The following is a 57,671-nucleotide window of genomic DNA, read 5'->3' on the forward strand; positions in this document are numbered from 1 at the left end:
TGCTTGGCATGGGCTTCTCCCTCACAGTTCAGCAGATACTCGTCCCATTGAGAAACAGGAATCTGGTTATCTTCTCGCTGGCAGCCAATTTTGTACTCGTCCCTCTGCTCGCCCTCGTTATACTTCTGATCTTCCCGCTTTCCGACGGACTTTCCATCGGGCTTTTCCTTCTCGGCACTTCCGCTGGAGCCCCGTTTCTTCCGAAACTTGCACAGGTGGCAAAGGGTGACACCGCTTTTGCAGTCGGGCTAATGGTGCTCCTGATGGTAGTGACTATTATTTACGTCCCTATAGTCCTCCCACTTTTGCTCTCAGGGGTTACAATCAACCCCTGGGATATAGCAAAGTCCCTTATCCTGTTAATGCTCCTCCCACTTGCAATTGCCCTGTTCATCAGAGCCAGGTACGAAGAAGTAACCGATGGGCTCCTGCCCATAATGACCCAGGCTACCAACCTTTCTCTGCTTGTTCTTTTCGTGGCTTTCTTTGTGGTCTACTTCTCTGACCTCATAGGCGTTATCGGCAGCACCGCAATTATGGCGGCAGTAGTTTTTGTGCTTGTTTCATTTATCACAGGCTACTTCCTCGGAGGACCCAGCAGGCCTATCAGGAGAGTGCTTGCCCTCGGGACCGCCCAGCGCAACCTTTCGGCAGCCCTGGCAATTGCCACGCTCAATTTCACAGACCCGGACGTAATGGTCATGATCCTGGTAGTGGCACTGGCAGGCCTTATACTGCTGATGTTTATAGGAGGAGAGATGGGGAAAAAGGCAAAAATGCCTGGAGGGGAGATCCGGGAGCAAGAAAACCTTTCTTCAGCACCGGGAAAGTAAAAAGAGATATAGAAATCTAAAAAAAGCGATCATCTATAAGGATGACAAAACGAGCATGAAATTCTTTGAATAACAGGCATACTTAACGAGAATACCTGCAGGTAATAGGATTTTCATACTAAAGAAGGGGGGAATATGAGAAATATGGAAACAAAATCAGTTTCAGGGCCTGTCACCGGAACACGTCTGACAGAAGAATACGTCAGGATGCTTGGACGGCTGGCTTACTTTATGACCTGGCCAATGGTGAACATGCACAACCGCCACACCATTTTTCAGAAAGTTCCGGAGCCTGGCCTGGCTGGCGGGATTGTGCCTGTAGCACCTTTGAATCAGTTAAGCATGTTAACCGATTACATAGACCCGATGGAACGGGTTGTCGCCTGCCCGAATCAGGACGTAGTATATGGTTTAGGTATTACTTCTCTTGACCGTGAGCCTGTGATCGTTCAGGTGCCGGACTTCGGGGACAGGTTCTGGGTCTATCAGGCATGTGACCAGCGTACTGACGGCTTTACAAGGCTTGGGAAAATGTATGGGACTGAACCTGGCTTTTACATGCTTGTCGGTCCGGAATGGAGAGGAGATCTACCAAAAAGCGTCAAAAATGTCTTTCGGTCACCTACCAATATTGGTGCCATTATTCCCCGCGTCTTTATGAACGATACCGCCGATGACAGGAAAAAAATCCAGCCACTTATCAGCCAGATCATGGCATATCCCCTGAGCCAGTTCACAGGAGAGATGAAAACAAAAGACTGGTCAAAGACCCCTGAATTTCCGTCCATAGGCGGAGGCGAAGAAGAGGTACAGTGGGTTATGCCTGAGGCCTTTCCCGAAGTGCTGCCTCAGATTCTGGACGAGGTCCCACCGCTTCCAGGTGAGGAGACACTCTACGAACAAGTTCGTGCAGTCCTGAGGGCTGCAGCTGAGAATACGGCTCTCAAAAATGTACTGCAGCAGGCCGCCATCGAGGCGGACAAAGAGCTTATCAAGCCACTTTTCCAGTTCCGGAACTATGGCATTCCCTGTCCGTATAACTGGACAACTATAACAAACAGCGCTGCTTTCGGTACGGACTATTTTACACGCACAGCTGTTGCCAAATCAAATATTTTTGTTAACCAGCCACTGGAGACAAAGTACTTTTACCAGGATCTCGATGCTGCCGGGGAACGGCTGAACGGAGGCCATTATTACACGGTCACCTTTTCCAGAGGCATGCTTCCACCGGTTAAAGGTTTCTGGTCGCTCACGCTTTATAACGAATATCACTTCTTTGCTCCAAATACTCTGAACCGCTACTCTCTGGGCACAAAGAACAGGAATCTACAGTATGAAAGCGACGGATCACTAACTCTTTACGTGCAGGCTGAACCTCCGGAAGAGGAAAAACTTCCCAACTGGTTACCTGCACCAGAGACTGATTTCACATTATATCTCCGCACTTACTGGCCCAAAACAGATATTCTTGAGAATAGGTGGACGCCACCTCCGGTAAAACGAATAAAGTAAAGAATTTCTAAGGGGAAAACGGATGCATAATGCCCTGTAACACATAAAGCCAACAATTATTTCGTTCTCAATTGCAGCAACTCCTAAACCGTTGTCTGCAAAACTCGCTAAGTCCGGGAACATATCGACAGATGGTAATATCGGTACATGGCGGTGTTCTTCGGCATAACTGGATATAGCCAGAATAAGTGCTTCTTCAATGTGTACGTGTGTAAAATCAGTTATAATCATTTGTATTCCTTCAGTCACAGTGTTCGCAGGTAGTCCATGTCTGTTTTGAGCCATATGTGAGCGCTACTGATCTCTGTAATTACTTCGGAACAAGCCAGAGCACAACTCCCAGAAAGCAAAGATAATCCGCGATATGTTTAAATTGAGATATTTTGATGAGGAGTTCTCCACAGAAAGGCTGCAAAAGGAGAATCCTTTGAAGGAGTTTGTAATAATCGACGGGCTAATTGTCCCTGTTTCTGCAGTTATGAAGGTATTGGATGAAAAAGAAGCTCAATTGCAGAAAGAATCCGGATTGGAAGATGAGAACCTGGAAACAAAAGAAAAAAGAGTCTCTTAAATTTCGGACTTCTCATTAAATATTGAGTTTAGCGGCGAAAAATAGCACAATTTGCATAGATTTACAATAGAATCTGTGCATTGAATAAACCGCAAAAATATACAGATTTTATCCTAAAACTCCCTACATTAGCATATACTGTGAAGTCACTACGGGATAGACATTTAATAGGGCAGATTAGCTGGAAAAAATTCAGATTCCACGCTGACCTTACATAACCTACACGGATAATATTTATATCTGATAGTATCCTATAGGGCACTATGGCAGCTACAACAACAATTTGTCTTGAGCCTGAAGTAAAAGAGTTACTTAATGGATTGAAGATCCATCCACAAGAATCTTACAACTCTGTCGTGAAAAGATTGGCTACAAATGCTTATGACTGGGAGCCACTTAGCGAAGAGTCAATAAAACAAATCGAAGAAGGACTGCGTGATTATAGAGAAGGAAAATACTTTACTCGTGAGGAAGTCTGGGGAGAAATTGAAAGAGAACGGAGAGAAAGGGCTGGAAAAACAAAGGTTGAAGAATGTACCGAATAAATTATTCTCCTGCAGTTAAAAGAGATCTTAAAAGATTACCTATGGATGTTCAGGATCATGTACGCAACGCTCTGGATGAGATAGTTGATAATCCTTATGAGCATGTTAAAAAGTTAAAGACTTCTTCGAACTCACCTATTTTTTCATATAGAATAGGATCTTATCGGGTTATTATATCGATTTATGATTTTGAATTGATAATCCTGGTTCTTGAAGTCGGAGATCGGAAAAATATCTATCGAAAATTTTGAGTCAAACTTTAAGATGCACAGGTTTTACTATAAAACCTATGCATGAGTGAAAACATAACGTGGTAACTTTAAAAAAGAGAAATTATTTTGGGATGTCTCAAAAATTGAGCTACAAACACTCTTGCGTGAAGAGAAACTTCCAGGCCGGCTTCTAATGATTGGCACGCCGCTAACAATTGCCTTAGGGGCTATTGTTGCTGCTTTTCTTTTAAAGGACATAACACTTGCAGAAGCAGGCCTGATTGGAGCTATGCTTGCTCCTACAGATGCAGGGCTTGGTCAGGCGATAGTTAACAATGCAAAAGTGCCTGCGAAAATCAGGCAGGCACTCAACGTGGAGAGTGGGCTTAATGATGGAGGTGCAATACCTTTCTTCCTCTTTTTTCTGATACTGGCAGGTGGAGAGGCACTGGAACAGCCAGTAGGTAACCCTGATTGTCCTGGCGTTTGAACAGATAGGTATAGGGATGCTTGTGGGCGCAGTTGTAGGGCTTGCAGGGGGATGGCTTTCTAGCAAAGCTGTAAGGGCCGGATGGATGTCAGGGCTTTACCGCAAAACGGGAGGAATTGGGGGAAATGAAACTGTAAGTCTTGCCGTGATCACGACTGTTTTTCTAAGCGTTTTTGTCAGGGGGCTACAGCAGGCCCTGGAAGTGAGTGGTATGCCCGCATAGTAGCGGCACTGCCTACTGATGCACCTGAGAGGAAGAAAGTAGGATAATCTCTTACAAGCTCCGACAACACAGCTGTCAAGAATTCATCAAATAATTCTGAGGGCAGGTTTTAGAAAATGTCTTGCTGCTTTATATCATTCTGCAGGGAATGCAGGCGATAGTAGGGCTGTTCAGTGAGTCTCTAGGTGTCTATTCAAAATTAGTAGACGATCTCTTCTTCCTTCTCTACTGGAGTATAGGAGTCTACATAATTATTCGCCTTATATCTATCACTTCAAACTGGTACTTATCCAAGGTACCTCTGCGGGATCGGGAAGAAATCGACCAGCGAGTTGTTCGCTCCGTACAATACATATTTCTGCTGGTTTTCAGTTTCCTAGCTATAGTTATACTCCTGAGACATTTCGGGATCACGGGGACTGTACTTACCGCATCACTTACAGCTCTCGGTCTCAGTGGAATAATCATTGGACTTGCAGCCCAGTCAACTATTGCTGATATAATTACCGGAATTGTGCTTCTTATTGACCGCCCCTTCAGAATTGGAGACCGTATTCGAATCGAAAAACTCGATACCTGGGGAGATGTGATAGAGATTGGGTGGAGGTCAACACGCATTCTAACAAGGGACAATCGGCTTGTAGTAATCCCCAATTCTGCCATCGGAATAGATATGATCACTAATTATTCCATACTCGATAAGATATTCCGTGTCGAAACCGATGTAGTTGTATCCTATGGCCCGGATATAGAGTACGTACGAAACCTGATTATTGAAGCTATGAAGCACGAAGACTGGATCATGTATGAAAATCCTGTACAGGTCCTCTTACTCGAGTTCACAGGGTCAGGAATGAAGTTCAAAGCCAGATGCTGGATCGAGAATTATGTGGAGACAAGGGTTTCAGAAGACCGACTGAATACGGCAATTTATAAAGCCCTGATAAATGCAAACATAGCAATGCCTTCTTCTGATATCATTATTCATTTTGCTGACCAGGGAATTGAGTTAACTATTTCCAAAAAGGACGATAATTGAAAAGGAAAATAAGATTTAGCAGAAAGAATAGAACAACTTCAATTTTAAAGAGTAATCCTTCTCAGCAGACCTGATAAAATAAATCAACCTGCATAAAATAATATATATAAAAGAATGATTATATAAAGAAGAATATTGAACAACGAGCTTGGGGGAAATCTCGAAGGTTCAACTGGGGTTGACAGTATAAAAATTAACATATAGCTGTCTGCAAGCGGTTTTCTTAATTAAAGAGACGTTTGACATATCTCAGCACCCGGGTTGAAATTGATAGTATTCAAAAAACAATTTTTAATTGATTCACCTACCTCTGGACAGCGTAGTCTGTGGAAGGATATCGGTATATCGAAACATGCAAGGTTACACTGCATGAAAAAATCATACTAAGGGCTTTCCTGCAATAAACTGGCTATTCCCTTGTCCCCACTACAAAAAGCTTGAGGGATTTAAGTAAGGCTCTTTCCCGGCTAAGATGCTGCTGCATGTTGAGACAGCAGAAAGTGTGTAGCCAGAGATGAAGATGAGATTAACCCGGCTTTTTCAAGATTTACAAAACGATAATGGAGATGATGGTTTCACCTCTATTAACGAACTGACGTGAAAATATAATAACCAGCAAATATGTCGCATAAAAGGAGGTTTGAATTATAGCAACTTTAACAGTTCTGAAATTTGAGACCGCTTATGGTGCTGAACAGGCTCTTCAGGTGATTGAAGATTTAAGCAAAAAACAGTTGATTACCCTGCGCGATGCAGCCATAGTCAGCTGGCCTGAGGGGAAAAAGAAACCAAAAACTAAGCAGTTAACCAGTATGACCGGGGTAGGTGCACTGAGCGGTGCTTTTTGGGGCATGCTATTTGGGCTGATCTTTTTTATTCCTATATTTGGCCTTGTAGCCGGAGCCGCAATAGGGGCTCTTGCCGGTTCCCTGTCCCATGTTGGTATTGATGAAGATTTCATAAAGTCTGTCCGCAGTAAAGTAACTGAAGGCACTTCAGCTCTCTTTCTGATGACCAGTGACATGGTGGAGGATAGGGTTGCAGATGCCATGAAGCAATTCAAGTTTGAAATTATTGCTACCAATCTGTCCAGGGAAGAAGAAGACAAGCTGCATGCTGCCTTTGCAGAAGAAGAAGCAGCGCCTGCACACTGAGTTTTGGACGAAAAATATCCCTTCATAGATGAAAATGTTCTCAGGAACTACCTTTAAAGCAGGGAAAGTGGTTCTTGAATTAAATGAATTGGGAGAGAGGAGTAAAAAGTAAACTCCTCTTCAGTTTTACACATTTATCCGAGAACTCCAAGTTGAGAGGAGAATGAACGCAATTTGGAGATTCCTTTTCTATCTGGGCTATCCGGTGGGATGCCTGGCTGAGTTAAATAGAGTACCACTCACACCTGACTACAAACCCCCAGGTTCACTGGGAATACTACCTGCTTTTGTCTGCTCGGAGTGTCACCTGAAGGAATCCACCTATGAAAGTTGCGAGACTTATCACCGGAATGAGATACTTCGTGATGATCCCGGTCATCGGGCTGGCTATTGCCGCCTTTACTTTGTTTATTATAGGCGGTGCAGATCTGGTTCGCTTCATGGTAGGTCTGGTTACCGGAATGGGAGGGGAAGGTCCGGATGTAGATATAATCGTTGAGATTGTGGAGGCAGTCCATCTTTTCCTGGTCGGCACGGTGCTCTTCCTTACTTCTATCGGGTTCTACCAGTTGTTTATCGAGCCGGTCCCTTTACCGGGTTGGCTGGAGATAAATGATGTTGAGGAACTGGAGTTAAACCTGGTGGGGCTCACTATTGTCGTTCTGGGGGTTAACTTCTTGAGCGTGATCGAATCGCAGGATACAGGTCTGGCTATTTACGGGATAGGTTATGCCTTGCCCATTATAGCTCTGGCTTACTTTATGAAGGTACGCTCACAGATGAGCAGGCAAAAAAGAGAGGAAACAGATGCTGTTCATGGAGAATCAGCTTCTGAGGATAGTGATACAGGCAGGTTAACAAACAAAAAATATTGAAGTTGAATTTGTTAATTACCCAGCTTCTCTTTTTTCGGCATGTTCTTCAATAATGAAGTGTTAATCACTGGTAAGGCGCATAACTTTTCAGCAGGTTTTCAAGGAAAAACCAGATTTTTTCAATCGAGGGAATAAAAACCCTCTCAGCCGGAGAATGAGGATCCTTGATAGTCGGCCCGAAGGATATCATTTCAATGCACTCGCATTTCGAGCCTATTACCCCGCATTCAAGCCCGGCATGTACGACTTTGATTTCCGGTTCTTTCCCGAAGGTCCCAGCATAAGCCTGCTTGCACTTCATAAGCAGCTCTGATTGAAGGTCCGGTTCCCAGGCAGGATATCCGCATTCATGTTCAACCCTGGCTCCTGCCAGTTTTGCAACGGTTTCCACCTTTCCCGTGACTTCGGCAAGTCGTGACATGACAGAACTGCGCTGGCTCGATACGATTCTTATTTCGTTTTCTCCTGTTCTTACGATTGCCAGGTTATTTGAGGTCTCAACAAGTCCGGGGATAGTATCAGAGACCCTGTGCACCCCATGAGGCATTCCGAGGAGAAGCCCGAAAAGCCTTTCTTCCGTCCCGGCTGAAAAGACCCTGTCTGAAGGCACTTCTCTTCTTGTAACCTTTTCTCTTGTAACCTTTCCTCCTGAAGTCTCAAAGATAACCCTGTTCTCAACCTCTTTAAGCTGGAGGGTAATTTCAGGATCAGACACTGCATACTCATTCCTGAGCGTCTGCTTGAGTCCGGAGACAAAGTCTTCTGCCTGCTTTTCTTTACTCCTTGAGAGGGCGATAAATGCTTCTGCATGATTTGGAATTGCGTTATGGACATTGCCTCCACTGAAGAAAACGATTCTGAGGTCTTCTTTTCCGACTTTTTCCTTAAGACTTACCAGCACTCTGGCAAGTAACTGAATCCCGTTTGCCCGCTGCCTGTGGATCTCAACTCCCGAGTGCCCTCCTTCAAGCCCCTCAACCGAGAGCCTGAATAGCCTGAACTCGTTTTCCTTGCTGTAGTTAAAAGGCTCCCATTCAACAGGCAGGTAAACCCTGGAGTTCTGCCCTCCTGCACATCCGACTATAAATATCCCTTCATCCTCCGAGTCCAGGTTCAGCAGGATTCTGCCTTCAAAGAAGCCTTCTTCAAGCCCACTGGCTCCTGTCAGTCCGGTTTCTTCGTCAACCGTGAAAAGAAGCTCCAGAGGCGGATGCTCAATCTCTCCGTTTATTCCGGATTCTGCAAGTACAAGCCCTATTACAATTGCAATCCCGTTGTCCGCCCCTATTGAAGTCCCATCTCCTCGCAACCATTCCCCGTCATACACACATTTTATAGGATCTTTGGAAAAATCGTGTCCTGACTCTCTGCATTTCTCACATACCATATCCATATGCCCCTGCAGCACAATTCCCGGAGAATCTTCGTATCCCGGAGTGGGAGGGACTTTTATCAGGACATTGTTTAAAGCATCGGTTTTCGCTTCAAGATTATGATTTCCTGCCCATTCCAGTAGCCACAGGGCAAGTTTTTCTTCATTTTTAGAACGGCGAGGGATTTTATTGATTTCTTCAAACGTTTTCAGGATTTCTCGGGTTTTTGGGTGCATGGGATCAGCTCATTTTTCCGGGTATTTGTCTGTACTCAAATTAGAAGTTTCTTGCTTTTGGTTTAGAATTGTTTTTGTGCTTTTAAATTACTTTTATGCATTTTTTCCAGCTTCTTCAATCCGTAATAAACCTCCAGTATTTTAATAGTATTATGAGAAACTTTCACTTCCATTTCCTTTCCAGGCTCAAAGAAAGCAAAATAGTTAATTTCACTGCTAGGTACCGGTACTCCTTTTGCCCGAATCCTGAATACTTTGGATTTGTGAAATCGGAAAAGATATCCAACATTATAAGCTCGAAGCCCGGTTTCTTCTCTCAACTCCCTGATTGACGCTTCAATGCTTGCTTCTCCTTTCTTCGGTTTTCCTCCGGGAAGCCGATAGTAACCCCCCGAGCTGCTCACAAGTAAAACTCCTTTATCAGTGTCAACTATCACCGAGCCTCTTCGATTATCATATGCGCTGGGAATATGTGTCACCCTCTTGAATGGATTACATTCCCCTGGCATTTCCTTTAAAGTTTTTCTTGAAATTATTTAAAATATCGGTAGGCTCTGACTAATGATCGGTCTATTTCCGACATCTGTAGCTTGAATAAAAGAAAGAAAATTGAGACTAAAGAGCAAGCTTGAAAAGAAATGTATTTCCAAGAGTTTCAATTATGAAATAATACAGCTATGACATCTCACGGGCTAGAAAGATCTGTAGTTCAGCCCACCTGAGCGAAGTTCGCTTCTAAAACCCATGCATTCATGGGAAGACTAGGAAATAAAGTTAATTGGCGCCAGATAGCGCCACATACCTGAACTGAAAAACCTTTATTCTGAACTGATGCGGGTTTTTCTGATTACATAGGGCTTGGTCTTCCAGCCATAAGATCTTCCGTGCGTCTGGTTACTTCGTTCTTAAACTGTTTGATCTTTTCAGCCTGGTCACGCTGTGCCAGTTCACTCTTCGCTTTACTGACCACTTCTTCACTGGGGACTCCGGCTCTGTTCATCTTCCACTGGAACTTGATGCTGGACCACTGATCAGCTATATCTTTAAACCTTCTGTACTCCATTTTATGAGGCGAAAGGTCAAGCTGTTCTTCAATTACCCGGTTTACATAGTCTTTATTTGGCTCGAAAACGACCAGCGGCTCTATAATATCAGCCTTTACGATATCCCTTATGTCACGACCTTCGTATTTTTCAATGAGATTCGCACAGGCATTGAAGTGGGAGATCTCCATTTTTGCAAAGCTCTCCCAGATGCCCCTTATTCTTGAATCTGTTTCAGTCTGTGCGCAGGAGTAATAGATGTAGGCCTCACAGAGCTGCATGAGTGCTGACTTCTCAAGCATTGTTTCCTTCGGGTCACCGAGTAACCCGTACTGGGTGACGTGCTGTTCTTCGACATCAGCAATCTCGGAGTAAAGCTGCCTTGCAAGCTCATCTGAATACATGAACCCGTGAGACTTATAGAAAAGCTCGGTCTGCTGTTCACCTGCAACGATAGTAAGATAGTTCATCTTGGTCTTGATGTCGGCCGTATCTTTATTGTAATGCTTGCGCATGGTATCATCCGGGTGGCGGTGTTCAACGCTTGTCGGCCTTCCGGGTTTTACCTCGGTCTTACCCTGAACAATTGACTCGTAATCGCCTCCTTCAAGATAGTCGTAAAGGCAACTGTAGCGATACAGGTGATCAAAGTCCTCAATCAGAGCAAAGTCCAGAGTCTGCTTTACATATGGGTCGGGCTCATTCTTGGCAAGGTTTGCAGTGAGATCGACAGCTACCTGCTCATAGCCCAGTGTGGTCTCTATAATAGTCTGGTTAGCAGGATTTAACCAGTTAACAGTTTGCTGCTGGAAGGAATCAATGCGTCGAATTAACGCCATCTGGCGTTTAATCTCAGGATCGGAAGTCATTCTCTCTATGGCGTGAGACATAAGGACAGAAGCGTTCTCAATCCCATTCATAAGGATCACGCGTGTCCGGGTATATGCATCGACAGCCTTCTTGTCATACGGAGCTTTGACCAATTCTTTCCAGTTCATAAACTGATCTTCTATCGGGATGCTATCCATGTCAAAAGGTCTGAACTGTGCCATTACCATATCCTCCGGAATTCTTTACCAACACAGCTCTTTACAGGTGATCAAATTTATTAATAGTTCCAGCTGCTGGAGATTCCAGTTGCCGGACACAGACCCGCAAAAGAGCGAAACCGTAACCTGTTAACATTATTGCTCAGCAGAGTACCCCACATATCTGCAATAATTCCCGCCTTAAACTTCACTGACCCCAACTGCGGGCAAGGTGATTGGCACGTAACTGATGTTTTTAATTTCTTTTATTTTCTACTTATTTAGCTTAAATTCGACTTAATTGGATTATATGTATAAATTTAACCTATATAAAATCCGTCATATAATAATTTCAATATGAGTAAAGTGATTTCATGCAGGATAGTATAGTTTCGAAGTGAATGGAATAGTTTCAAAATGAGTAATATAGTTTCGATACGATATAATAATCGAAGTAATATAAAATTAAGTAACAGCTTTACGACATGATATTCCAGCTGTGTAATTGTCACGAAAATATTCCTCTTCATAGGGAGGGCAGACTCAAGGAGAATAGCGCCTAAGGGGGAAGTACACTTACAATGGTAGACACTTCAGATATGTTGATTTTCTGGGCCGTAGTCATAGCCCGTTTCTTGATACCGCTTTCCATTCCTCGCTACCCTCTCCCAGGCGTGCTTGCCTGCCTTATCCTTGACGCTGTAGACCAGACGATCTTCCAGCTGTTTACGAACCTGCCTCTTGAAGGTTACCAGAGCTACGATAAATCCCTTGATATTTATTACCTGAGTATAACCTACCTTTCGACCCTGCGAAACTGGTCTAACCTCTACGCGTTCAAACTGGATCGCTTCCTTTTCTACTACCGGCTGGTTGGTGTGGCGCTCTTCGAACTCACACAACTGCGCCCTCTACTGCTGGTTTTTCCCAACACCTTTGAGTACTTCTTTATTTTTTATGAGGCAGTTCGCCTGAAATGGAACCCGAAAATGCTGACAAAAAACAAATTGATAACTTCGGCAGCCGTGATATGGATTTTCGTCAAACTGCCACAGGAATACTGGATCCATGTCGCTCAGATGGACACCACAGACTGGATCAGGGCAAACCCCTCAAACGCCCTCATCCTGATCGCCTATGCAGCTTTCCTGCTCGGACTGGCATGGTGGCTCTTACGGGATCTACCTCCCATGAGACCGGGCCTTGAAATTGAAGCCCTACCCGTGGCAGCTGCCCCGATTTTCCCACCCGTGCCAGAGAACGTAAAGGAACAGCGGGAGCGCCTCATAAACAAGCAGGTTATCGAAAAGATCGTGCTGATCTCTCTAATTACAATTATCTTCGCCCAGATTCTTCCGGGGGTGCGGGCAAGTAATCTCCAGCTTGCAACAGGTATGGCTATCCTTATCATAATAAATACAGCTCTGAGCCACTGGCTGGTCAGGAAAGGAAGACACTGGCGTTCTATCGCAAGGGAATTTATCGTGATGTCCGCAGTAAACATGGGTCTGGTCCTGCTTGTTGACTACTTCCTGCCCAGATATGACGGCTCGATCAACCTCGGAGTCACACTTTTCTTTGTCCTGCTCCTGACCCTGATCATCACTCTCTACGACCGCTACTGGCAGCTCCATGCAAAAAACAATGTCAACAGCAGGGATTCAGGGAAAGAGGGAGAAAAAAGTTCTTAATTCTGATCCGTACCATCATATATTCACCTACTGTGTAGTTCCGGTCACTCTAGCCGCAGAAGAGCGGTCTTTCCTACAAAAAGTTTTGAAGAACCTCCAGACAGAGAAGCTTTCAGTTCTCTCTTTATTTCGGAAGATATCAAATGTTAGTGTCGTGAAGGATATAAATATCGAAGTATAAAATTAACTAGAGAATTGTACAAATTAAGTAAAGAGATTTTAAGAGCAATTTTCAGACTGGATAACCTGGAAACGGCAACAGATCTTTCCAGGTTGGGTGTTAAAAAGGGAGGCAAGCTTCATAATGGCAGATACCTCGGATATGGTGATTTTCTGGGCTATATTTATGGCTCGTTTCTTTGTACCGCTTACCATTCCTCGTTATCCTCTCCCCGGAATTATAGCTTGTCTGGTCCTTGATGCTGTTGACAGGGAAATTTTCCAGCTGTTTACCGGCCTACCTCTGGACAGTTATCAGGGATACGATAAAGCCCTAGACATTTATTACCTGGCTATCATGTATCTTTCGACTCTGCGCAACTGGTCGAACCTCCATGCCTTCAAGCTAAACAGGTTCCTTTTCTACTACAGGCTTGTTGGTGTGACTCTTTTCGAGATAACAAATCTGCGACCCCTGCTGCTCATATTCCCCAATATCTCTGAGTATTTATTTATTTTTTATGAGGCAGTCCGCCTGAAATGGGACCCGAAGGTGCTGACAAAAGAAAAACTAATTGTTACTGCAGCCCTTATCTGGATTTTCGTCAAACTGCCCCAGGAATACTGGCTACATATCGCCGAAATGGACACAACCGACTGGATCAGGGCAAACCCCTCAAATGCTCTCATCCTGGTTGTCTGGGCTGCAGTCATGGCTATAATGGCATGGTGGATCTTGCGGGACCTGCCTCCCATGAGCTCTGGTTTCTCAGTTACTGCTCACTATGCAATTTTTAAATTTGACGGCCCGCAGGCATCCAGAGTGATAGACAACTATACGAGTGAGAGATTTTTTGATGATTTTCTGAATCATGAACTGATCGAGAAGATTGTGCTGGTCTCTCTCCTGAGCATAATCTTCGCGCAAATCCTTCCCGGAGTCCGGGCAAATGATGTCCAGATAGCAATCGGTGTATCCATTCTTATCATAATAAATACGGAATTGAGCCAGTGGCTTGCCAGACACGGGACACACTGGAAGTCAATAGTGAGAGAGTTCATTGTAATGGCTATTGTAAACCTCATCATGGTTCTGCTCTTCGATTTCCTTCTGGCAATGTATGGTGGCTCAATTAACCTCCTTAACACTCTATTCTTCACCCTCCTCCTGACCCTGAATGTAACTCTCTATGACAGGTACCGGAGGGTGCAGATCTGGAGCCTTGCAACAAGAACCAGGCGTGAAGAGATGGATAAAAAATTAGAAGAGGCTTGAAAAATGGAGCTCAATGTTTAAACTCTTTTTAAACTCTTTTTAAACTCTTTTTAAGTAACTCTTTTTAAGTTATCGAGAAGTATGTCAAAAGAATTATAACCTAAATACCAGGCTCCTGATTAAACTCTGTTGCCGAAACTCCTGAATCCAAGCAGGTTTTAACAATACTCTTTCTCATTACGTCTTCATTTTTTTCATTTTCGTTGATAATTTCAGCTTTTAAAGCAATTTTTTTGACCCATACATCTATAGGTTGCAGATAAATCAAATCTTCTTTCTTTATTTCTTTATCCAATGGATAAATATAGCTTAAATCCCTTAGATAAAAAGAACTGCATTTTGGCCCGATTAAATGGATTTTTTGAAATTTATTAAAATGATTTATAATGTTTCCATTTTGAATTCTGGAAAGAGAATACTTTACAATATTTCTATCACTTAATTTGGAAATAAACTCTAATATTGAAATTACCATCTCAATATCTCTACTCTTACCCACTTTACCTTTCCCGATAACTTTCATTAGCCGAGACATATTTCAGGAAAGTTTTCGATATTAAGAATAACCTCTGAATCACCATCATACTTTTTTATAAATTTTTCAATAATCACTATCACTCTTTCTTCAACTTCCCATGAAATATCATCCCTTCTGCCTTGATAAAACGAATGACCAAATAAAAATCTTAAACCTGCATACCAGTCAGTTAAAAGGATGTTTCCATCATACCCGGAAAGGTTTTCTTCAATATATTTGTCCCCATAGCTGGCTATTTTTTGAATGAGATAAGTTCTCGTATTAATTCCTCCAAAAAATAAACTGTATGAATTTATATAAAGTGAAGACGTGAAAGAATATAAAATAATCGGAGTGAAGTTCGAAATCTTAAAAATCTTATTTTATTCTAGCAAATATGCTCCTCACAAATATTCATAAATGCTAATGTTTTATAATTGGCTTCTATAATACAAAAGATCAATTTGCCAGATAAAATATTATTCCGATTGTAGTGGCAGTTATCTGGAGTAAAAAAGGAAGTTTCCTATATAAATTAAAAAATGACTAAATATTTTTAAACATAGAAAAAAATTTAAATATGATTAAAGAGTTTATAAATTCATGGAGACAGAATTCAGGAACAATTTACTTTCAGCCATTGGATGGCTCATTGTCTGGCTTGCTGTCAGGATATATTTGAACATTTAAACTCCTTACTTCTATGTAGCACAAAAGAAAGGTCATAAAAGAGTTTGACTTCTTTCACAGTAGTTCCGAATATCCCTGGTTTTGAAATTTAGTTTTTATAAAAGAAGATATAATCAAAACTTTCTACAAAAAATTAAATATAAAAAGTAAACTTTGAGAATTCAAAAAGAGCATAGCCGCCAGTGACACTCATACTGAAGTCCGCTGCAGGAGGCTCATTACTTTTGTTAAGACTCCGGTTAATGTATCTGTAAACGCCACACTCAGTGGTGCAAGCCTAGTTGTCAGATTACCGGTGAAATTAGCAACTGGATTTGTCGGTTGAACTACATTAATTGTTCTGGTTATCGAGTGGTTGGAAACGTCATTTGTTACCGTTAAATTAACCGTATAAGTTCCTGGTGTTGTATATTTATGAACAACATTTGCAGTACTGCTGTTAGAACCGTCACCAAAATCAAGCAGTTCAGTGGTCTGGTTGACGCTGTAATCCGCAAAAGTCACATTTTCCCCTGTATATACATTATCTGAAGAAACTGTGAAATTTGCAGTCACATTAGAAAATCTGCCAGGTCTTACCCAGGAGGAATTTCCAAGATCTCCCATGAGATAGAATGTTCCGTTCTTCTGGTTAGTATAATTCAGAATTGATTCCAGCCTTGATGTTGAAGTTTGATATTCCCCGGTAACATTTGAAGTAATTGCATGTCCGTATAACACTAACACGTACCCGTTTTCTATTGCGTAATCAATCCCATATTGTATGGACTCCAGACTAACATTGGACTGGTCGTCTATTTCAACAGCGTACAGAACCTGAGTGTCGTTCCACGTGTAATAGGCAGCTGATTCATTTACATTTACTGTCTTGAAGTTCGTCGATCTAAGTGTCCTGAAATATGGAGCCAGTAATGCATCAGTAGTTTCATTTCTAGCTGAATAGGGATATATAAAGGAATAAACCGGATAACCGTAACCGGTTATTTCTATGATGTTCGGGAATATTTCCGTTTCCAGCCACTCTTCAGAAGTGTGATTGTCTAGAAAAGCAATTGAATCTATGTGATTGTACCCGTGCCCAGCTATTTCCCATCCGGCATCGTGCAGTGCAGCCAGTTGAGTTTCTGTACCCACTCCCCAACTATTTAATGTATTTACATTTATAGTACACACAGCATTGTACTGCTTGAAAATTGATAGATTTTGATAGCACTCATCAATACTTATTGTATCGTCCCATGATAGAGCAATGCCTCCTGTATGATTCGCAGCCGCATTAGCAGTACCAGCCAGACTAACTACCAGTATAAGAAATAATCCATGTTTTATACAGGATTTAAAATTGCGGGGTTTCATAGCGATTAGATCTCCTTAATGAAAATAACATTGAATGATTTCTTCCTAAACAGTAATCTAAAATCCTCGTTCTTTTCCATCCTGATGGAAAGACTTCCTCTTCTGGTGAATAAGGCAGGATTGTCACTTTTGCAGTTTGATTTAATCTCATTATTATCCTCCGAATACGTACTGACATGAACCCCATTTTTATGCTTAGAATGTTAAAAAATGACCCCTTAGCCAGAATATATTCATTAATAAACAAATGAAATCCTTTATTGGAATTAATCTCAGTTGTGAATATACTAAAGTCTATTGAGTTTATTGTAATATAAAATTCTACTATATATAGTTAAGTTTTTCAAAATTAGATTCAGTTCAAGAAATACTTTATCAAAAATCGTATAGATATGAGTGTAAGTGTCCAGGGCAAAACTACACGGTAGCTAAAACATATAATTAATTTCTAGTATGAAAAAGCACAGAAAACTGTGCCTTTACTCAGTCGCTCCAAATATTATAGAAGAAACTAGTAGAAACTACAAACAATCTTTTATATCAAAAATCCGATTTATTCCGTATGGTTGCCTCCTGGTCCCAATCCCACACCCTTGGACCAAAAGAGAAGGCTTTTTCCTGGCGGATAGACAGCCAGGGAAATATCTTCATAAAAAGGAAATTCAGGAATGCCCTTTTTCCCAGAATCGAGAAAGTTAGTTGCAGCCACCTGGACAAGCTCCATGTGTTCATGCAGGATAGAGAATGGAAAGACCTGGCAAACGACGCAGAAAAATTGTATACGGGGACTGAAAAGGAAGGCATAGGCAAATTTCTTTACAGGCTCAGATCTGAGGTTCCGTATGCTCAGCTCTCAAGCCAGTTAGTAGCTATTTTTTACCACTCCGAAGTCTGGGAATGGAATGAGCAGAAAAAAGGTATGAAGTTTCTGCTTATCCCGGGAAACTGGCAGGAGAAAACAGTACATTACTACAGGAACTCGCTGGTCCTGGAAGACGAAAGCCATTTTCTAGCCGGATTCTCGGAAAACAGCCTGCAAAAAGGAAAGGGACAGGCACGTGAAGAACTGCAAGAAACCCTGCAAGAAGAGCCAGTTCAGAAAATTGAGCAAACAAAACTTTCGGCTTTTTTAAGATAAGGAAAAATACAGAGAAAAAGATAAGGGAAAATAATAGAAAGGCATAGCTTTTAAGCCAATCTTAAGCCATATGGAAGCCCGATTCAGGCAGTTTCAAGTTCCATTTCGATGCCGCCAAATCTCTTCGCGATAAAATTATATATGGCTCCAATAAGGAATCCTCCTATTCCTCCCGCAATTCCATAAAAGAGAATGATTGCTAGAATCATAATTACACTTTCGGTAAGACCAATCTGCCCCCCTGCACTTGCCATAAGAAGAATAAACGGCGAAAAGATAACTGCAAGAATCAGATACATAAGCCCGAGGACTTTTGCCAGAGATGTACTATTTAAGGATTTGATTTGTACCATTTAAGGACCTCCTTTTTAAATATTAAAGGTTGTTTTGACTACGGATTGTATACACTTCCAACTACTTTTTCTGCAAGGTCCCCGGCTACAGGCAATATGTATCTCTGTCTCCTGTATGTTTTATACATAAGGAAAAGCCACAGGAAAAACGGGAACAGGCTTAGAACCAGCATTCCGTCAAATAAATGGTCGATAACTGTGCTGGGGTTATGTATGAAAATATATATAAGCAGTGCAGGGTTGAGGTTGACAAGGAAATAATCGATAAACCTGTTGGTCTCGGTACCAAAAAAGGTTTGCAGGGCACTGATTACTATTGCGAGAATTGTAAAGGTCAAAAAAGACTGCATTGCGTGAAATCTGACCAGTTTGCTCTTGGTCTCAAGTACAAAGAAAATCAGACCTGTCAACCAGGTCAGAAAATAACATAAAAATCCTTCTATGTTTTCTTTCAAACCCACAGATGTCCTTGAAGATGCAATCTCACTTCCAATTTCACTTTCCGGTTCAGCTTTCAGTACAGACCCCCCATGACTGAAATTTATCCAATAAATATGGTTCATTTTAACTGTAATTCTTAAATCAGCCTATAATTTACTAAATTGGCTAGCTTAAAACCATAAATTAGCTATTATTATAATTCTAATTATACAAAAACCGTTCTTATCGAAATATCTCTCTATAAAAGTAATTCTTATCAAAATTATTCTTACCAGTTGCAGGAAAGTATCAAAAAATTAAAAACCTGCCACCAGGTATATAGAGATAATAGAGGTAGAGGAAATACATAATAGAGGAAATAGAAAAAGGGTAGATAAAAAAAGAAATTATAATAAAACCATGTTCCGATTATCTGTACATTCGGCTCAGGGGTTCTATTGTAATTACTACAAGGGTTCTTTTTTCGTAATCAACTCTATAAAGCAGCCTTAAATGCCTGGATCTGAGCCGGAATATTTTTTCCTGACTTTCGATAATTCTTTTTGCACCCTGAGGCACGGGATCAAGGGCAAGCTCTTCAAGGGTTTCCCTGACCCGGGAATGCACACTCTCATCTGCATTCTGCATAAAGTCCTGCGCAGGGATATCAAAAAAAACTTCGAACACTTAAGACCCTCATTTTTCAAGCTTATTTAGATCTTTATATTTAAGTTTATTTAGATTTTCATTTTCTCGAGTTTCTTTAACGGTACAAGCTTTCCTCTTGCCTCATTTTCAAAACTTCTGAAAACAAGCTCTTTTTCTTCTGAAGTTAGCAGGACATCTATGTCTACCATATGCTCCTTTATTTCTGCAAGCTGTTTCTTTATGAAATTGAGCTCTTCAAAGATTTTTTTATCGATTTTCTCCCCGGTCATCGGAACACTGCCTTACTTATATAATTTGTAAATCGGTACTCATTAGTAAATCGGTATTCGTTATCAATATAGTAAAATATCTTTTAAGAGTTATCCCATAAAAATTATCCTTAAATGTTCCATGCATACTGTTTCCATAATGCATAGAATTTCCTGGTAGAAAGTATCTTCTTACTTCCTCATCAAAGTATCGTACAATAATATAGTCGTAAAACATCTCATGAGATAACGCTGTCGTGAAATTAAACAGTCTGGATAAGTTTAAATTCTGGTTATCCAGATTATATTGTTTTAACTTTTACATTTTACTTTTATATTTTACTTTTAAGAAAGAGAATATAAAAAATCTGACAGAATTAAAAAGATAAATATTATAAGAATGATAAAATTATACATACAGATCTGGAGTCTGTAAATGAGCAGGAGAAAAAAATGGTAGCCGAAAACCTCGGGTTTTTCATCTATGTATTCTCATCCATCTTTGTAGTTGTAAGCCCTATCAGCGGAGTTGTAACTTTTATCTCCCTGACAAGCAAGATGACTCACAAAGAAAAAAATGATATTGCCAAAAAAGCGGTGACACTTGCATGTGTAATTGCCCTCTTTTTTGCAGTTACTGGAAGTATGATACTTAAACTATTCAGCATCAGTGTGGACTCTCTCAGGGTAGCCGGAGGACTCCTGCTTTTCAGTATCGCATTTGACATGATGCACGCAAAGGTCTCAAGAGAAAGCATCACCGAAGAAGAAATTTCTCAGTCTCAGGAAAGGGAAGATATCTGGGTCTTTCCAATAGGCCTTCCGCTCCTGACAGGACCGGGTACGATCAGCACGGTAATCGTTCTTATGGGAATGGCAGACGGTGTTCAACAAAAAGTAATTGTAGTCATTTCAATTATACTTACATTTGTAATTTGCCTGATTGTCTTTTATTTCTCAAGGAGGCTCCACAAGTTCATAGGATATAACGGAATGCTTGTCTTTACAAGACTTATGGGGCTTTTACTCGCAGCGCTTGCTGTTGACCTGACGGCTACAGGAATAATAAACATATTCCAGCCGGTTCTTTGAAACCTTCAGGTTTGAGAGTTTTTAACTCTAAGGCGGGAAGTCCCCTTCCTCACTTTCATCAGAAAGCAGGGAGGGGTAGTTCATTTCTTAAACCAGAAACTCCTAACCAAAAATTGTTAAATCCTCAAATTCCAGGACATGCAGGTTAAACAGGCAGAATTTTTCAGACTGAGCTATCAAGAGTTATCATAATTGTTAAGGATTACCACAAATCAACTGACAGAGTTATAAGGAAAGACCAGTTAACCCGATTTTCCGTTATACCTTCTGTTAACATATTCGATCAGTTTACTGCCCGTAAGCCTTTCGCTTGAAGGGCCTATGCGGATATAGAACTCTTCGTCGTTTTTATCCGGCTTAAGGAAAACAGCTTCGTCGCTTTTTTTACAGTCGATCTCCAAGACTTCTTTACCGTTTACAGGCACAAGGGTATACTCTATCATGGGAGCGTAGTTAAGGCCTATATGCTGTTTTATGAGCTGTTTGAAGTGCAGGAGGAACCTGTCCTCACTAAGAAAACCGTCGTTTTTGATTCCAAGGACTTCCCCGCTGTTGGAAACACCGACGAGAAGGATGCCACCATCGGTGTTCAGGTAAGCGACTATTGTCTTCAGGACGGCGTGTTCAATGTTCCAGTCAGGTTTTCCGGTGATAAGGTTCATACGCAGTGTGGACTTGAACTCAAGTCTCTTGCTCTCTCCGCGCCGAATCAATTCCAGGATGTAATCGGAATCGTTTGCAAGCTTCACGGCCTCCCGTATGAGTTCAAGCTTCTTGCGGATATGGGTTATACTTTTTGGGTAAGTTGAAAGCCTGCACTCGAACACACTTAGCTGGGAAATAAGTTCTTTTGTGAGAGCTTTGATTTTAAGGACCTCAAGCTGGACCTGCAGGTCAGGGAGATAGAGTTTGCTATGCATAAGGGAGTCGAGATCCACATTCGGAATAGGTAGAATCCCGGGAAAAGGGGAAACAGCAGCTTCCGAAAATACAGAAGTCCTTTCCCAGGTTCCCTCACACATACTCTCAATCGAAAGTTTTCCTTCAAATGCGATGTCATCTGCCGCAATGGGAGAAGCCTCCGAAAACCCAGATTTTTCTGAAAAAAAGGCAGGACCGTTCAGGTCAGAAGCCTGTGTGGACTCCATAACCGGAACATCAGCTTTCCGGACTTCAGGTCTCAGGATAAAACCCCTTGCTTCCCAGGCCTTCCTGATCTTCAGGCCGAGAGGATTATTAAAAAAGTCTGCAAGATACTCCGAACTTACCTTTTCGGGATCGAGAACAAGCTGAATGTAAGCTGAAGAATAACCTTCCCCAGGGGGAGAACTGGCTGCGTTTAATTCCTGGTAAAGGGAGAGATAAAAAGAATTTTCTTCTGCCGAAAAGCCATGTTCCATATCAGGGTCAGGAAAATTGACCTTTAAAGTAAGGTCCGAAAGATTTGTCGGTTTCAGTCCATACTGACTGCATAAGGAATCTATTTCTTTTTCAACCATGCGGATCAAACAGAGGGGGTTTCTGATGTTAGGGTTACTTCATGTTGATACATTGTTAAAATTAATGTTGCGTATTGAGTTTTAAAACTCATATATTTTTTCTATTCAGGTTACTTAAAATCTAATTTTCCTATTGGGAACCGGAAATTTGTCTCTGTTATGCGGTTGATGTTCTTAAATCTGAATTTAAGTCCGAACTGGAGTGTCGATCCGGAAACATTCTAAAAGGCCCGGAAAAAAACAGAGAAAATGGTTCAAAAAAGGAAACTGCTTCGAATTTAAACAATTATTGATTCGAGCCGGTTTGCCTGAAATTAGATTTAAAATTATATTTGATATTAACCATCTCATAAGCTTTATTACCTGATCTTTATCTGGTCTGAGAGATTAATATCGGTTAGAGAAATCGGTTATCCTTTTATGTTCTCTTAAATGTTCGCTATTCCCTGGACTTCAGATTCGATGGAGGCGCCGAAAGATGTAATTGAAGATGTGCACCCGCATTTTCTGCAATAGTAAAAGCTGTTCGAGCCAATTACCTGTCTTTTAAGAGGTGTGCCACACCTGACACATTTCGAAGGGAGATCAAACATATCTTTACTCACTCCAGAATCATCAATGGCTCAAGTCTTGCAGTTTCTTTTCTTGTCCAGTATCCGCATACAGTACAATATTGAAATCCGTTAAAAAGATCATTTTCGAGTTTGGAATGGCATTCAGGACATCTTTTTAAAAAAAGTGTATGCTCCGACTCTTTTTTGTCCCCTGCATTTTCTATTATGGTTACTTTTTGCATAGTTGATTACTTCCTTTTGATTTTTCACACCAATTATATATAATTTTATATCACATATATAGATTTCCCTGCAAAATAAGCTATTTAACTCAGATATTGTTATATTCTGCAGAGACATATAGAAATTCATAAGCAGCCGCTGATAAACCGCCATGAACATTCATCAGTTGAAAACCTGGCCGACTTCATAAAAAATAAGTTGGCGGATTCTCTGGTACATTTCAATTCTTCCCGAGCTCCTTTTCAGTTTCGAGAACCTTCAGGGTGATTTTCATAACAGAGTCCGGATTAAGGGAAATAGAGTCAATTCCCTCTTTTACCAGGAATTCTGCAATCTCAGGGAAATCGCTCGGGGCCTGCCCGCAGATCCCGCTGTGCCTTCCATTCCGTTTTGCTCCCTGCACTGCCATAGACATGATTTTCATGACTCCAGGGTCCCGCTCATCAAATTCTGCAGCAAGCAGTTCGGAATCACGGTCAACCCCAAGAGTCAGCTGGGTCAGGTCGTTTGAGCCTATGGAAAAACCGTCAAAGAATTCACTGAATTCGTCGACGAGCAGGACATTATTGGGAATTTCGCACATAACATAGACCTGAAGTCCGTTTTCTCCTCGCCTGAGCCCGTTTTTTTCCATCTCGGCAACAACCTTCCTTGCTTCTTCAACAGTCCGACAGAAGGGAACCATAAGAATAAGGTTTGTAAGCCCCATTTCACCCCGGACCCTTTTCATAGCCCTGCACTCAAGGGCAAAACCTTCTCTGTAGCGTTCGTCAAAGTATCTGGAAGCTCCTCTGAACCCTATCATGGGATTATTTTCTTCCATTTCAAAATAGCTGCCCCCAACAAGGCTTGCATATTCGTTGGTTTTGAAATCGCTCATCCTGACCACAACAGGCTTCGGGTAAAAAGCCGCTGCAATCATCCCTACCCCTCTGGAAAGCTGCTCGACAAAATAATCTTCCTTTTTTTCATATCCCCGCGTCAGTTTTTCTATTTCCCCCAGTTCTCGCGGATCTTTCACCTTTTCAGGATGCACAAGAGCCATAGGATGGACTTTGATATAGCTCGTGATAATGAATTCGAGCCTTGCAAGCCCTATCCCGTCATTAGGAATCATGGAAAGGGCAAAAGCGCTTTCAGGATTTCCAAGGTTCATCATTAGTTCGGTTCTGGGTCGCTCCAGATCTTTCAGGCTGATAGTATCTTTGTGGAAAGGAAGTATGCCTGCGTATACAAGCCCGTCTTCTCCTTCGGCACAGCTCACCGTGATCTCCCTGCCCGTTTCGAGGACTTCGGTAGCATTCCCAGCCCCGACAACCGCAGGAATTCCAAGTTCACGGCTGACGATAGCGGCATGACAGGTCCTGCCTCCCTTGTTCGTGACTATCGCGGCTGCGGTTTTCATAACTGGCTCCCAGTCAGGAGTAGTAGTGTCCGCAATAAGGATCTCTCCTGGCCTGAAAGAGGGCAGGTCAGAAACGTCAGGAATTACATGGGCTTTTCCGGAGGCGATCTTGTCTCCCACGCTCCTGCCTTTTGCAAGGACTTCGGATTTCTCTTCAAGGACATAAGTCTCCAGCACATCTTTCTCTCTCTGGGACTGAACGGTTTCGGGCCTCGCCTGCACTATGAAGAGTTCCCCTGTTATGCCGTCTTTTGCCCACTCAATATCCATGGGCCTGGATTCCCTGTATTTGTTAGAATAATGGTCTTCGATATCGATTGCATATTCGGCAAGCTTGAGCACCTCGTCATCACTAATACAGAAACGCAGCCTATCAGCTTCGGGAACCTCCACGTTCCGTGTAAGAACCTTGGAATCACCTCTGCCGTAAATCATCTTGATTTCTTTGCTTCCCAGCTTCTTCTGGATGATCGGCTTATACCCTTCCCGGAAAGTGGGCTTGAATACATAGAACTCATCAGGGTTGACCTGCCCCTGCACGATATTCTCTCCGAGCCCATATGCCCCGGTAATAAAAACGACATCTCTGAAACCTGTCTCCGTATCCAGAGTAAAAATTACTCCGCTTGATGCAAGGTCAGACCTGACCATTTTCATTATTCCTATGGAAAGGGCTACCTTGAAGTGATCAAAATTATTGGTTACACGATAGGAAATGGCCCTGTCCGTAAAAAGAGAAGCAAAGCAGCGTATACAGGCGTCCCTGAGTCCGGGATATCCCCGGATATTGAGGTAAGTTTCCTGCTGCCCGGCAAAAGAAGCGGTTGGCAGGTCTTCAGCAGTTGCCGAACTCCTTACAGCTACATCCGTATTCTCTCCGTACTGCTCGCAGAGGCGGTCATAAGCCCCTTTAATCTCCTGCCAGAGGTCATCAGGAAGTCCTGCATCAAGAATAAGGTCTCTTGCAGCCTTTCCCCTCTTTGCAAGGTCTGATACATCCGACGTATCAAGCCCTTCCATTGTTTTCTTGAGATTTTCCAGGATTCCTCCTTTTTCCAGCATGTGCCAGTAAGCATCAGCAGTAACTGAAAAGCCATTAGGAATCCTCACCCCTTTTGAAGTAAGTTCTCTGTACATCTCCCCTATTGAGGCATTCTTCCCGCCAACCAGCGGCACGTCCTCAATAGTGGTCTCCTCAAACCAGCGGATGTATTTGTTTTTATCTCCAGGCATATTCCCCGAAATCTCCTCATAAGGTTTTGTGTGAACTAAGTAAGTACTGCATAACATTTAAAGTTTAGTGATATTGTGGAAAAGTTTCTCAAAAGTGCAAATTGACACCTGAACAGAAACCTCTCCTGACCAAATTTTATACCCCACATTAATTATGTTTTAATGAGAGAAATTTGTTTTCCTACTTAATAAAAATTAAACTAAGGTACCGGCTAAAACTAAAAAAATAAAAAAGCCAGGTTCAGACGAATTTTTTCCGTAAGGTATTTTGTATAGAGTATTGTATAGAGTAAAAAAGCGTGAAGTTAAACTATTGAGGATTCGGGCCGTTCGGTACTCTACCTTTTTCCCAGTTTCAGTATTCCACTTTATTTTCGGATTTTTCCCACGCCCTGAAAGCTTCAAGGGCTTCTTCCCTGAGAAGCTGTTTGAACTCAATTTTTCGTTCCTGAATAGGGCGTGAGATTTCCTCATATATGAAAGAGTCATCAAAACCAATATTCTCAGCATCAAATCTTGTGCCGGCAAAAAAGACCTTATCTATCCTTGCCCAGTAAATGGCCCCAAAACACATAGGGCAGGGCTCACAGGAAATATAAATGCTGCATCCGCTGAGATCAAAGGTATTCAGTTTTCGGGCTGCCTCTCTTATGGCGCCGATTTCGGCATGTGCAGTCGGATCATTGGTTAAGGTGACCTGATTGCAACTTTCTGAGATTACTTTTCCGTTTTTTGTTACCACAGCACCAAAAGGCCCCCCTCCCCTTTTTACATTCTCAAGAGAAAGCTCAATGGCACGCCTTACAAACATGAGATCTTTTTCTGACATATAGCTCCTTCATTTATTTTTTCATCTATGTGATAAATATAATGATATTATATGTCCTTTAGAGGCAGATCGAGCTTTATACCGGAAATAAAACCCATTGCGAAAGGAAAAATCGAAAAAAGGATGTCTTGCAGAACAAACCTTAAGTACAAAGACAGATGAAATCATTATCCGGAGTGATAATGTTGACAACTAAAAGTTTTACCGCTGAAGAAGCAAAGGCGGTCGGGGAAAAACTAGGAATAACCTGGGACAAATTTGATATTGACCAGTTCCGCAGAGGCATGGACGTGGAACTCGAGCATGGGACAAGAGATCCGGCAACAAATGTTACAAACGATGACCCTATAATGACAGGAAAGATCGCGCTGGCTCACCTTAACGAGTTTCCGGACTATTACGACAGGCTGGAGGAAATGGAAGAAGAAGCCGAAGAATATTGGGAAAAATCCGAACACTGAGCCCTAAAAAAGCATTATTTTAAAAACATTATTTCATTTTTAGCTTTTATTTTTCTCTATTTTTGCTCTTCTTTCTTCCCTTTTGTCTGCTAGGCCGCTCTCCTTCGTCGAGCGTGACAAAATTCCAAAGGCTGATCATTTTAAAAGAGAGTCTTTACAAATGTCCCGAAGGCCTTCATGAGCCTCAAAGAGTTTCCTGAAAACATCAGTTTTCTCATAAGGACAGACGGGTGATCCATGTCTCCATATTCGGTGATTGTGTTAAGGATGGAAGGGGTATTTAACGAGCCTATAAGCTCGTTCAACTGATTGTCTTCCAGTCTTCCCATATAATCATGGATTTTCATGCCTATCTCGAGTTCTTTTGCCAGACCCTTTTGCCAGAGCTTATCATATTCTGAAAGCCTGCCTGCAGAGGTATCTCCTTCAAGGGCGGCCTCAGCTGCAATCTTTCCTGCGATTTTTGCTGCAAAAGCCCCTGTATATACCCCACCTGCGGAAGTGGGTTTAGCCTGTCCTGCGGCATCGCCTGCAAGCAAGACTCCGTCAGAAAAGGTTCTTTCCTGGGGACCGATTGGAATTCCCCCAACCACGAAATCAAGCATGCCTCCGGAGTACCTTGCTTTTACGTGAGGGTTTGAGCAGAGAAGTTTTTCGAGATAGAAAAGCGGAGAGTTTTCTCCAGGCCATCTTTTGCAGGCAAGTCCCGGGTCAAGGGCAAGCCCGATTCGTGAGACTTTTTCATCAAGGGGTACTGTCCAGGCAAAAAAACCCGGAGCTGAAGAGCCTGGGAACAGTTCTACAAAGTCACAGTCATCCGAGGCATAGGGAGCTTCGATCTGAATTCCGGGAAGCACGCGTGCAGGTTTCTTAAGGCCTGCATAACTGGCTATGCGGCTTTTTACCCCATCCGCGCCTATAACCACGGATGTAGATATGGTTTCTGGCCTGCCGTTTCTGATCACTTTGAGCTTCACAGGGGAGCTTTTTTCTTTACCACTTCTATCTATCCCGTTTCCGGCTTCAGAATTATTTTTTTCAAACCCTATAGCTCTTGTTTTCAGGGAAAGTTCAACACCTTCTTCTACAGCCATTACTGCAAGGGTGCGATCAAAATTTTTCCGAGAGACAACATATGCTCTTGTTCGCTTTCCATCAATAGGCAGACACTGTCCATCAGGAGCGTGTACAAAAGCCCCGCGCACGGAATTGAACACAAATTCGTCCGATGGCCTGAGTTCGCACTCTTCAACAGCTCTCGTGCTCAGGAGTCCTGTACAGCCTACAGGAGACCCTATTGAGGCGTGCTCTTCAAGCAGAAGAACCTTTGCCCCATTCATTGCCGCATAACGGGCAGCCGTAGAACCCACAGGGCCGGCTCCTACCACAACAACATCATACTTCATGCATTACCACGTTCGAATTAAAGTCACACTGGAGTAACAGGCTTACTTTCCTGAGAAGCTTTCCATCTATTCTAAGTACAGCTTAGTGCCTCTCAGGAAATTTAATATACTCATGACTCGTATTATCTGTAAAATATAACAATTTAAATATAAGATTTAAGTTATATTTAATGACGGGCTATTTAATGATAAAGCTGAATTTAATATTCTTTTAAAGTATTATCAGGTTTTCCTATATCGAATCTTTCTTTCTCTCAAAATATTGATATATCGATAAACGCATCCTTGCAGAAAACTGAACGATAAAATACTTAATCATTTCTTCCAACTACCGGTCAGGGCTTCCATGCATCAGAAAAAAGAAAATCAGAAAAAAGAAAAATACCAGACTTCAAGCTCCTCAAAACAAAAAAGGAACGGTCAGGACAGAAAAAGTCAGGATAATAGAAACAGTCAGGGCAGAAAGAATCTGCAAACCCGAGAAAAAAGGGCAGAAGGCAGGTCACGGGATTTTAAAGAGAAATACTCTACCAGAAAAAGCTCTGGCTCTGAAAAACAGCCTGAAACTGCGGCTTTTTCAAAGAAAAAGTCCTCTCCGCGTTTCGAATATGAAGATGATTACATTTTCTGGTGCAGGAAATGCAACCTGCCACTTATAGGGGGAGAGTGCGGGATTTGCGGCGGTAAAGGAGAGATACTCAATCTTTCCCAGCCTGCCGACGTAAGGTTATGTTTTCCTTATGAGCGGGAAGTTCTTGCAGGGCAGCTAATTTCGTCATTTGGCTGCGATCCTCTGGGAGACAGGCTTGTTCTCCTTAATAAAATCCCCGGAGAAGACAAAACTGACGAAGTTATCGTAGACGGCTTCGTTTTCGGAGTACTCAGTTTCGAACTTTCGCAAATGGATTACCGTTTTGAGCCTTCCCTTCAGGGAGCTAAAATCCTCCTCAAACACGCTGGAGGCAAAAAAGTCGAGCTTAAGAAAACAAACAGGCACCTTAATGGAAAAAACGTGCCCGAAGAACTTATCGACTCTTTTGCCGGCAACATAAAAGCAGGGAATTTTGTCCTTGTGACTGCAGGTAACCTTAGCGGGTATGGGATTTCTTACATTGACGGTACGGACTTTGCAGATATGGAAAAACAGCCAGAGTCCGCTCAATCCGGAAGTGAAACAAAAATTCTCAGGGTTAGAAAGGTTGACAGTAGCGAAGCATTCCTGCATCCCGAGACTCCGGATCTCAAGGCATGCATAGAAGCTAATCGAAAGCATCTGCAAACCCTGGGGAAAAATGCCATCAATGCAATCCGCGGGATTGTCTCAAGGAACGAGTACAGGGATCTGCCTGTGTATGTTTCCTTCAGCGGGGGAAAAGACAGCCTTGTGGTACTGGACCTGACAAGGGCTGCCCTCAAGCAGAGGGAGTTTAAGGCATTTTTCCTGAATACGGGAATTGAATTTCCCGAGACTGTGGATTTTGCCCGAAGTTTCTGCACGGAGATGAAAGTCCAGCTTGAAGAGATGAATTCAGGTTCTGCTTTCTGGAAGCAGGTAGAAAAGTTCGGGCCTCCTGCAAAGGATTTTCGATGGTGCTGCAAGGTCTGCAAGCTGGCTTCGGCAGGAGATCTGGAAACAGGAAAAGAGAGCTGTTCCCTTCCTGAAAAAGGGGCTGCAAATGCAGTTACTTACCTGACAATAGATGGCAAGCGGAAACACGAATCCTTTTCAAGGGCAAGAATTGCAGCGAGTGAAACAAATCCCTTTGTCCCTGCACAGCTTAATATTTTCCCTATCCGTGACTGGCGTGCACTTGAAGTCTGGCTCTATATCCACTGGAGAGGGCTTTCATACAATCCGCTCTATGACCTGGGCTTTGAAAGAGTAGGGTGCTGGCTCTGCCCATCTGCCCTTGCTGCCGAGTATGTCAGGGTAAAAGAGCTGCACCCTGAAATGCATGCCAGGTGGAATGCTTTTCTGCTTGAGTGGGCAAAAACACGCGGGCTTTCTGAAAAGTTCATAGAGCACGGGTTCTGGCGCTGGAAAGAACTGCCTCCGAAAATGCTCAGGCTGGCAGGCGAACTCGGAATCTCTGTTCTTGCGAAAGAAAAAGCTGAAGATTTTGAAATTGAAGTAGTTTCGGGGATTTCTCCCTGCAGAGCCGGAGGTTTTTCCGTTGAGGCAGGGATTAAGGGTATTCGGGAAAAAGAAGCTGCAGATTTCATTAATGTTCTCGGAAAGACCGTTTATGCAGAAGAGCTGGGCATGCTGCTGGTAAAAACAGGAGACGGGACTGTGAAATTTTTCTCTAATGGAAATCTGCTTGTAAGTTCGGAAACAAAAGAAAAAGCTCTCCAGATTTTAAAGGAGACAGCAAAACAGTTTGTAAGGCTTTCCCGCTGTACAGGCTGCGGGATCTGCGAAAAAGCCTGCCCTGTAGAAGCGGTATCAATTAAAGAAGGGAAGCCACATGTAAGTGAAGCCTGTATAAGATGTGGGAAATGCGCGGAGTCCTGTGTGGTAACCAGATATTTTGCTAAAATTGTGCCCGAACTGGATGAAAAGCTAAAAATTTGAATGACAGAAACATAAATCCAGAAATTAGGGAGATCTGGAATTAATCGGGATATATTATCTCAGGAAACTTGAGTGGCCTGAATGAAATCTTTCAGCCGTTTAATCCTGGACAGACAGTGTTATTGGGTGAGCAAAGACCTGAGTGGCTAAAACTTCAATTCTCAGGTCTGAATTTGCTTCTTTTTCATATTTCTATGATATTTTTAAATAGTTCCTAATTATATTTTCATACTATACCAGTAATCTTACCCGGTCACTTCAACGTCACACATTACAAACTTCCTGGTAATATATGATATGTCCTGCTGTTTACCGAACCGAACTTGCGTGCATCAAGGAAAATTTCAAAAAATAAATATAATCTTGTTGCATCTGAGTCTGGCTTAACAAGTTTACGTCCGGTCTTACTTAGTCTGATTCAAAGTACTTGCTTTTCGGTTTATGAATTAAATTACTTTACCTCACTTAGCTGATAAAATTACTATTATCTACCCATTATAATGGAACTTAAGAATGCGACTTAATTACCCACCTGACGGAGTCAGCCAGCTTATTGCCAGCCGCTGGAAAATAGGAGTAGCTATTGCATTAGCTGTGCTTTTGTTCTTTGCTTTCCTGATCCTGCTGCCCCTGGCAGACGGAATAGTTCTAGGGATAGTCTTTGCTTATATTGCCAGACCTATCCAGGTAAAATTTGGAAAGTACCGAAAAATAGGATCTCTTGTCGCCAGCCTCTGTATTTTCATCCCTATAGTGTTCATTGTAGGAGCCGGAATTGTTGAGATTCTTAACCAGCTCTCCTGGTTTATTGAACACCAAACTTCAGTTCTGAGCGGAATTCTGGATTTTATACATTCACTGGAAATTTCGGAAGCATATGTTGAAAGAATAAATAACGCAATCTGGAACCTTTTTACCTCTCTGCTCCCTGCTGTTGGCAGCATAGGACTAATCGCATATGCCCGGAGCATAGGACTTTTCGTAATTAACTTCATAGTTTCTATTTTCTTCTGCTATTTTCTGCTTGCCGATGGGGACAGACTTTACTGTGCTTTTATTGGTGTAATTCCGGGAGATTACCGGCCTATTGTAAACCGTTATGCAGCTCACCTTGACCTTATCCTGAAAGGAGTTTTCATAGGCAATGCTTATTCCGCTCTCATCGTAAGCGTGACTTCAGTGTTTGTATTTTACGCTTTCGGATTTACCCATGTGCTTGCCCTTGCAACCCTGATCTTTATAGCCTCGGTTATCCCTCTTTTTGCCGGATATATGGTGCTTGTGCCCCTGGCTATAATACGTTATTTTGAGCAGGGACTTGAAAGTGCATTTCTTTTCTTTCTGGTTTCTTCCCTTGTAATCTATGGTCCCCCTGAACTTATTCTCAGGCCTTACCTGACCAGCCTGAAATCAAAGATCCATCCAATGCTGCTTATGCTCGCTTTCCTGGGAGGAGCTTTTGTAGGGGGAGTTGCAGGTTTTTTTGCAGCCCCAATCCTCCTTGGAGCGCTCGTTGCAGCTTACAGGGTTTATCAGGAGCAGATCCATCCTGAACTGGTTGCCCAGGCTGACCCCGACCTTAGAAATCCGGCAGAATCGTGCAGGACTGGTTGAAAAAGTAATCTTAAATGAAGCGAAAGGGATTGTTTTATATCATTGCAGGATGTTAGGACTGTCATATATTCTTCCTTACTTCCTCTAATCAGGATCTACTGACGGGTACAGACCTCAAACAGCCTTAAAATCAGGTTATAGTATTAAGTCATTTAAGTTATAATACTGAATCATAATACTGTTTGATTCGATACTGTTTGATTCTCTGTTTGACCGAGAACCGAAGCAAATTCGGAATCCATATTCGGCTTAGAAAACACAGGTGATAGAATGCAGTTATTGCTCATTCACTCTGATTATATTGAATACGAAACCAAAAAACAAACTCCAGTTGCTGAAAAAATAGAAGAGTCCTTGAAGTCGGGAAGACTTGAGGAAGCTCTCACGGCTTTTACGGCTGTGGAAAGTGTGGATGAAGCCAATCCGGAAGAAGCCATAGAAAAGGCTGTTTCTGAAATTGAAAAAGTTGCAGCCCAGGTCAAAACAAACCGTATAATGCTTTATCCTTACGCCCACCTGAGTTCTGACCTTTCTTCTCCTAAAGTTGCAGTTCAGGTTTTAAAAGGTATGGAAACAGCTCTCTCAGCTAAATACGAGGTTAAAAGAGCTCCTTTCGGCTGGTACAAAGCTTTTACCGTAAGCTGTAAAGGACATCCCCTGTCCGAACTGTCCCGGAGCATCCGCCCCCAGGGTGCGGCAAAACCGGCAGCCAAAACCGAAGAAGCCGGGGAAAAAGAAGAGGTCGTTTCCGAAGCCCTGAAAGCCGAAGGCACTGCCAGGTCTTACTGGCGCATCCTGACTCCGGATGGAGAACTCCATGAGATCGAAGGTTTTGACCTTGCCCCTTACCCCAAACTTCAGCAGTTTGTAAATTATGAAATCTCCAAGAGCAGGGCAGTTGAGCGTGCCCCTCCCCATGTAGAACTTATGCGCAGGCTTGAGCTTGCAGACTACGAGCCAGGGTCCGACTCCGGAAACATGCGTTATTACCCCAAGGGAAGGCTTGTCAAATCCCTCCTTGAGAACTACGTGCTTGATGTCGCAACCGAGTTCGGGGCAATGGAAGTCGAAACTCCGCTGATGTACGACATGAACCACCCGACCCTCAAGAAGTACCTTGACAGATTCCCTGCAAGGCAGTACTCCATAGAGTCGGACAAGCGGCAGATGTTCCTGCGCTTTGCAGCCTGTTTCGGACAGTTCCTTATGAACCACGACATGACGATATCTTACAAGAACCTGCCACTCAGGATGATCGAAATGACCCGCTACAGTTTTAGAAAAGAACAGCGTGGGGAACTTGTGGGATTAAGGAGGCTCAGGGCTTTTACCATGCCGGATATGCACACCCTCTGCGAGGACATGGACCAGGCTGTAAGCCAGTTCAAAGAACAGTATGACCTCTGCATCGATGTGCTTGAAAATATAGGAATCCATGTCGATGATTATGAAGTTGCGATCCGCTTCACCAGGGATTTCTACGAATCTAATAAAGACCTTGTAGTCAGCATGGCAAAAACTGTCAACAAGCCCGTGCTTGTTGAGATGTGGGACACCCGTTTCTTCTACTTCGTGCTCAAGTTCGAGTTTAACTTTGTAGATGCCCTTGCCAAAGCCAGTGCACTTTCGACTGTCCAGATCGATGTGGAAAATGCCGAGAGGTACGATATTTCTTATGTGAATGCCGAAGGTAAGCTGGAAAGGCCGACTGTGCTCCACTGCTCTCCAAGCGGTGCAATAGAAAGATGCATTTATGCTCTCCTTGAAAAAGCTGCGATGGAAACTGAAGAAGGAAAAGTTCCGATGCTGCCTGTCTGGCTTTCCCCCACTCAGGTAAGGATTGTACCTGTTTCAGAAAAGCACATCACTTTTGCCGAAGAGGTTTCAAGGAAACTGGACTGCAGGGTTGATGTTGACGACCGCGACCTGTCAATAGGAAAGAAGGTAAGGGAAGCTGGCAGGGAATGGGTGCCTTATGTTGTGGTCATTGGAGATAAGGAAATAGAAGAAGGCACGATTAACGTAACTATCCGTGAAGAATCCGAACAAAATAAACCGCAAAAAATCCAGATGACTCCGGAAGAACTCAATGTCCGCATAAAAGAAGAAACCGCTGGCAAACCCTACAGGAAGCTGCCGCTGGCAAAATACCTTTCTGCAAGACCGAAGTTCTTCTAAACAATTTGAATTTTATCTAGGATTGTTTAGATTCACTTTCCGGAAAACTTGAAAAGTTTCAAAGGACACCTGCTCAGAAATGAGCCTTTCCTTTGACTTTTCCTTTAATTCTTTAAATCCTCTTTAATTCATTAAATCATATACTTTCAAAATCTTTATATCTTTATAGTTATTATATCCTACAGTTTTATATATTCTGCAACTTTATATTATAGTAATTCTTATACCGCCGTAATTCTTATATTGCCGTAGTTATTATTATTGAAATGGGATTCCTTTTAATTAAAAGAAGTTCAGACATACTCTTTTCGATTTTATGATGAAAAGGGATAGTCCAGATTTAGTCTAAGTTTTCTTGACTGAAGATTTTTATTCATTATTTTAAGTGAGGGGAGTTAATTCTTAGAATCTTTCCAGTTCCATGCACTGTTTCCTGTGCATGGAACATGCAGTTTTCCGGAAAACTCTTTGAAAGGTAGCTTTCTGGTTTTCAGCGTATTAAATATCTCATTAATATCTCATAGAGTTAAAAGCATAAGGACAGCGTACTGATGACAATTTCAAATGAAGCCGCAGCCGGCATGGAAACAGTCGAGCTCGAGCCCTTGAGGGAAGATAAGAAGAGAATCTTTAAGGAAATTCTGGGATATTTTGAAACCCATCAGAGAGGCTATATTAAAGTTCCAACGGGCTGGGGTAAAACTTTTCTTGCAAAGCATATAATGAAAAAACACTACGAAGACGGAAAACTTGTACTTTTCCTGATCTCAAAAAACAATCCTCTCCTGAGCCAGACTTACTATGACAGGAAAAAAGACAGGCCTCTTTTTCCAAATAGTGCTCTCCTCTCTTCCGAACAGAAGATAGCGAGAAAAGAGATTGCAGAAGCTCTAAGAAAATCAGGACAGGAGAAAGGTAAAGGTTTTGTGCTCTTTGCCTCTTTGCAGACTGTTCTCGGAAAACAAGCATCCGAGATCAAAGAGTTGCTTCTTGAGTATACCGACCTTGCAATAGTTGACGAGATCCACAATTTCATTAATAACAGGGGAAATGATTTCCTCAATGAGTTCGGAGAACGGACTAAAATCCTGGGGATGACCGCAACTCCTTTCCAGGGTGTTGTCGGAAACGTCAAGTTTGTAGACGAGATTGCAGGAGACATGAGGGAGGTCTATGCAAAGACCCTGCCTGAGTGTATCCTTGATAACGAACTTGCACCCCTTAAGTACACGATAGCAGAAAGTTCGGAAGATATCTTTGAGATCTTTGATTTTGAAAAAGGACTGGATGAACTTGACAGGCAGGACCTTTTCCTTGACTGCAGCACAGCTGACAAACTGAAAAAAGTAGTTAAAAGAACGCAGCTTGCAAAAGATGTGTACGATTCGATGGTAAAACAAAAGAACGCAAAGACGCTTGTATTCTGCGCTCCTGTCCGGAAAAGAGTCTATGGAGCCGGGGCAGAAGGAGAGGAGATCAATGCTTTTCATGCAAAACTCACTGCTTCGGTCTTTAACGGAGAAATCTCAGCTCCTAAGCTCGAAAAGGACCTTGATCCTGTTTTACCTCTCGATTTTGATAATTATACCCCCGAAGGGGAATTCAAAGACTCAGCTTTTATAACCTCAGAACTGCCCAAAGATGAACAGAGCGCCCTTCTTGCAGCTTTCAGGGACGCAGAAAAACCGCCTTATATCTTATGTACGGTCGGCATGCTGATAGAAGGTTTTGATTTTCCGGGCCTCGAAACACTTATCCTGCTGCGTCCTACCCTGAGCATGCGGCTCTTTGAGCAGCAGGTAGGAAGGGTTACAAGGCTTTCTCCTGTTTCCGGAAAGGATAAAGGAAATATCTTTGAGATCTCGGACAGCATAGACTCCCTCTACCAGCGCTTCGGAGAAGGAGTTTTTAACGGGGAAAAGGTTGACCAGGTTCAGATGCTCCAGCCCGAAATCCGTCTTGAAGAACTTTTCTCTGAAGGGGACGCGGCAAGAGCAATTGAGGAAGGAAAAATAGAGATTAATAAGGTAGACTTCAGTGCTCTCGGAAAAGGGAAAGGAAAAGGCGCTCAAATCAGAGAAGTGCCTGTAAGGCTCCCCCCAACCGTGCTCAGGGCAAAGTATTTCTCACGCCTGCTCGCTCTGACCGAAGAAAAGGACGTAGGAGCTTTTGAACGGGAAAAGCGAGAACTTATGCGGGCTACCTTGCGGTTCAGAGTAAGGGAACTCAGGGACGCCGAAGAGCTTTCTGAGCTTTCAGGCAAGACAAATAAGCTCAAGCGAGAAGCCTATGAAGACCGCAGGTTAGGGGATGTCTCAAGGCAGCACAAGCCCAAGGTCTTCGGGGAAGTCGAGTGGCTCCTGAAACTTCAGGCCTTGAATTCCCTGAAGTATGAAGGCGAGCGTATCTCTATGCCCGAGAAAAACAAAATTCTAAGGACTCTGGGGTTTGAACCTGATATGAGAAAAATAGATAGCTACAGGCTTAAATGCCTTAAGCTCGGTTCTGCCCAGAAGACCATTCCCGACCTTGTAAAAGTGCTCGGTTTTGTGAGCCGCCTCTCATCTTCCGAAACCTATCAGTTCCTTGATAAGAAGAAAAAGGAGCAGTGGAAACGTGAGTTTCTGCCTGCGGTTTACTGGGGCTTCTGCTTTATTGAAGATTCTCCGGAACTGAAGGAGCTTTTCGAGTCCACGGAATGGGACAGGCGTGTTAAAAATATCATCCGGCAAAAGTAATCTGATGGTTCCTGATTAATCGATTTATATTATTCGGCACATCCGAAGTAGGAGCTTTTGTTTTTCTCTTCTGCGCCTTGCAGGACTGAAACGGCTTGCCAGCTAGTACGTACTTTATTAATCCTGGAAGCCGCTTTTGAATATATAGGTAATAGAGCCTCTGCCAGCCTGTCTGGCAGCCCTCCTCAAAAAGAAACGGAAAGAAGAAGACAGAAAATTAAGGAAAAAAAGAGTCTTGACAAACATTAAAACATTTCACAAAGCTGGACTGTATCCTTAGTTTGACAGTATAAATTAAATTTAGTGAGAAACTTCGACTTTTTTGTCAAAAACCAATTGACAGCATTCATAAATTTCATCAAATTGCCTCTGATTTTTCAGCTTCACAATCACTATAAGGTAAATTAGTAGAGATTTTTGTCCAATTTTAACACTTTTGGCATCTGGTTTTTTGGATGGTATCTATATTTTATCTGAGATTCATGGTATCTGTCAAATTCTATACCAAAAATTTGATCAAAAATTATGAAAATAGCCATCAAGAGGAAGAGAATTATCTGTCAAATTGAATCGTAAAAAATGGGCAAAAATTTGTTAAAATAATATTACTTATTATTCCAACAGATATGAAAACGACCTTTCAACATAAAAATTAAACTGTCAAACTCAGGCTGTATCTTCATAGTCTGCGGATATAGAGGAAGGTATTCCAAAAGAAGAATTACTTACAGGAAAAATAACAGCGTAGCGAATTTTCTGTAAATTCGAAGTCCAGTCTCTGTAATTGCTGAATAAACAGACTTTCTTATATTGAGTTTTTGCGCGGATAACTTCTTGAGCTGACTTTCCGCAGATGTCTTCAAAAAAATAACATTTTTCCTGTTATCGTTTTTGGAGAATTATTCGAATATCTTTAATTATTATCCCAACTGAATCTTCGGGAAATGGCTGCTGGAAGCTTTTAATGAAGGCAAAAGGTCGAGAATTGTAGGACATTTAAAAAACACTTGCTTGAGTAACCAAGGAGATTTCCAGAAAAAACGATAGCAAGAAAAATTATAAAAATTGAAAGGACATCTGCGGAAAGTGAGTTGAGATTTACAAGTACACAGAAAATTCAACACACTGCCAGCGTTTGAATTGTTTATCTTCAAAAAGGTTAAGGTTCAGGGAAAGGAAAAATCTCTGCGAAGAAAATATTCTATAAACCAGGGAGGGAAAGCTGTTATCCAGAAAAACATAGCTTCCTTTTTTCCGGCCTATCCGGCAACATAGTTTTTCTGGATTAGTGCTCTCTCTGTAATTTACTTACTTTCCTGAATAATTTCACGTAATTCTTGCAAGGAGATATTCCGGTGCTCTTCCATCACTTTAGGCCGGATTGCGCGATCGTCCACTATTTTGAACTTTCCATGTGCTCTGGAAGGTTTGTTTGAACTTCACATTCAAAAATCTCTCTTAGTCTTCTCCTATACATTTATTACGGTGATGAATTTTCATCGCTCTGATTAACATTAATTAAATCGATTCTCTTTTTCATAAAAAATAACGAAATTTTATAGCTCTAATTGATGTCAAGAATTTGACCTACTTTTAGCAAATAATCTGTATATTTTTTCTTCACTAAACTATAAAATTAACAAAAAGATAGCAACATACATGCCCTAACAAAAGAAAAGAATATATTGTGAGCCTATCCCAAAACTTCATTTAATCTAATTACTGCTGCTACCATTACGACTCCTAGATATGATTCCTCTTTTATTTCATATCTTGGAAATACTTTCTTACATGACTCTATCCAGCTAAAGAACCTTTCTACTATACTTTTCATTTTGTATTCTTTCTGATCTACCTTTATTGGTCTTCCTATCTTCTTTTTCTTCCTATTTCTTTTATTTACTGGTATATTGGACTTTATTCCTCTTTTTCTGTTATATTTTCTAATTTTAGCTGTATCATACATTCCATCAGCTGTTACTTTTGAAGGCCTGTTAACAGGCCTTCCTACAGGTCTTTTTATCTTGAAATTTTTAAGTGTAGGTATATAAAGTGTTGAATCATTCTCATTTGCGGGAACAACAATTATAGAGAGAGGTAGACCCTGTAAGTCTACTAAAACGCTTAATTTTATTCCTTTTACTTTTTTATGACCGTCGTAGCCGATATTCCCCCTTTTTTAGTCGGAATATCCTTTGTATCAGTAAAACAATGAGAGAGATCTATTTTCTTCAAATCATAACCTTTGTTTAAAAGTTCATTAAAGATTTCCTGATAAATTCCATGTTCACAGAGGTAGAGGTGGAATCTATGAACGGTTGATTTAGAACCATAGCGGCGAGGAACATCTTTCCATGTACAACCTGTCATAACAACGTACAAAATACCATTCATTAACTTCCTCATATTTGCACGTGGTCTTCCTGTATGTGGTTTCTGAGGAGGAAGATAAGGCTTTATTGATTCCCATAGAACGTCATCGATTTCATGGAATGACATATAACTATATTTATAATTTCAGCATAATATTACTTTTGGGATAGGCTCCCTAATAAACTGAAAGCATGGGATGATTTACACGATTTAGTTTTTCATGACGATTTTCAAGTGCGCATAGGTATTGCTTATTCGCTAGGTAGAGCATTTCCTTTTGTCCCGAATAAGTATGAGGCATCCAAAGATTTGCAAATTCTTACGCATGATTATTTTTGTGATGTAAGAATATTTGCAGCATACTCGATTGGCTCCATTTTTCCATATATTCCTGACAAAAAATGTGCATGGCAAGAACTAATAAAGCTTAAAGAAAATGAAGAAAATGAAGTAAGAAGTTCCACAACTCACTCCCTAGGAAGAATCTGTATATTTAAAGCATCTCAAGCGGAAACCGATAAAGAATATGAAAAAGAACTAAAAAATGCCATAACTTTTTTTGAACAAGCCTCTATAAATTCTAGATTCATTAATCCATCCAAATTTTGCCTTCCGTTTTACCGTTCATTCTACACGATAATCTTTAATGAAGAAAAACAAACGCAAAATGAAATTGAAAAATATCTCGCGGAAGCAAAAAATGTAATAGTAAAATCCCATAATGAGAAATTACTCCTCAAAGCAGTTGAAAACCTTGCAAACGTATTAAAGCAAGTTCAGAATTTTGAAAGAATGGATCTCAATGCCAAAAAAGATAAACTTAATTTTTGTAGGATATATTGTGAACAGACCGCTGAGTTGCTCAATTATACAGAAAAAGTATCACCTTATACCACAGAATTGATAAGAAAAGGTCTTCCTATATTCAATAGAAAATTAAAACCACTCTTCGAAGAAATACAAGAAAAAGCAAAGATCGTGTGTCGGGAATCTGAAGGTACTCCAACACAAGAAATTGCATGCGCTATCAGTCGAGAAGTTCAGAAATGGGAGATTGGTAGCCAGGAAGAAATGACTTGGTATGTTGAAAACCTTGTTTTTGCTTTAGAATCAAGTATTCCTAAAGTACCTGAAAATCAGCATATTTTCGATAGAATCCAACAAATTAGGGAACAAAAAGACATTCCAAAGCAGTATGGAATGGTATCTACTCTCATTCCGTTGATTCCCAAATTATGTATGGAACAAAAAATAGACTCAATGGAGAAAAAGCTTGATGAGCTAATCGTCCACTTTTCTGAATCTCATACAGATCTTACAATATCTCTGGGAGCAGATTTTTACGGGAATGGCATTAAAGTCACAAAAACAATTCCCCTTCAGAAGTTTTCAGATAAAGAAAAAGGAGAGATCGAAGGAAAAATTCAGGGAAATGAGGGAATTAAACTGTCAAGTTTATCTACAACACTGATTAAAAAAATAAAAGATAATCTTTTTTGAACCTCAGAATTTGGCTCAACAATCAGAGTGTTGCCATTTATTACTTAACTCTTCATTATATCAACCAATGTATGAGCCTCTCATGCGTCTCTCATGAATACGGTATTCAGCCAATAGTTTTTCAATTGAATCAGAAAAACCTCCTCAAGAGGAAAAAGAACCACTTAATCTAAAGAAGTCCTGTAAAGTGCCCTTTAAAGATGCAAAAATCGTGGGTTTTGTCTTGATTTAGTTAAGATATTTGATTGCAGCAAGGAAAGGAAAAATTGTATGATATAAGAACTTGAAATGGAAACCCATAATCAAGAGACTTCATCATTGATTGGTATATAACAGTATACGTTTTTATGTGTTGTCTTTATATCCTCTTCTTTTAAGTTTATGCCACTACAATTAATTTTTAATTTTTCGTTGACATTTAGTAAAAGTTGTTTTCTTGCATCAGCAATGCATCCAATTTTTTGTTTTTTTGCTTCAGTAATTAAAAGATATAGTCTTTTGTCTTTATAGCCAAACCCTATACCATCTATATCTGTTAGTTCGTTTCTTTTTCGATCTAAGACCTTTATTTGATTTGGACAAACAAGTATTGGACCATTATGACAAACTTCTTGAATAGCATTTCCCAAACTTATGAGTTCATGTCTTCTACTGTTATTTATTAAAGTTGACTCCTCTAGAAACTTCATTAACTTTTCAGATGTTTGAGTTGAGTCAAAACCTCCGATACAAGGTAAGTCCAATACGTCATAGTTATTATATTTAAAAATACAATCATTTCTGCAGATTTGATTTAAGGTGTATAAAATAAATTTTGAATATATTTTTTCAAAACCGTTTACATGATATATTTGTTGTTTATGCACTAATTCCTTTAATCTAATTAGATCTCCCATCAATTCTCCAAGTATTTCAAGACGTTTTACTGTAGTACAGCTTTTAAAAAAAGAAAATGCTATATTGAAAGTATCCTGCTTTATACTTGGTTCTACTGAAACAATGCACTCTTTTATTCCATATTTTGTGTTTAAGCAGTTTTCTAAATCAAAGTTTAAAATATCTTTGAAAATTCTATCATGTTTATCAAAGGCATACTCAGAGTTATTTGGTAGACTTGTGTTTATTGAAAACTTTATTTTTGTATTTGTATCTAAGTATTCTAAACAGCTATATTTGTATTGAAAATTAGAGCTGTCTTTTAAAAATTCTAGTAATCGATCAGAATCATATATACTTTCATCAATGCATTGGTTCTTTATATGATCAACAGTTTTTCTTACATGAAGACCATGAGCTTGTAAAGAGTCTTCTGATAAATATATAGTTGCAGAAAGTAGTTTATCAAAGTCGCTTATGCTTTGAGAAATATAACTATCACCATCAATGAACAGGTTATTCACATATTCAGGCAAATTGATTAGTACAGTTTCCAATTCAAAATTAAAAGGAGTAGGTCCATACTTAGAATCTAAATACAAATAAGAAATTTGTCTAACTTTAAAAAAGATTTGTTTTAAATGCTTCCTCGCTCTTTCAAAAGCTTCTTTGTCGCTGTCATCATATTCTTGATATTTATCAATAACATAAGACCCGATGCAATTATATTCTAAAATTTTTATTAAATATTCCGTTAAATCTGGATCGGATTCTGCATATTTTTCTTTGTATTTAATTAAATAGAAAAAAGATAAAACTTTATGGAATTCATATATACTTTCGTTTTCTATAATTTTTTCAAAATACTTCTTTGTGCCTTCAGACGGGAGACTATCGTAAACAATTTTTTGTAATTTAGAGTCCTCTTTTATGCATTTGATAAGTGCTTTCTCGCTCGAAAAAGTACCTGGAAGATGACCCATGTTTAACAACAAAATCCACATTTGGATAATTTCAAAGTAGGTTGGTTTGTTGTTTCCAATAGACACATTTGAACTAAGTCCTGTACCTTTTGAAGGCTTGAAACCAAGATCAAAATCTGTCGTGTTTAGTCTATGAAGAACTCCTAATTGCAGCATTACATACTCCCATCTAGAGTGATGCGCTCCCTCATAGACATTTCTAATAACGCCTAATTGATCAATACTTTTCAATCGATCTATATGACCATTTTCTTTCAATAAATTATAAGCCTTTGAAGAGTTCTCATAAAGATCTGATTTTAATTCTCCTAAACCTGGAACATGATACTTCAAAGTAGCTTTTACTGGCATGGGGATATAAATTTGTTAACAGCTATATATTGTTTTTCATCTGGTATGAAAACAAATGTATAACTCCAATTATTTAAATTAAAACTAAATAATGTTTACTTAAGTTCCCCACTAAAAAAAGTATAAAAATAACCTAATGAAATCGTTTAATAGAACCTCTATTTCTTTCTGATTAATTAAATAAGTGAAAAAAGTCCTGCAAAGTGCCCCTTATAAAGCTGCAAAAATCACGGATTTTGAATTTCACTTTTTCTTAACTTTATCTTGACAAACGTATTGGGGGTAGATTTAAGCAGACCGCCGGCAGGAAAAATATATTTAAAGTGAATTGAATGGAAAGACAGAGTTTTCATACTATATTCAGCAGTCTCGTTTCTTATATCCTTAGAAACCAAAATTTCCTTTCAAGCATTGTTATAATTTAAAAGAATAACTCTAATTCTTTATTCTTTGAAAGGAGACTAAGCTAATTATTGAGCTGTTACTAAAACACAAGGTATCCAACATATGAAAGGCTCATATTATATATACAAACTAATTATAAAACTTTTCGAATGGGTTTTACATTCGAAGATAAATTAATAATTAAACCTTGAGTTTTTTACACAACTAATTTATTTTTCTATAAATAATCAAACCATCTATTAAATTATTTATAGAATTAAAAAGAATGATTAAATATTTAGCATAAGTGAGGATACAATGGACAAAATATATAATAACAAAAATAGTCTCAATTTTCCCTTGAAAATTCTTCCTAAAAAAAGTAATCCATTTTTGAGACTTAATACTATTTGTCCATATTACACTATGTTTCCACTTGATTTCCCCTTTAGAGTCTTAAGGAAAGCAAATTCGAAAGAAAAAGTTTTGGATCCCTTTTGTGGAAGGGGAACAAGTAATTTTGCAGCTCGCTTAAGAGGAATGGAATCAGTTGGGATTGATACAAACCCTGTTGCATGTGCTATTGCATCTGCAAAACTTGTACACACAACCCCTGAGAAAATTATTGAACTATGCAAGATGATACTGAAAAGTAAAAAGAAACCAGAAGATACCCCGATTGGAGAATTTTGGGATCTTTGCTACCATCCTTCTACATTGCATCAAGTTTGTAAATTGCGAGAATATTTTTTAGATAGATGTGAAAGCAATGAAGAAGTTGCATTGAGAGCTATCGTCCTCGGAACAATGCATGGACCGAGGAATAAAAAAACTCCTTCTTACTTATCAAATCAAATGCCAAGGACCTATGCATCAAAACCCAATTATTCTATAAAATTCTGGGAAAAGAACCATCTAGTTCCTCTCGAAATAAATATTTTAGATATTATAATTAGAAAAGCACATTATTCGTTCTCACACTTACCACCCTCTACAGGTGGAGAGATTTTTAAAGCCGATTGTAGCTATCCTTTAAATGACTGTTCTGTATACGAATTTAATTGGGTAATTACTTCTCCTCCTTATTATCAGATGAAAACGTACGTTCAAGACCAATGGTTAAGGAATTGGTTCTTAGGAGGAAATCCTGAAATTGATTACTCTGTCAAAGGGCAATTATCTCACTCATCTCAGGAGACATTTGTGGGAGAATTAGGGAAAGTATGGAAAAATGTAGCTGATGTCTGTGCCCCAGAAGCTAAACTCGTAATACGTTTTGGAGCCTTACCTAGTTCTCCAGTAAATCCAACGGAACTATTGAGGGCATCGTTAGAAAAATCGAATTGTGGTTGGAAAGTATTAACCGTTAAATATGCCGGCAGTATACCAAAAGGAAAAAGACAAGCAGATCAGTTTTCAAAAAACGTAGGAGAGATACAAAGAGAGATTGATTTATACGCAGTTTTAAGGTGATTTTTTTGCTTGATGTTAATACATTACCCCCTTTGAAAAAAGCAATTAATGATAGAGCAAAAGCTGACAGATTTTTATTGGATAATTTAAGAAAAGAAGTTCGATATTTTGCTCCCGATAAACATCGAATTCAACCTTACTCTACAACTGCGGTGTCTCTAGTAGCCAGCGATGGCGGTAATAACAAACTTGCTTTTGATCCATTTTATGTACAATTAATCCGTGTCACTGACTCATATGGCAAAGAGTTGTGTCTTGACGCTGTGTCTCCTTCAACTGATACTGATGAATTAAGTGATTGTCAGTTTAATCCAGATGGCACCCCAAGAACAGCGCTTGGAAAAATGATGAGGGGGTTAAGAGTTACTAAGCTTCACAGATTAAGCCCGATGATCCCAAAAGGCGCAAAAATTAGAAGTGATCCTCATTCTGTCAAACCCGGTTGGGTAATGGTTTACCGTGATCTTTGTGAATGGGCTGTATTATATGAACGCCTGTGCCACACAACTTTTGCAACAGATACTCTTATTGTTAGAGATGGGCTCTTAAGAAGTAAAATTTTTTCTAAAGATCTATTTATCAAATGGCGGAAAAATGTTGAAGAAGCAATCATAAGAATCCAACAAGAAGATAAAAGACGGGTTTTTTTAGTAGGGCTTGCCAAGCATAGTAAAGTTATTGATAGATACCAGCTCGCTATGGCTATTGAAGATATATTCCCCTCTGGAGATGCTTGGTATGTTAGGATTCCACGAGATTTAGAGGCAAAAGCCTATATCTGGCAAGAATATGCTCGAGGTGCGGAAGTTGAAGGTGAAGAAACTGAAGCTCCAAAATTTGTCGCTGGGGATATGTATCTCGTAAGGTTTGGGAAAATGAGTGGAGATCCTATTTGGGCAGTAGATATTTTTTCACATCAGAGTCCTCATTCTTCTGAAATCTTTGGGTACCTTCTTAACGACGCAATCAATGGATTTCCAGTTCCCTTTTATCCACTCTGCCTACAAAAGGCACATGAATATGCTCAAGTCGTGGACTTTGATTTAGAAATTTTCCAGGATGAGATATACTCAGCGGTTAGAGATTTGTTGCCGCCAGAAAAACAACCAATAATAGATTCATGGAGATTTAAGTCTGATGTTTCAATGAGGCGATATGGTTGATTCTTTTTCCTAAAGATAAAGTTGTAGGAATATTCAGAGGATTCAGTAAAGGAGGTATGGAATTTCATGCCGAAATTATTCTGCCTTACCGTAACGAATTCCAAAGTATTCCCATGCACGGACAGTTTCTTTTAATTCAACTTGAGTCTGAAAATGAAGCTGTTTTGGGCAGGATTACTTCTCTTTCATCTGAAGGTAGATTAGCTTCGAGTCCTGGAGAAGACTATGGTTTAAGAGCAGTTGCTGATGATCGACCCATACCAGAAGATTTACGTCAGCAATATCTCAAATATCGTGTAGATGTTCGTGTACTTGGTGTAATCAGGATTATTGATGAAAAAATTATCTTTGCACCATCTCACCGAAGACTTCCACATGTAGGAAGCAAGGTTGCTTTTCTATCCAATGAAATCATAAAAGAGATCGCAGGCCATAATTTAGAAGGAGTTGAAATTGGGTATTTTGCACTTGGAGAGTTTATTTACTCCGGTAGAGATAATCGTCTTGCCCCTCTGCCCTGGATGCGAATACAAAACCCAGCAGTTATCCCTCGTTTTCCGGTACAAAATTTAGTTTCAAGAAGAACTTTCGTGTTTGCTAGAGCTGGTTTTGGCAAATCAAACCTTAATAAACTTTTATTTAGCAATTTATATAAGGAAACTCCAGTAATTGAAAAAAGAGGTGGCAAAACGGCCCCTGTAGGTACAATTATTTTTGATCCCGATGGCGAATATTATTGGCCTGATGACAAAAATAGACCTGGATTATGTGATGTTCCAGAACTTGAAGACAAAATTGTAGTATTCACAAAGAAGACAGGACCTAGCCCCTTTTATAATTCATTTGTCGCATCTGACATTCGATTTGATATACGCAGATTTAAAGCAAGTGATGTAGTTTCGATTGCTTTGGCTCCTGAAAAACAGGAACAACAAAATGTCAGAAAATTAAGAGGTCTAAGCAGTGATAAGTGGGCAAAATTGGTTGACTTGATACATAAAGACGAGAATTATGCTGATGGTGATGAAGTAAAGAAACTGTTAGGCTTAGATAACAATCAAGATGTAGAGATGAATGCTGCTCGAGCTAATATGACTTCCATAGTTAGAATGTTACATGATCCTGGAAGTTTAATGTGGGATATGCTGCTCAACAGTTTAAAAGAAGGAAAACTATGCATAATTGATGTTTCTCAATTAAGAGGAGAACCAGCCTTAATTCTTTCAGGTCTCATCTTACAAAGAATTTTTGAATATAATCAGGACCAATTCACAAGAGCGGATCCTAAGACTATCCCCACAATAGCTGTAGTTGAAGAGGCGCAGTCTGTTCTTGGAAACACAAAAAGCTTTGCTCCATATGTTAGCTGGGTTAAAGAAGGAAGAAAGTATGATTTAGGGGCAGTTCTGATAACTCAACAACCTGGAAGTATATCAAATGAGATTTTGAGTCAGGGTGACAATTGGTTTACTTTCCATCTGATTTCCGCAGGAGATCTTCAGGCACTCAAGAAAGCAAATGCCCATTTTAGTGACGACATACTAAGTTCCCTATTAAATGAGCCCATTGTTGGTAACGGTGTTTTTTGGAGCAGTGCTGGTGGGACAAGCTATCCGATTCCAATACGTGTAATGTCATTTGAACAATTATATGAAGTACAAGATCCTGAATATAACTTACCTGAAGCAGAAACATTTGCTAGGATATTGAAGAACGAATTTAGTAGATACGCTGAAATCTCGGAAAACACTTCTCGTGTAGAAAATAGTCAAGTTGATAGTAATTGCGAAGAAAAAGAGGAAGATGTAGAAGAAGATTATTTTAATGCGTATGTTACCGATGCAATTAAAAAATTAAAAAATGATGTGGAATTGATAAGTAAGATAGAAAAAAGAGGAATGACATGGAGAGGCATAGTTAATGAGTTGGAGAAAAGGCTTCCAGATTTTATTGATCCGGAAGAAAAAAATTCAATAGCTTATAGCAATGTAAAAAATGCCCTCGATATACTTTTTGGCTCTGAGAAGTGGGATACTGAAAAACGACCTAGTAAATCTGGAAGTGGTCAGACACTTTGGGTGTTTATAAAAAACAAGTGAAAAAGAGCGATAAGGTGTTTAATTTGAAGTAATTTTTTAAGCTAAGATTTAGATGACAGGTTTCCATATTAATTTGAAAACTGTCCTGATAAGTAAAATAACTTTGATCAAAAACAGCCCCGCAAAGTGCCCCTTCTAAAACCGCAAAAATCACAGGTTTTTCGATTTCACTTTTCTTAACATTATCTTAACAAACGTGTTCGGGGTAGATTTAAGCAGACCGCCGGCAGGAAAAATATATTTTAGCTGAACTGGTTACGGAGGAAGATTTTCATTTCTTATTCGGCGGTCCAGTTTCTACTGGCTTTCCTTATAGTAAGCGGCGTTTTTATGCAATAAAGGAAAATCAAAAGTATGGACTTCACAGGGACATGGCACATTTATGAGATGGAACTATGGGATGAGGACTATTTCAATATGGACGTTCAGGCTTATATTACGATAGAGCCAGACAACATGGGATATTTTCAATTTGGTTTAGTTTATGGTGATATAGACGGAAGGATCGTTGAATATGCTGATGGCAAAAGATTTGAATTTACCTGGGAAGGAAATGAAGAATGCGACCATGTTTTTGGTAGCGGCTGGGTAAAGATTAAGCAAAAAGACGTACTGGAAGGCGAGTTTAGATTTCATCTAGGAGACAGTTCTACCTTTTTAGCAAGGAGAGCAAAATAATAAACTGAAGTTTTTAAATTCAACTTTTCTTGACTTTATTTTCACAAACGTATTCAAGGAAGACTTAAGCAGACCGCCGGCAGGAAAAATATATTTAAACTGAATTGAAAAGAGGTTTGAAGTAATAAAAATTTATACAACTTCAGAACTGGTAGATGATTTTTCAGCAATAGCCACATATTCGGCAAAGGATTCTGATTCCGGAATAGGTAAATTGTCCTCAAGCAGTCCCTGTACGTGCATCTCAATAGCTTCATAGATGTTTTTTTCTGCCTCCTCTCGCGTGGAGCCGGTAGCTACACAGCCTGGGAGGTCAGGTGAATATGCCGAATAGTTGTTTTTTGCTTTTTCGATTACAACGAGGAAACGGTGCATGATTTAATCCTCCATTTTTAATTGAGCTTGTTTTAATATGCTGTTCAATGTTCCTGGAGCAAGATCATCTCCACTATGCCCTGCAATTGTTACCCTGCCTGGTTTAGTAGGGTGCTTATATTGCCGGTAGCTACCTTTTGTTGCAACCAGATACCAACCATCGGCTTCAAGAAGTTTTATGACCTCACGTACTTTCATTCCAATCTGTCTTCATGTATATTTAAATGTAATTAGAAAACTCAGCTTTTTCTCGCAGGAAGCTTATTTCAAAGAGGGTTATGCAGTTCATCTTCTGCGAGGGATTCCAGGCAGGCCTGAATTGCTTCTTTAATATTTTCAATAGCTTCTTCAACCGTATCTCCCTGTGAAAAACAGCCTGGCAAACCGGGGCAGCTGGCAATAAATCCCCCTACATCTTCGTCTTCCTCAAGGATAATTTTGAACTGCATAAGACCGATTATGAGGTTTTTGCTTAAATTTGTATGGGTGAAAGGATTTAACATTCGAATAGATTCCATGAAAATATAATTCAACTGACGATTTTTCGCTTCTATTAGATACGAATCCCTCCTAAAGGGAAAAGAATCGCTTAATCTAAAGAAGCCCTGCAAAGTGCCCCTTTTAAATCTGCGAAAATCACGGTTTTTTGGCTTTCTTTTCTTACCATTATCTTAATAAACGTATTCGGGGTAGATTTAAGCAGATTGCCGGCAGGAAAAATATATCAAATGAATTGAAGGACAAAATAAGAAATCTCCTTTCTTGTTCAACATCCCTAAATTATAAGCTTCAAATCCACTTCCATTTAAATAACCGTCATTATAATGATGATTATAGTTTCAAATATCGTCATTATAATGAAAAATATAAATACTCAACACACAAATATTTCCTTATGAAACAGCTCATGAAAATGTGGAACCCCTGGTGGACAGAAGGAAAAGTCCCTGCTTCTAAAAAAAGGATCTCACGCCCTGAAACCCTTGAAACAATCCTGAAGCTTCTGGATATCAGGGAGGTTATCTGCATTACCGGGGTCAGGCGATGTGGTAAGTCAACTGTGATGTACCAGGCAATAGACCACCTTATAGGAAAGGGTGTGAAACCTGAAAATATACTCTACTTCAACCTCGATGAACCTTTTGAAGACAAAAGCATAGGACTGCTCGACAGAATATTTGGGGAATACATAGAGATCCATGTGCCAAAAGGGAGAAAATATATCTTCCTTGATGAAATCCAGAATATAAAAGATTGGGAACAGTGGGTCAAAAAGTTCTATGACCTTTATGGGGAAGAAATCAAGTTTGTACTTACGGGTTCGAACAGCAGCATGCTTTCTGACCAGCTCTCTACCCTTTTGACCGGGAGGATGATCACACAACACGTGTTTCCCCTTTCGTTTAAAGAGTATCTGGATTTTGAGGGTTTTGAATTAAAAGATCCTGACATTCAGAGAAACGAAATTCTGCACTATTTTAACAAATATCTCTTCAAAGGAGGTTTTCCCGAAGTTGTCCTTGAAGATGATATGGATATCAATCACCTCCGGTTAACCGAGTACTTCAACAGCATCCTCCTTCGGGACATAGTGGTGGGTCGGAATATCCGGGAAAGCGCAAAACTGATCGAACTTGCGAATTATTCCCTATCAAATGTCTCCACTCTCCTGAGTTATTCAAAAATCTCGAATGCCACCGGGCTCTCAGTCAACAGCTTGAAAGAATACCTGCTTTATCTAGAACAGGCCTACCTGATATACCAGTTGAACTTTTTTTCATACTCAGTCAAAGATTCAATCTCAATCAAAATGCCCAAAAAGGTCTACTGCATTGATAATGGGCTTCGAAATTCAGCGGCATTCACCTTTTCTGCTGATGAAGGAAGGCTTGCAGAGAACCTGGCTTTTGTAGAGTTGAAGCGGAGAAAAGTAGAATTCTTTTACTGGAAAGAAAAAAGAGAAGTAGATTTTGTCGTCAAAGGCATAGATGGAGCGCTCACAGGTATAAACTGCACTTGTACAGATCATATAAGACAGGGAGAAATCAATGCTCTTCTGGAATTCAAGGAACATTTTGGGGAGAAAGTTTCCGGCTTAATCTTGCTTACGAAGAATCTCGAAAAAAAGGAAAATGATATCAGTTATGTTCCTCTCTGGAAATGGGTTCTTGGAACCAGATGATTAAATGGCTTAGATTCCTGCTGAGGATATCGGTTGGGAAGATGATTTTGAGTTACCTGGATAGATAAGGAGGAACTTTCGCCTCTTATTAAGCGGTCCATTTTCTGATGACTTTTTTAGTCTATAGTTCTTCTGAAAAACGTCGCTTGAGTCAGAAAAACCTCCCCCAGAGGAAGAAGAATCGCTTAATCTAAAGAAGCCCGCAAAGTGCCCCTTATAAAGATGAAAAATCCGGGTTTGAAATTTCGTTTTCTGAACCTTATCTTAACAAACGTGTTCGGGGTAGATTTAAGCAGACTGCCGGCAAGAAAAATATATTTTAATTGAACTGTTTATGAGCGAAGATTTTCATTTCGTGTCCGGCGGTCCGGTTTCGGAGAGATCCAACGAAAACTGAATCCGGTTACCAAGTTTCACTTGAATCAGAAAAACCTCTCCCAGAGGAAAGATCGCTGAATCTAGAGAATCCCTGCAAATGTCTCTTCTAAATCGAGTTCATCCCAAAACTCACTTTATTCTTACTCATTAAACGTTTTTAGAATTGTTTTCACAATCAGTAACTCGATTGATCATTTAAAATTTGAAAATAAGGAGATTTTAAGAAATAAGGCCTTTTTCGCGTAATATTCCCTGTTCATCACCCGTAATATAAGCAAAAATTTTCGGTTTTTCATCTCTCATTTGGACAAAATAAATTACATCAAACTCAATCAGTTCTTCTCTTCCGTCTTTTTTGCTGTAAAATGAACGCCAGTGCACTTTCGCCATTGAATGGTATTCGTCTAAAGAAGATACCTTAACTGAATCAATGATCATGGACTTTGTCCCAATGCTTTTGTAAAACTCATACCCTTGAGTAATCACAGCACGAAATTGATCATCATTCTTACCGCATAGAACCCCGAAGGGATTAGCTCCAATAAAACAGTCTGTAAATGAATTTGCAGCCTCTTCAACGTCAATTGTCCCGACTAATGACTCATTAAATCGAGCTTCATATTTTCTAAAAAAATCTTCCAGTTTCTTCTCAATATTATTATCCATAATCCAACTTCCTCTGAGATACCTCTGATTTTATGCAGATGTCTGACAATTTTTTCCTTTTTTATTAATGAGCCTTTCCCAAAAACAATTTTTATTCCTTTATTTAGAAAAGTTTCAGAAATACTCTTCTGATCAAATACTTAATTGACTATTTCAAAATCGAGAATTATAGAAATAGATTTTGAGTTCTGGGATCAGCTCCTTAACAAACGTGTTCGAGGGAGATTTAAGCAGATCGCCGGCAGGAAAAATATATTTAGACCTGATCTCAAAAACAATTTTGATCTTCAGATTAATTAAATTTCAGAATCACTTTCATAATAAAAAACTTGAGTGATCATTCGAAATTTGGTAATTAAGAGATACTGTTTTGAGTTTTGACATAAGCTCCACAAATGTAGCTAAAAATGTAAAGCGATTAGTTTACAAATAGTTATCTGGATAGTTATCCATCCCTGCAGAAGCTGCAGGGTGTTTGATTGAGATAACCTCTATGTGTTCCTCCAGACAAACGTTATATCAGTCAGATGAATATGGTTGTGTTCATTAAGCTTGTTCAAAATTTTACTCTGCATCGCATATGTAACATTCTTCGCAGCTGTCACAGTTGCCAGTGAACGCATTTTGTATTATAAAAGTTTTACCCGCGCTATCAGCTTTGAAATCAATGCTGCCATCAGGAAAGCCAGCCGCTACTTTTGGTGCCATGACGATCTTGATACCATTATTCTCCGTGATTACATCAAATTCATTTATGTCATCAGCAAGTGCTAATCCGTAGTGAACATCTGCACTTGACTCAGTTATATAGATCCGTATCGCTGGTTGCTCGATCTCTTCTTTGTCGAATAAAGATTTAAGCTCTGCAGCAGCTCTGTCTGTTATTTCTATCATTGTATGCCCCCAATTTCCAAATATAAATTGCCAATTTATATATGATAAGAAATCGGCAATTTATATGGGATCATTTATTAAAACTGGTATATAAATATCCGGTTTTCTAATTAAACTATCTATAAACCAATTTTACTACTATATTGTTACCTGATCCATAATTCACTCGAAAAACGTCGCTTGAATCCTAAAACTTCCCACAGGGAAAAAGAATCGCTTAATCTAAAGAAGCTCTGCAAAGTATCCCTTATAAAGCTGCAAAAATCACGGGTTTTTGTTCTCTTTTCTTAACTTTATCTTAACAAACGTGTTCGGGGTAGATTTAAGCAGATCGCCAGCAGGGAAAAATATATTTTAAATTGACTTAAAAAGAAGCTTACAAGTAAAAAATAAAATTATACAAGTTCAGAACTGGTAGAGAGTTTTTCAGCAATAACCACATATTCGGCAAAGGATTCTGATTCCGGAATAGATAAATTGTCCTCTATCAGTCCCTGTACGTGCATCTCAATAGCTTCATAGATATTTTTCTCTACTTCTTCACGAGTAGAACCTGTGGCCCCACATCCTGGAAGGTCAGGAGAATATGCTGAATAGTTGTTTTTTGCTTTTTCGATTACAACGAGGAAACGGTGCATGGTTAGCCCTCAATTTTTAATTTTGATTTCCTGGAAAGATGAGAATTAGTTGCTTCACATTTCTAAACTCAACAGTTTCTCCACTTCACGAAGGACATCTTCTATAAAGACTTCGGGAGACTCTTTTGGCTCCATATCATTTCCCTGATGAACATGATATGAAAAAGTTTTAAGGTCCTTCCAGTGAGGAGAATTGTCCCAGCGTTTTATTGTCCTAGCGTTTTACCATCTCATTTCCTTTTTGCAGGTGGTAGGAATAACGTCTAAAATCTGACCCTGAACTTTCACTAATCTGCAATGTATAACCACCTTTGAGAGTCACTGTAGCTTTTAAGGCCTGAACAGGTGGTTCAAAAACTGCTTTGATAACTTTTAGCTCCAGAACAATCTCACTGGAAGAAAGGGCAGAAACAGTTTTGCTTATTGTCATAGGAACTGTTCCCAGTACCTTAATGCTGCAACATAGCTTTCCCAGAGAATAAAATCATCCCATTCTTCAAAATCTTCTTCCTCTGCTCTTGATTGGATTCTGTTCTCAAAAGCAGAAAAGTCCATTCCGTACTTCTGTTCCATTTCAGCAATCTTTTTGCCGTAGTAATCTATCTTTTGTTCAGCCTGGTCGTGCACAAGCCTCTTCAAGGCCTCCTGTTCGTCTTTATACAGGCCTGCTTTTACCATGTCACTGATCGGCTCAAAGACTTTTCTGGGAACTTTTACATACTCAATAGCATCTCCCAAGAGTACCACCTAATTATCATTTTGTTGTTCTTATCTTAAATGTGTTTGTTAGTCCGATTCCCGCTGTCTTCCTCTTTTCTTGATTTTTCACTTTTTGACGTGGCGAACGAGACAGTTTGCGGGGAAATAAATATAATAAATTTCTAAAGCTATCCAGTTTAATGCAAGAAAAGATATGACTTGATCCAAAAAAAGTTTAACTTACATGAAGCTCGCTTCAGAAAGTAGTATGCAGTTCATCTTCTAAGAGGGATTCCAGGCAAGCCTGAAGTGCTTCTTTAATGTTTTCGATAGCTTCATCTACCGTATCTCCCTGTGAAAAACAGCCCGGCAAGCCAGGGCAGCTGGCAATAAATCCCCCAACTTCTTCGTCTTCCTCAAGGATAATTTTGGACCGCACAAGACCACTTATAAGGCTTTTTGCTTAAATTTGTATGGGTAAGGATTTGATGTTAGATGTGTTCCATGAAAATATAACACCTGAAAATTGTTTTTTTAGTAATTATAAATACTACAACCGCAGATACTATAACGCATTAAAAGGAACCAAACAGAGCCTGAAAAAATGCCAGAAAATCGAAAAGAAGCTGAAATCTATATTAGGAAACTCCATGAGATGCTCCCTGAGCTTAAAGAAAAGTATCATGTCAGTTACCTGGGTATTTTTGGATCTTACATAAGGGGAGAGCAGAAGCCCGGAAGTGATCTGGATGTACTTGTTGAGTTTTCCAGAACTCCTACTATTTTTAAATTTGTCAACCTTGAGAACTACCTTTCGGAGGCTCTGGGCGTTAAGGTAGACCTGGTTATGAAAGACGCATTGAAGCCAAACATAGGCAAACATATCCTGAGTGAAGTTGAAGCTGTCTGAAGAGGGATCGAAAATTCGTGAAGTAAAAGATTGTATTCGGGATATTTATGACGCAATGGAAGCAGCAGAGGAATTTGTCAGCGACTGGACATTTGAAGAGTTTACCGAAGATCGCAAAACACAGTTTGCAGTAATCAGAGCTCTAGAAATCATTGGCGAAGCAACAAAGAATATCCCATATGAAGTGCGTGAAAAATATCCTTTTGTTCCGTGGAAAGATCTGGCAGGGATACGGGACAAGTTAATCCACGCTTACTTTGGAGTTAATCTGAAAGTAGTTTGGTTATCTGTTAAAGAGGGTATTCCCGAAGCAAAACCAGATATCAAACGCATACTGGATGAAATGTGACTTAGAAAGATTCTTCTCAAGAGGAAAAAGGATCACTTAATCTAAAGAAGCCCTGCAAAGTGCCCCTTATAAAGCTGCAAAAACCGTGGGTTTTAGTTCTTTTTCCTTAATCTTTTTCTTATAAACGTATTCGAGGAAAGGGATTAAAGACAATATATGAAAAAAATATCATGAGAAGTCCAAATGATATTACAAAAATTAAGGATCAGGTTCAAGATACTTCTCGCCGAAAAACAGTAAACAAAAAGGTAGATTTTAAATCTGGCAAGTGGATCTATTCGATTTATTTAGCCAGATTTGACCAGTTACCTGCTGTCTTTTTTTAACCGTTTTTATCATTCGGGTTGGATACTGAGATATATTTAGATATTTCTTCCGTATCCGTTCCGTTTTCATTTTTGACTATTAAACTGACGGTATAGTCTCCAGCTTTATTGTATGTACAGGATTTCTGTCTGCTGAGTATGTATTGTCTCCAAAATCCCATTTCCATTCTGTTGCATTTTCTGATAAATCTGTAAATTGTACAGAAAGAGGAGCACAGCCATTTGTAAAATTGGTGCTGAAATTTGCAACAGGTATTCTCGGTTCCTTCAATGAAATAGTACACATGTAAATGTCACTGCCATACTTTCTACTATCATACCACAATATTCTGTCCCCGTATATTACAGGACAATCCTGAATTAATCTACTGGTGGTGATCTGAATTTCTTTCTGGGTGGAGAGATTATACATGAAAATATCAGGGTTCCCATTTCGTTGATCCTGCCAGACTATCCTATCACCGTAGATATCAGGGCGCTGTTGACTTAAGTTATCAGGAGTTATCTTGATTTCCGTGGAATCGGAGATATTATACACATAGATCTGCCTTTTTTCATAGCCATCATCCTCCCACACTATCCTATCATCATAGATAGCAACAGGATATCCTGCTGACCCGCTGGTAGTTATCTGAATTTTTTTGGAAGTAGAGAGATCGTACATATAAATATTGGAGAATCCATTGCTATAGGATACACTGGTATAGTTCAGCCACACTATCTTGTCACCATAGATATCAAGCTCCACAGCTGATGTATCGTTAATAATTTTACTTTCTTCGGAAGTAGAAAGGTTATACATGTAAATATCGGACGTTCCTTCTTCATCACGATTATCTGCCCACACTATCCTGTCCTCATAAATAGCAGGATGGGATGTGGTTCCGCAGGTG

General features: G+C 40.2%; 55 protein-coding genes and 1 pseudogene (2 of these 56 cut by a window edge). 27 read left to right on the forward strand and 29 right to left on the reverse strand.

Translation table 11 applies throughout. The annotated features are described in order from the left end of the window. The 10 genes and pseudogenes from MSHOH_RS08880 to MSHOH_RS08920 form a co-directional block, all read left to right on the forward strand. Window positions 1-833: the 3' portion of a bile acid:sodium symporter family protein gene (locus tag MSHOH_RS08880; RefSeq protein ID WP_048139013.1), read on the forward strand. Its footprint begins 79 nt before the window's first position; only the last 833 of its 912 coding nucleotides appear in the window; its start codon lies off the left edge, out of view; its stop codon occupies window positions 831-833. 135 nt (window positions 834-968) lie between these two features. Further along, window positions 969-2,348, forward strand: coding sequence for a DUF1254 domain-containing protein (locus tag MSHOH_RS08885; RefSeq protein WP_052730781.1), 1,380 nt, complete (start codon window positions 969-971; stop codon window positions 2,346-2,348). Window positions 2,349-2,712: 364 nt separating this feature from the next. Then, window positions 2,713-2,919 (forward strand): hypothetical protein, encoded by a 207-nt coding sequence (locus MSHOH_RS08890; RefSeq protein WP_239451290.1) that lies wholly within the window; start codon window positions 2,713-2,715, stop codon window positions 2,917-2,919. A gap of 263 nt (window positions 2,920-3,182) precedes the next feature. Further along, on the forward strand, window positions 3,183-3,464 hold the full coding sequence (locus MSHOH_RS08895) for a DUF7557 family protein (protein ID WP_048139015.1): 282 nt from the start codon (window positions 3,183-3,185) through the stop codon (window positions 3,462-3,464). Beyond that, complete coding sequence (locus tag MSHOH_RS08900; RefSeq protein ID WP_048139017.1) at window positions 3,452-3,715, forward strand: type II toxin-antitoxin system RelE family toxin; 264 nt, start codon at window positions 3,452-3,454, stop codon at window positions 3,713-3,715. The genes MSHOH_RS08895 and MSHOH_RS08900 overlap by 13 nt, the downstream gene beginning before the upstream one ends. A gap of 94 nt (window positions 3,716-3,809) precedes the next feature. Continuing rightward, window positions 3,810-4,166, forward strand: a pseudogene (locus MSHOH_RS25115) (cation:proton antiporter domain-containing protein); the annotation flags it as partial. A 22-nt stretch (window positions 4,167-4,188) separates the two neighbouring features. Beyond that, the gene (locus MSHOH_RS25120; protein WP_239451292.1) at window positions 4,189-4,389 is read left to right on the forward strand and encodes a hypothetical protein; all 201 of its coding nucleotides are present in this window, start codon (window positions 4,189-4,191) and stop codon (window positions 4,387-4,389) included. 148 nt (window positions 4,390-4,537) lie between these two features. Continuing rightward, window positions 4,538-5,428, forward strand: a complete 891-nt coding sequence (locus MSHOH_RS08910; protein ID WP_239451293.1) for a mechanosensitive ion channel family protein — start codon at window positions 4,538-4,540, stop codon at window positions 5,426-5,428. A gap of 707 nt (window positions 5,429-6,135) precedes the next feature. Then, complete coding sequence (locus MSHOH_RS08915) at window positions 6,136-6,582, forward strand: DUF1269 domain-containing protein (protein WP_239451294.1); 447 nt, start codon at window positions 6,136-6,138, stop codon at window positions 6,580-6,582. 323 nt (window positions 6,583-6,905) lie between these two features. Next, window positions 6,906-7,457 carry a YqhA family protein gene (locus MSHOH_RS08920; protein WP_048139019.1) on the forward strand — a complete coding sequence of 184 codons (552 nt, stop codon included), beginning with the start codon at window positions 6,906-6,908 and terminating at the stop codon, window positions 7,455-7,457. Between the two features lie 64 nt (window positions 7,458-7,521). Here MSHOH_RS08920 and pepD read toward each other — a convergent pair whose 3' ends face one another. The 3 genes from pepD to MSHOH_RS08935 all read right to left on the reverse strand — a co-directional run bounded on the left by pepD (window position 7,522) and on the right by MSHOH_RS08935 (window position 11,161). Further along, window positions 7,522-9,066, reverse strand: a complete 1,545-nt coding sequence (gene pepD, locus MSHOH_RS08925) for a beta-Ala-His dipeptidase (protein ID WP_048139020.1) — start codon at window positions 9,064-9,066, stop codon at window positions 7,522-7,524. A 62-nt stretch (window positions 9,067-9,128) separates the two neighbouring features. After that, window positions 9,129-9,575, reverse strand: a complete 447-nt coding sequence (locus tag MSHOH_RS08930) for an NUDIX domain-containing protein (RefSeq protein ID WP_082089289.1) — start codon at window positions 9,573-9,575, stop codon at window positions 9,129-9,131. Between the two features lie 338 nt (window positions 9,576-9,913). Beyond that, the gene (locus MSHOH_RS08935; protein ID WP_048139022.1) at window positions 9,914-11,161 is read right to left on the reverse strand and encodes a hypothetical protein; all 1,248 of its coding nucleotides are present in this window, start codon (window positions 11,159-11,161) and stop codon (window positions 9,914-9,916) included. Between the two features lie 557 nt (window positions 11,162-11,718). Here MSHOH_RS08935 and MSHOH_RS08940 point away from each other — a divergent pair. Continuing rightward, window positions 11,719-12,828, forward strand: coding sequence for a hypothetical protein (locus tag MSHOH_RS08940; protein WP_048139023.1), 1,110 nt, complete (start codon window positions 11,719-11,721; stop codon window positions 12,826-12,828). 304 nt (window positions 12,829-13,132) lie between these two features. Next, window positions 13,133-14,263 (forward strand): hypothetical protein, encoded by a 1,131-nt coding sequence (locus tag MSHOH_RS08945; RefSeq protein WP_048139024.1) that lies wholly within the window; start codon window positions 13,133-13,135, stop codon window positions 14,261-14,263. Between the two features lie 100 nt (window positions 14,264-14,363). Here MSHOH_RS08945 and MSHOH_RS08950 read toward each other — a convergent pair whose 3' ends face one another. Together MSHOH_RS08950 and MSHOH_RS08955 are read right to left on the reverse strand one after the other, a co-directional pair. Further along, complete coding sequence (locus tag MSHOH_RS08950; RefSeq protein WP_162197621.1) at window positions 14,364-14,786, reverse strand: hypothetical protein; 423 nt, start codon at window positions 14,784-14,786, stop codon at window positions 14,364-14,366. Between the two features lie 873 nt (window positions 14,787-15,659). Beyond that, window positions 15,660-16,826: a PKD domain-containing protein gene (locus MSHOH_RS08955; protein ID WP_082089290.1), complete on the reverse strand. Its 1,167-nt coding sequence runs from the start codon at window positions 16,824-16,826 to the stop codon at window positions 15,660-15,662. Between the two features lie 562 nt (window positions 16,827-17,388). Between MSHOH_RS08955 and MSHOH_RS08960 the strand changes: the two genes are divergently transcribed. After that, a complete protein-coding gene (locus tag MSHOH_RS08960; protein ID WP_048139031.1) occupies window positions 17,389-17,964 on the forward strand; it encodes a hypothetical protein in 576 nt (191 codons plus the stop codon). Between the two features lie 83 nt (window positions 17,965-18,047). Here MSHOH_RS08960 and MSHOH_RS08965 read toward each other — a convergent pair whose 3' ends face one another. The 4 genes from MSHOH_RS08965 to MSHOH_RS08980 form a co-directional block, all read right to left on the reverse strand. After that, on the reverse strand, window positions 18,048-18,317 hold the full coding sequence (locus tag MSHOH_RS08965) for a hypothetical protein (protein WP_048139032.1): 270 nt from the start codon (window positions 18,315-18,317) through the stop codon (window positions 18,048-18,050). Between the two features lie 38 nt (window positions 18,318-18,355). Then, window positions 18,356-18,880: a DUF4870 domain-containing protein gene (locus MSHOH_RS08970; RefSeq protein WP_052730785.1), complete on the reverse strand. Its 525-nt coding sequence runs from the start codon at window positions 18,878-18,880 to the stop codon at window positions 18,356-18,358. A gap of 286 nt (window positions 18,881-19,166) precedes the next feature. Next, window positions 19,167-19,424 carry a type II toxin-antitoxin system RelE/ParE family toxin gene (locus MSHOH_RS08975; RefSeq protein ID WP_048139034.1) on the reverse strand — a complete coding sequence of 86 codons (258 nt, stop codon included), beginning with the start codon at window positions 19,422-19,424 and terminating at the stop codon, window positions 19,167-19,169. Window positions 19,425-19,474: 50 nt separating this feature from the next. Then, the gene (locus tag MSHOH_RS08980) at window positions 19,475-19,675 is read right to left on the reverse strand and encodes a hypothetical protein (protein ID WP_048139035.1); all 201 of its coding nucleotides are present in this window, start codon (window positions 19,673-19,675) and stop codon (window positions 19,475-19,477) included. Between the two features lie 432 nt (window positions 19,676-20,107). Between MSHOH_RS08980 and MSHOH_RS08985 the strand changes: the two genes are divergently transcribed. Then, a complete protein-coding gene (locus tag MSHOH_RS08985; protein ID WP_048139037.1) occupies window positions 20,108-20,746 on the forward strand; it encodes a MarC family protein in 639 nt (212 codons plus the stop codon). 242 nt (window positions 20,747-20,988) lie between these two features. Here the strand turns inward: MSHOH_RS08985 and MSHOH_RS08990 are convergent, their stop codons facing one another. The 5 genes from MSHOH_RS08990 to MSHOH_RS09005 all read right to left on the reverse strand — a co-directional run bounded on the left by MSHOH_RS08990 (window position 20,989) and on the right by MSHOH_RS09005 (window position 26,509). Then, window positions 20,989-22,245, reverse strand: a complete 1,257-nt coding sequence (locus MSHOH_RS08990) for an AlbA family DNA-binding domain-containing protein (RefSeq protein ID WP_048139039.1) — start codon at window positions 22,243-22,245, stop codon at window positions 20,989-20,991. Between the two features lie 428 nt (window positions 22,246-22,673). Further along, window positions 22,674-22,838, reverse strand: a complete 165-nt coding sequence (locus MSHOH_RS22725) for a zinc finger domain-containing protein (protein WP_082089291.1) — start codon at window positions 22,836-22,838, stop codon at window positions 22,674-22,676. 8 nt (window positions 22,839-22,846) lie between these two features. Then, a complete protein-coding gene (locus MSHOH_RS08995) occupies window positions 22,847-23,041 on the reverse strand; it encodes a hypothetical protein (protein WP_048139041.1) in 195 nt (64 codons plus the stop codon). 221 nt (window positions 23,042-23,262) lie between these two features. After that, window positions 23,263-25,680 carry a phosphoenolpyruvate synthase gene (ppsA, locus tag MSHOH_RS09000; protein ID WP_048139043.1) on the reverse strand — a complete coding sequence of 806 codons (2,418 nt, stop codon included), beginning with the start codon at window positions 25,678-25,680 and terminating at the stop codon, window positions 23,263-23,265. 355 nt (window positions 25,681-26,035) lie between these two features. Further along, window positions 26,036-26,509: a nucleoside deaminase gene (locus tag MSHOH_RS09005; protein ID WP_048139045.1), complete on the reverse strand. Its 474-nt coding sequence runs from the start codon at window positions 26,507-26,509 to the stop codon at window positions 26,036-26,038. Window positions 26,510-26,691: 182 nt separating this feature from the next. On the opposite strand from MSHOH_RS09005, the gene MSHOH_RS09010 reads away from it, so the two are divergent. After that, window positions 26,692-26,970 carry a DUF5661 family protein gene (locus MSHOH_RS09010; protein WP_048139047.1) on the forward strand — a complete coding sequence of 93 codons (279 nt, stop codon included), beginning with the start codon at window positions 26,692-26,694 and terminating at the stop codon, window positions 26,968-26,970. A gap of 140 nt (window positions 26,971-27,110) precedes the next feature. Here MSHOH_RS09010 and MSHOH_RS09015 read toward each other — a convergent pair whose 3' ends face one another. After that, window positions 27,111-28,376 (reverse strand): geranylgeranyl reductase family protein, encoded by a 1,266-nt coding sequence (locus MSHOH_RS09015; RefSeq protein ID WP_048139049.1) that lies wholly within the window; start codon window positions 28,374-28,376, stop codon window positions 27,111-27,113. A gap of 346 nt (window positions 28,377-28,722) precedes the next feature. Here MSHOH_RS09015 and MSHOH_RS09020 point away from each other — a divergent pair, with 346 nt between their 5' ends. The 4 genes from MSHOH_RS09020 to MSHOH_RS09035 all read left to right on the forward strand — a co-directional run bounded on the left by MSHOH_RS09020 (window position 28,723) and on the right by MSHOH_RS09035 (window position 37,481). Further along, window positions 28,723-30,951 carry a phosphoadenosine phosphosulfate reductase domain-containing protein gene (locus MSHOH_RS09020; protein ID WP_048139051.1) on the forward strand — a complete coding sequence of 743 codons (2,229 nt, stop codon included), beginning with the start codon at window positions 28,723-28,725 and terminating at the stop codon, window positions 30,949-30,951. 513 nt (window positions 30,952-31,464) lie between these two features. Beyond that, complete coding sequence (locus MSHOH_RS09025; RefSeq protein WP_048139053.1) at window positions 31,465-32,565, forward strand: AI-2E family transporter; 1,101 nt, start codon at window positions 31,465-31,467, stop codon at window positions 32,563-32,565. Between the two features lie 270 nt (window positions 32,566-32,835). Then, window positions 32,836-34,743, forward strand: coding sequence for a threonine--tRNA ligase (locus tag MSHOH_RS09030; RefSeq protein ID WP_048139055.1), 1,908 nt, complete (start codon window positions 32,836-32,838; stop codon window positions 34,741-34,743). 551 nt (window positions 34,744-35,294) lie between these two features. Continuing rightward, on the forward strand, window positions 35,295-37,481 hold the full coding sequence (locus MSHOH_RS09035; RefSeq protein ID WP_048139057.1) for a DEAD/DEAH box helicase: 2,187 nt from the start codon (window positions 35,295-35,297) through the stop codon (window positions 37,479-37,481). 1,693 nt (window positions 37,482-39,174) lie between these two features. Here MSHOH_RS09035 and MSHOH_RS09040 read toward each other — a convergent pair. Next, complete coding sequence (locus tag MSHOH_RS09040; RefSeq protein WP_048138836.1) at window positions 39,175-39,648, reverse strand: IS5/IS1182 family transposase; 474 nt, start codon at window positions 39,646-39,648, stop codon at window positions 39,175-39,177. Next, complete coding sequence (locus tag MSHOH_RS09045; protein ID WP_048139059.1) at window positions 39,621-39,980, reverse strand: transposase; 360 nt, start codon at window positions 39,978-39,980, stop codon at window positions 39,621-39,623. Before MSHOH_RS09045 ends, MSHOH_RS09040 begins: the two co-directional genes overlap by 28 nt. Window positions 39,981-40,088: 108 nt before the next feature. On the opposite strand from MSHOH_RS09045, the gene MSHOH_RS09050 reads away from it, so the two are divergent. Further along, window positions 40,089-41,354, forward strand: a complete 1,266-nt coding sequence (locus MSHOH_RS09050) for a HEAT repeat domain-containing protein (RefSeq protein WP_158024100.1) — start codon at window positions 40,089-40,091, stop codon at window positions 41,352-41,354. Window positions 41,355-41,656: 302 nt separating this feature from the next. Here MSHOH_RS09050 and MSHOH_RS09055 read toward each other — a convergent pair whose 3' ends face one another. Beyond that, complete coding sequence (locus MSHOH_RS09055; RefSeq protein ID WP_048139060.1) at window positions 41,657-43,564, reverse strand: hypothetical protein; 1,908 nt, start codon at window positions 43,562-43,564, stop codon at window positions 41,657-41,659. A 744-nt stretch (window positions 43,565-44,308) separates the two neighbouring features. Here MSHOH_RS09055 and MSHOH_RS09060 point away from each other — a divergent pair. The 4 genes from MSHOH_RS09060 to MSHOH_RS09075 all read left to right on the forward strand — a co-directional run bounded on the left by MSHOH_RS09060 (window position 44,309) and on the right by MSHOH_RS09075 (window position 49,361). Next, window positions 44,309-45,421, forward strand: a complete 1,113-nt coding sequence (locus MSHOH_RS09060; protein WP_239451295.1) for a site-specific DNA-methyltransferase — start codon at window positions 44,309-44,311, stop codon at window positions 45,419-45,421. 5 nt (window positions 45,422-45,426) lie between these two features. After that, window positions 45,427-46,584, forward strand: coding sequence for a hypothetical protein (locus tag MSHOH_RS09065; protein WP_048143319.1), 1,158 nt, complete (start codon window positions 45,427-45,429; stop codon window positions 46,582-46,584). Between the two features lie 56 nt (window positions 46,585-46,640). Next, on the forward strand, window positions 46,641-48,683 hold the full coding sequence (locus MSHOH_RS09070; RefSeq protein WP_239451296.1) for an ATP-binding protein: 2,043 nt from the start codon (window positions 46,641-46,643) through the stop codon (window positions 48,681-48,683). Window positions 48,684-49,037: 354 nt separating this feature from the next. Beyond that, a complete protein-coding gene (locus tag MSHOH_RS09075; RefSeq protein ID WP_048139067.1) occupies window positions 49,038-49,361 on the forward strand; it encodes a hypothetical protein in 324 nt (107 codons plus the stop codon). 132 nt (window positions 49,362-49,493) lie between these two features. On the opposite strand, the gene MSHOH_RS09080 is transcribed toward MSHOH_RS09075, so the two are convergent. The 3 genes from MSHOH_RS09080 to MSHOH_RS09090 all read right to left on the reverse strand — a co-directional run bounded on the left by MSHOH_RS09080 (window position 49,494) and on the right by MSHOH_RS09090 (window position 50,185). Then, window positions 49,494-49,736, reverse strand: a complete 243-nt coding sequence (locus MSHOH_RS09080) for a type II toxin-antitoxin system HicB family antitoxin (protein WP_048139069.1) — start codon at window positions 49,734-49,736, stop codon at window positions 49,494-49,496. A gap of 3 nt (window positions 49,737-49,739) precedes the next feature. Next, complete coding sequence (locus MSHOH_RS09085) at window positions 49,740-49,934, reverse strand: type II toxin-antitoxin system HicA family toxin (RefSeq protein ID WP_048139071.1); 195 nt, start codon at window positions 49,932-49,934, stop codon at window positions 49,740-49,742. A 68-nt stretch (window positions 49,935-50,002) separates the two neighbouring features. Next, window positions 50,003-50,185, reverse strand: coding sequence for a type II toxin-antitoxin system HicB family antitoxin (locus tag MSHOH_RS09090; RefSeq protein ID WP_204245407.1), 183 nt, complete (start codon window positions 50,183-50,185; stop codon window positions 50,003-50,005). 446 nt (window positions 50,186-50,631) lie between these two features. Here MSHOH_RS09090 and MSHOH_RS09095 point away from each other — a divergent pair, with 446 nt between their 5' ends. Next, window positions 50,632-51,918, forward strand: a complete 1,287-nt coding sequence (locus MSHOH_RS09095) for an ATP-binding protein (RefSeq protein ID WP_048139075.1) — start codon at window positions 50,632-50,634, stop codon at window positions 51,916-51,918. Between the two features lie 597 nt (window positions 51,919-52,515). On the opposite strand, the gene MSHOH_RS09100 is transcribed toward MSHOH_RS09095, so the two are convergent. From MSHOH_RS09100 to MSHOH_RS09125, 7 genes are all read right to left on the reverse strand, one after another. After that, a complete protein-coding gene (locus tag MSHOH_RS09100) occupies window positions 52,516-52,962 on the reverse strand; it encodes a hypothetical protein (RefSeq protein ID WP_048139077.1) in 447 nt (148 codons plus the stop codon). Window positions 52,963-53,526: 564 nt separating this feature from the next. Beyond that, window positions 53,527-53,856 carry a HesB/IscA family protein gene (locus tag MSHOH_RS09105; RefSeq protein WP_048139079.1) on the reverse strand — a complete coding sequence of 110 codons (330 nt, stop codon included), beginning with the start codon at window positions 53,854-53,856 and terminating at the stop codon, window positions 53,527-53,529. A 395-nt stretch (window positions 53,857-54,251) separates the two neighbouring features. After that, window positions 54,252-54,494 (reverse strand): type II toxin-antitoxin system HicB family antitoxin, encoded by a 243-nt coding sequence (locus tag MSHOH_RS09110; RefSeq protein WP_048139081.1) that lies wholly within the window; start codon window positions 54,492-54,494, stop codon window positions 54,252-54,254. 54 nt (window positions 54,495-54,548) lie between these two features. Beyond that, the gene (locus MSHOH_RS25125) at window positions 54,549-54,704 is read right to left on the reverse strand and encodes a toxin-antitoxin system TumE family protein (protein ID WP_239451371.1); all 156 of its coding nucleotides are present in this window, start codon (window positions 54,702-54,704) and stop codon (window positions 54,549-54,551) included. 4 nt (window positions 54,705-54,708) lie between these two features. Next, window positions 54,709-54,924 (reverse strand): hypothetical protein, encoded by a 216-nt coding sequence (locus tag MSHOH_RS25130; RefSeq protein WP_239451297.1) that lies wholly within the window; start codon window positions 54,922-54,924, stop codon window positions 54,709-54,711. Continuing rightward, entirely contained in the window at window positions 54,921-55,241 is a 321-nt protein-coding gene (locus tag MSHOH_RS09120) for a hypothetical protein (protein ID WP_239451298.1), read from the reverse strand. The genes MSHOH_RS25130 and MSHOH_RS09120 overlap by 4 nt, the downstream gene beginning before the upstream one ends. Before the next feature lie 208 nt (window positions 55,242-55,449). Next, window positions 55,450-55,632, reverse strand: a complete 183-nt coding sequence (locus MSHOH_RS09125) for a type II toxin-antitoxin system HicB family antitoxin (protein WP_048139084.1) — start codon at window positions 55,630-55,632, stop codon at window positions 55,450-55,452. Between the two features lie 165 nt (window positions 55,633-55,797). Between MSHOH_RS09125 and MSHOH_RS09130 the strand changes: the two genes are divergently transcribed. Together MSHOH_RS09130 and MSHOH_RS09135 are read left to right on the forward strand one after the other, a co-directional pair. Further along, on the forward strand, window positions 55,798-56,103 hold the full coding sequence (locus MSHOH_RS09130; protein WP_048139086.1) for a nucleotidyltransferase family protein: 306 nt from the start codon (window positions 55,798-55,800) through the stop codon (window positions 56,101-56,103). Beyond that, window positions 56,090-56,452: a HepT-like ribonuclease domain-containing protein gene (locus MSHOH_RS09135; protein ID WP_239451299.1), complete on the forward strand. Its 363-nt coding sequence runs from the start codon at window positions 56,090-56,092 to the stop codon at window positions 56,450-56,452. Before MSHOH_RS09130 ends, MSHOH_RS09135 begins: the two co-directional genes overlap by 14 nt. Window positions 56,453-56,857: 405 nt before the next feature. Here the strand turns inward: MSHOH_RS09135 and MSHOH_RS22100 are convergent, their stop codons facing one another. After that, on the reverse strand, window positions 56,858-57,671 hold the 3' end of the coding sequence (locus MSHOH_RS22100) for a PKD domain-containing protein (protein WP_052730787.1). It continues 1,556 nt past the right edge of the window; only the last 814 of its 2,370 coding nucleotides appear in the window; its start codon lies beyond the right edge, outside the window; the stop codon is at window positions 56,858-56,860.

The organism is Methanosarcina horonobensis HB-1 = JCM 15518, assembly GCF_000970285.1.
Lineage (GTDB): Archaea > Halobacteriota > Methanosarcinia > Methanosarcinales > Methanosarcinaceae > Methanosarcina > Methanosarcina horonobensis.

What these genes read in the sequence shown, in the direction of transcription:
- MSHOH_RS09085 (WP_048139071.1), bottom strand. Translation starts at nt 49,934, where the DNA reads ATGAAAGTACGTGAGGTCATAAAACTTCTTGAAGCCGATGGTTGGTAT.
- MSHOH_RS08950 (WP_162197621.1), bottom strand. Translation starts at nt 14,786, where the DNA reads ATGAAAGTTATCGGGAAAGGTAAAGTGGGTAAGAGTAGAGATATTGAG.
- MSHOH_RS08885 (WP_052730781.1), top strand. Translation starts at nt 969, where the DNA reads ATGAGAAATATGGAAACAAAATCAGTTTCAGGGCCTGTCACCGGAACA.
- MSHOH_RS08890 (WP_239451290.1), top strand. Translation starts at nt 2,713, where the DNA reads ATGTTTAAATTGAGATATTTTGATGAGGAGTTCTCCACAGAAAGGCTG.
- MSHOH_RS08930 (WP_082089289.1), bottom strand. Translation starts at nt 9,575, where the DNA reads ATGCCAGGGGAATGTAATCCATTCAAGAGGGTGACACATATTCCCAGC.
- pepD (WP_048139020.1), bottom strand. Translation starts at nt 9,066, where the DNA reads ATGCACCCAAAAACCCGAGAAATCCTGAAAACGTTTGAAGAAATCAAT.
- MSHOH_RS22725 (WP_082089291.1), bottom strand. Translation starts at nt 22,838, where the DNA reads ATGTTTGATCTCCCTTCGAAATGTGTCAGGTGTGGCACACCTCTTAAA.
- MSHOH_RS08965 (WP_048139032.1), bottom strand. Translation starts at nt 18,317, where the DNA reads ATGGTACAAATCAAATCCTTAAATAGTACATCTCTGGCAAAAGTCCTC.
- MSHOH_RS08970 (WP_052730785.1), bottom strand. Translation starts at nt 18,880, where the DNA reads ATGAACCATATTTATTGGATAAATTTCAGTCATGGGGGGTCTGTACTG.
- MSHOH_RS09030 (WP_048139055.1), top strand. Translation starts at nt 32,836, where the DNA reads ATGCAGTTATTGCTCATTCACTCTGATTATATTGAATACGAAACCAAA.
- MSHOH_RS08995 (WP_048139041.1), bottom strand. Translation starts at nt 23,041, where the DNA reads ATGCAAAAAGTAACCATAATAGAAAATGCAGGGGACAAAAAAGAGTCG.
- ppsA (WP_048139043.1), bottom strand. Translation starts at nt 25,680, where the DNA reads ATGCCTGGAGATAAAAACAAATACATCCGCTGGTTTGAGGAGACCACT.
- MSHOH_RS09055 (WP_048139060.1), bottom strand. Translation starts at nt 43,564, where the DNA reads ATGCCAGTAAAAGCTACTTTGAAGTATCATGTTCCAGGTTTAGGAGAA.
- MSHOH_RS09010 (WP_048139047.1), top strand. Translation starts at nt 26,692, where the DNA reads ATGTTGACAACTAAAAGTTTTACCGCTGAAGAAGCAAAGGCGGTCGGG.
- MSHOH_RS09105 (WP_048139079.1), bottom strand. Translation starts at nt 53,856, where the DNA reads ATGATAGAAATAACAGACAGAGCTGCTGCAGAGCTTAAATCTTTATTC.
- MSHOH_RS08985 (WP_048139037.1), top strand. Translation starts at nt 20,108, where the DNA reads ATGGTAGCCGAAAACCTCGGGTTTTTCATCTATGTATTCTCATCCATC.
- MSHOH_RS08895 (WP_048139015.1), top strand. Translation starts at nt 3,183, where the DNA reads ATGGCAGCTACAACAACAATTTGTCTTGAGCCTGAAGTAAAAGAGTTA.
- MSHOH_RS08960 (WP_048139031.1), top strand. Translation starts at nt 17,389, where the DNA reads ATGGTTGCCTCCTGGTCCCAATCCCACACCCTTGGACCAAAAGAGAAG.
- MSHOH_RS25130 (WP_239451297.1), bottom strand. Translation starts at nt 54,924, where the DNA reads ATGACAATAAGCAAAACTGTTTCTGCCCTTTCTTCCAGTGAGATTGTT.
- MSHOH_RS09025 (WP_048139053.1), top strand. Translation starts at nt 31,465, where the DNA reads ATGCGACTTAATTACCCACCTGACGGAGTCAGCCAGCTTATTGCCAGC.
- MSHOH_RS09075 (WP_048139067.1), top strand. Translation starts at nt 49,038, where the DNA reads ATGGACTTCACAGGGACATGGCACATTTATGAGATGGAACTATGGGAT.
- MSHOH_RS08940 (WP_048139023.1), top strand. Translation starts at nt 11,719, where the DNA reads ATGGTAGACACTTCAGATATGTTGATTTTCTGGGCCGTAGTCATAGCC.
- MSHOH_RS09070 (WP_239451296.1), top strand. Translation starts at nt 46,641, where the DNA reads ATGGAATTTCATGCCGAAATTATTCTGCCTTACCGTAACGAATTCCAA.
- MSHOH_RS08900 (WP_048139017.1), top strand. Translation starts at nt 3,452, where the DNA reads ATGTACCGAATAAATTATTCTCCTGCAGTTAAAAGAGATCTTAAAAGA.
- MSHOH_RS08935 (WP_048139022.1), bottom strand. Translation starts at nt 11,161, where the DNA reads ATGGCACAGTTCAGACCTTTTGACATGGATAGCATCCCGATAGAAGAT.
- MSHOH_RS09035 (WP_048139057.1), top strand. Translation starts at nt 35,295, where the DNA reads ATGACAATTTCAAATGAAGCCGCAGCCGGCATGGAAACAGTCGAGCTC.
- MSHOH_RS08990 (WP_048139039.1), bottom strand. Translation starts at nt 22,245, where the DNA reads ATGGTTGAAAAAGAAATAGATTCCTTATGCAGTCAGTATGGACTGAAA.
- MSHOH_RS08910 (WP_239451293.1), top strand. Translation starts at nt 4,538, where the DNA reads ATGCAGGCGATAGTAGGGCTGTTCAGTGAGTCTCTAGGTGTCTATTCA.
- MSHOH_RS09080 (WP_048139069.1), bottom strand. Translation starts at nt 49,736, where the DNA reads ATGCACCGTTTCCTCGTTGTAATCGAAAAAGCAAAAAACAACTATTCG.
- MSHOH_RS08955 (WP_082089290.1), bottom strand. Translation starts at nt 16,826, where the DNA reads ATGAAACCCCGCAATTTTAAATCCTGTATAAAACATGGATTATTTCTT.
- MSHOH_RS08920 (WP_048139019.1), top strand. Translation starts at nt 6,906, where the DNA reads ATGAAAGTTGCGAGACTTATCACCGGAATGAGATACTTCGTGATGATC.
- MSHOH_RS09130 (WP_048139086.1), top strand. Translation starts at nt 55,798, where the DNA reads ATGCCAGAAAATCGAAAAGAAGCTGAAATCTATATTAGGAAACTCCAT.
- MSHOH_RS09100 (WP_048139077.1), bottom strand. Translation starts at nt 52,962, where the DNA reads ATGGATAATAATATTGAGAAGAAACTGGAAGATTTTTTTAGAAAATAT.
- MSHOH_RS09095 (WP_048139075.1), top strand. Translation starts at nt 50,632, where the DNA reads ATGAAACAGCTCATGAAAATGTGGAACCCCTGGTGGACAGAAGGAAAA.
- MSHOH_RS09020 (WP_048139051.1), top strand. Translation starts at nt 28,723, where the DNA reads ATGCATCAGAAAAAAGAAAATCAGAAAAAAGAAAAATACCAGACTTCA.
- MSHOH_RS09110 (WP_048139081.1), bottom strand. Translation starts at nt 54,494, where the DNA reads ATGCACCGTTTCCTCGTTGTAATCGAAAAAGCAAAAAACAACTATTCA.
- MSHOH_RS09005 (WP_048139045.1), bottom strand. Translation starts at nt 26,509, where the DNA reads ATGTCAGAAAAAGATCTCATGTTTGTAAGGCGTGCCATTGAGCTTTCT.
- MSHOH_RS09090 (WP_204245407.1), bottom strand. Translation starts at nt 50,185, where the DNA reads ATGCAGTTCAAAATTATCCTTGAGGAAGACGAAGATGTAGGGGGATTT.
- MSHOH_RS09045 (WP_048139059.1), bottom strand. Translation starts at nt 39,980, where the DNA reads ATGTCATTCCATGAAATCGATGACGTTCTATGGGAATCAATAAAGCCT.
- MSHOH_RS09015 (WP_048139049.1), bottom strand. Translation starts at nt 28,376, where the DNA reads ATGAAGTATGATGTTGTTGTGGTAGGAGCCGGCCCTGTGGGTTCTACG.
- MSHOH_RS08980 (WP_048139035.1), bottom strand. Translation starts at nt 19,675, where the DNA reads ATGACCGGGGAGAAAATCGATAAAAAAATCTTTGAAGAGCTCAATTTC.
- MSHOH_RS08945 (WP_048139024.1), top strand. Translation starts at nt 13,133, where the DNA reads ATGGCAGATACCTCGGATATGGTGATTTTCTGGGCTATATTTATGGCT.